The organism is Paramaledivibacter caminithermalis DSM 15212 (assembly GCF_900142245.1).
Taxonomy (GTDB): Bacteria; Bacillota; Clostridia; order Peptostreptococcales; family Caminicellaceae; genus Paramaledivibacter; species Paramaledivibacter caminithermalis.
Genome location: NZ_FRAG01000003.1, coordinates 24,916 through 82,586, shown reverse-complemented (window position 1 = coordinate 82,586; position 57,671 = coordinate 24,916). Strand labels below are relative to the sequence as shown.

Genomic DNA, 57,671 nt, shown 5'->3' with positions numbered 1-57,671 from the left:
AGAGTCAAAAAGAACCGTCACTTTAACTCACTTTAACTCATCATCTTTGACTCATTATTAGCTTCAATATATCGAAACGTCTGCTTTTATGATATCCTAAAAAATTTATACCATCAAAGCCTCTTTTTTTAGTATTTTCTCTATATATAGATGAAGCTTCTATGCAGTCACCGATAATTGTTTTAGCTATTTGTGAAGCATGAAAATCATCCTTTGTTGCTGATTTTAGCATATAATTAGGGATTTTAGTAGATACATTAATATTTAAATTATTTTTGACTGCTAAAGCCAATGTTACAGGAGGAATTGCAAGATTTTCGAAACCGATCTTATCAATAAGCTTTCTCGAAACACCATGGGGTCCATGGCTGGGAATAGCATAACCGATTTTATCATAAATACCTAGTTCTAGATTTAATTGACGTCTAAAGGATAAAAGCACCTTAGTCATTTTATTATTGCTACTTGTTTGATAATAACAATCCGTTAGTGCTAAATCCACATCATTAAAGGCTAAATCAAAAATTATTTCATTTATATTATCAGATATATTTCCAATCATATCTCCATCCACGAAAACAAATCCAGTTGCTCCTAAATTATAAGCAAAAAAAGCTCCTATAGCCCTAGGAATATCTAAACCAAGGGGTTTATTAAAGCAATATATAAGTATTCTATCATCATCTATATTACAAACCTTTTCAAAGGTACTATCCTTTGAACCATTAATTAGGACTAAAATCCTATGGGTATTTGTCTTTAGAAGCATACTTAAAGTTTTATCAATTCTTTTTCCTTCATTTTTAGCAGGAACAATAGTATAAATCATTTCTCCTTTCTCCTATCTTCAGTATTCAAGAGTCGCCATTCTAATTTAGAATCTAGGATTCTCTATTATATTCTACTCACCGCACATTTTATAGGTGACTATGCACCGAAACCTTTGAAAATTCATACTATATAATACAGTAGTCTATAATTTGACCAGATTATATATAGGAGGGTTCAATTCTATAAATCATCTGGATTATAGGAGGATTTCAATGACTAGACTGAAAATAGGAGATATAGTAGCCAGAAAATCATATGATCATGATATTTTATTTAAGATCATGGATATAGTTGAAGACTCAAATAATAAGAGGACCTTCATTCTTAAGGGAACTAATCTTAGAATTATTGCAGATTCCCCTGAGGGTGATCTTACAAAGGTTCCATTAAATAAAGTAGATCAATTCAACAAAACCTTTAATAAGAGAATAAATGAAATAGTTATAAATATTCTAAAAGAAAGAAAAGAAAACCATTATAGAAGCTTAACAAGAAGTATTACAGAATATTCAAGAGAAAGCAGTCATTTTGGAAGACCAGGTAAAGTATTGCACTTAGATGGTGATGGAGAATATATAGATGTATGTCTTAAGGTATATAAACAACTGGATATTGAAGCTGTAGGTAAAGTTATTCCCGAAAACCAACAGCCTAAGGTAGTAGAAAAGCTGCTAAAGGAATATAATCCAGACATATTAATTTTAACGGGACATGACAGCATACTAAAGGGTAAGGATGATTTCACCAATATAGAGAATTATAGAAATTCAAAATATTTTGTTGAAAGCGTTAAAGAAGCTAGGAAATACGAATCAAGTATGGATGAACTTGTAATATTTGCTGGAGCTTGTCAATCATTATTTGAAGTAATAATTGAAGCAGGAGCAAACTTTGCCAGTTCACCCCATAGAACACTAATAGAATGTAGAATATAGAATGGAGAGATTTCTATGAATCAATGGGATAAAAAAGTAGAATTCTATTATGATGAAAAAAAAAGTTTTCAAGATACCTTAATTGAGCTTATAATCATCAAAGGTAAAAGGGACGATTCTGGTGTCCAAGCAACCACGGGAGTTAACCAAGGAGACGGTTTTTATTAAGGAATTCAAATAAAACTTACCAGAAAGCCCCTAGTACTTGTAACTTGAAACATGGAACTTGCAACTAAAATACGCCCTACGGGAGTCTTTGCCCATTAAAGCAGGAGGTGATATTTTGAGGTGTGCTGTATATGTAAGGGTTTCAACAGAAATGTTGACTCAAAAAAGTAGTATAGCACATCAGAAAAATTATTTTAAAAACTACATAGAAGAAAGAGGATGGGAACTTTATAAAATTTATGAAGATATAGAAAGCGGCATGTCAATAAAAAAAAGAGATGGATTTAAAAAACTTATTGGAGATGGTGAAAAAGGTCTATTTGATATACTTTTAACTAAAAGCATATCAAGATTTGCCAGAAATACTTTAGAAGGACTAAAATATATAAGAAAGCTCAAAAATAAAGGTATAAGATTTATTACTATAGAAGATGCCTTCGATTCCTTTGAATATGATGAATTTATGTTTACTTTATTACTTTCAATGGCACAAAAAGAGTCAGAAAGAATTAGTAAACGAATCAAATTTGGTAAGCTTCAAAGGGCAAATAAAGGGCTTTATAACGGAAGCAATGCACCCTATGGATATAAAAAATCAGGAAAAGATAAATTGATACCAGCACAAGATATAACAACAGAAGTAGTAAAAATAATATTTAACATGTATCTTCAAGGTCAAGGATTTTATAAAATAGCCAAATATCTAAATCAACAAGGATATCCCACACCCAGTATGGCAGCTGGAAAAACCAACAGTAACAATCTGTGGCATCAAAGTACTATAAAAAATATACTTACAAATGAAATATATATCGGTAATATGGTTCAAAATAGAAGCAGAACAAAGGACTTATTAAATGGAATTAGGGAACCAAACTTGGAAAAGGAATATATTAGAGTAAATAATACACATGAGGCCATAATAGATAAAAATACCTTCGAGCTTGTCCAGAGGATTTATAAAAGAAGAAGAAAAAAAAGAATAACTAATGATAAGCATCTTTTTTCAAATCTGCTATATTGTGGAGAATGTGGCAGTAGACTACACTATAAAAAAGATAAGGACACATATATATGTGGAAGACTGAATAAAATGGGAAAGAAATATTGCCAAGGATGTTATGTAAAGGAAAAGGAAATGAAAATGATAATCGAAGAGAATTTAATAAAGCTTATTGATGAAAGCATAGATTTAAATAGCATTAATAAAGCATTAGAAAGGAAAGTTCACAAAAAGAGTAAGAATGATAAATTAAGTATTATCAATAAAGAAGTAGAAAATATGATTAAAAGAAAAAACAGACTTCTAGATATATATGTGGAAGGATTAATAAATCAGCAAGAGTATAACAATAAAAAAATATCCTTGAAGAATCAATTGAATCTGTTACAGAAGAAAAAAAAAGAATTGGAAGTATGTGATGATAGACTAAATAGTATAAAGAGTTATAATGAATTACATGAATATATAAAGCTAGATAATATGATTGTAAATAAACTTATTAAGAAGATAGTTGCCTATAATGATGGTAGGATAAAGGTATTTTATAATTTCATGGATAAAAACGTTGAAGATTAAATTTACAATTAGTAATGGAGGGAAATAAAATATATATAATTATTTGAATAATAAACAATGGGTCGTCAGACCCGTTGTTTATTATTCAATATTTATTCCATAGAAAATTTCATTCATTTCTTTATTCAACTTTTCCAAAATATTTTGCTTTTCTTCATGATTTAAATTTTTTTCACTAGTTACGAATAGATAGTCATCAAGATTCATTTCTTTTAATCTCATTTTTGTGTGAAAGATATTGGACTGATAAATATTCATATCAATTAGGTTATATCTATTTATTGTTTCTTTAGCTATAAAATTCTGTATTGAATCGATTTTATGATCAATAAAATGCTTCTTGCCATCAATATCTCTAGTAAAGCCCCTAACTCTATAGTCAATAGTAATGATGTCAGAATCAAAACTATCTATTAGAAAATTTAAGGCATTTAAAGGAGAGATTGTACCACATGTAGAAACATCTATATCTACCCTAAATGTACTTATTTCATTTTGGGGATGACTTTCAGGATAGGTATGAACAGTTACATGACTTTTATCTAAATGCCCTACTATGTTTTCACGAATTGGAGTTATAATTCCCCTATTGCATGATGGGTCAAGTACGTATAATGGAACCTCTTCTTCGGAAATTAGTAAGGTTACACTTGCTCCCTGTGGATCATAATCCTGTTTTGCTACATTTAAAATACTTGCACCTATTATCTGGGTAACCTTAGATAGTATATTTGTTAATCTTTCAGAATTATACTGCTCATCGATGTATTCTATATATTCTTTTCTATCTTTTTCTGATTTTGTATAGCAAATATCATAAATATTAAAGCTTAAGGTCTTGGTTAAGTTATTAAAACCATATAGCTTAAGTTTGTTTTGAGTTATTTCTGCCAATTATCATTCCCCTTTTCTAATTTAATACCTTAAGAAAGATTATATACCCTACAGCTTAATTGTCAAGATACAAAATTATCTAATGTCGAATTTTGTAGATATATAAATCGTGAAAATGATTTTACATGAAACGAATTAAATTTTGGGGATAAACACTACGTTAATAGAAGCGCACAAAATTCAAACTGAAAAATTTTTTGTGCGTTCTATATAGAATCAAATATTGAATAAACAAAAAAGAAAATACATTATTTATACTCTCCAATAAATAGGCATTTATGTATATCTTTCAACTTACAATTTGTAACCTTCAAAAACAAAGTGCTTTGTTCTACATTCACCACTCTACACTAATCCATTGCTTAGACCCTGTTTTTATAAGTCAAAAGATTGCATTTACAAGTGTAGATAGGTTTGTATCTATTGAAGAAATACTGGAAAATACCATAACTGGCATTAAAGGAATAGGAGGATTTCAAACTAGAGGGAAATATAGGAAAGGATTACCGAAATCACCTTATCAATAATTAGACAATATTATGTAGTATTGGATGAAAAAACATGAAGGAGGTTTAAGCTTTGAACAACGGTAAAAATTCTGTTTCAATAAAGGTATATGATAAAAAAAGAAATAGTTTAGTAAATAGACAAATAGATGAGTTGATACCAGAACTGGTTGCAGCTCAGATTAATATAGATTTTCAGCTTGAAGCTATTAAGTGTCAAACTATAATAGTGAGAACAGCCCTTATTAGAAAAGCTAGAGCTTTTGGAGGGAAAGGCTGTAGCAAACATAAAGAAGCTGATTTTTGCTTAGAAGGACATTGTGGAAAATGGATATCTAAGGAAGAACTCAAGAAAAAATGGGAGAAGGATTTTGATAGAAATTGGGAAAAACTTTTAAAAGCTGAAGAAGAAACTAAATATTTAGTAATGACATTTAATAATAAGGTAATAGATCCTAGATTTCATTCTACATGTGGTGGCGCAACAGATAACTCGGAAAATGTAGATGATTATAATACTGCATATTTAAGAAAGGTTTTATGCAATTATTGTATAGATTCGCCATGTTGGAAAAATATTAAAGAACTAAATACAGATGAGATTGAAGAAAAATTCAATGTAAGATTTAAAAAATTATCTTCTTTAAATGGTGCTAATATAGAAGGAATGATTGAAGAGATTGAAAGAGATGAGGAGGGTAGAGTTAAAAAGATAAAGGTGGGAGATAAGATACTAAAGGGAACAGATTTCTGTGAGTGTCTTGGTCTCGATTCAACGAGGTTCGGTTGGGAACCTGTTGTCTTGAGATTCGAAACTAGGGGTAAGGGTCACGGTTTAGGATTATGTCAATATGGAGCTAATAGTATAGCTGAGCAAGGAGGAAAAGCACAAGAAATATTAAAATATTATTACACTGGTATAGATATAAAGAAATATGAAATGCCCGATAGAAATAGACCAATAAATAATAAAGTTATAGTTATAGATCCAGGACATGGTGGGGAAGAAAATGTAGGAGTAATTGGACAGCATAAGCTTATGGAAAAGGATATTAGCCTTTCAATAGCCTTGGATCTAAAGCGAGAGCTTGAGGACCTAGGGGCAAAGGTTATTCTTACAAGGGAGGATGATGTATATATACCCCTAAGCAGTAGAGCAAGAACAGCAAATAAAATCAGACCAAACTTCTTTATAAGCATTCATATGAATTCCTTTACGAATCCTAATATTTCTGGTACAGAGATATATCACTATAGAGGAGATAAAGAAGGAGAAGTTATGGCTAATTTTATAATAAAAAATATGGAAAAAGAATTGAGAATCGTTAATAAAGGAGTTAAAATAGCGGATTTCTATTTATTAAAAACAGTAACAACAAGTGCTTTGCATATAGAGGTTGAGTATTTAACTAATCCAGAGGAAGAAAGAAAGTTTTTAAATAATGATTATACAAAAAGAATTGCTAGGTCAATAGCAAATGGGATAACAGAATATTATAAATATCAAATATGAGAAAAGGCTAGGTGGAAGGGCTTTAGTAGTTCTAAGTTCCAAGTTGCAAGAGTTTGGGGAAGAGCTTTTGAGTCTTTAAAAAATTTAAAAAGACAGTGGGATTTACCAATGGGTTCCGATAATATATAAAATACACCTATAAGTTTGACCAAAATTCTTAATCTCAGCCTTAATCTTAATCTTCTTCTCCCTAAGGCCTAGGACCTTAGACTCAAAAATAATGGGTATCTTTAATAAGATAAAAGATACCCATTATTTTTGAATTTATGCTAACAATATATTGACAAACAAGAATAAAAAATGTATAATGTTATGCTAATAATTTGACATCCTAATTTTAATATGATATTATTATATTGTATACAAGGATAGGAAGGAGATGTTTTTTTGGCCACTAAGGAAACTTTAGCTGAACTAAAGAAAAATGTTGAAAGTTATATAGGTCAAAAAGTCATACTAAAAACAAACAAAGGTCGAAAAAGAGTGTTCGTTAAAGAAGGCGTTTTAGAAGAAGTATATCCTAATATTTTTGTAGTTAGAATAGATAGAGGACTTAATTCAGAAAGAAAAGTATCTTACAGCTATTCCGATATATTAACAGAGACTGTTGAGATAACACTCTGCGGCAACCAATTAAAAATACAAGCTTCGTAAAGACCTGTGGATTTACAGGTATTTCTATTTTTATCAATTTTTTAATACTACCACTTTTACAGGTGGTAGATTATTTTTTGCTTTAGATGAATTAGAGTTTTATGGGGGGATATTGGGCATTTGCCAAAAACAATTTAATACTCTATGCTAGTTAGAGATAAACAACTTCAAGGTTTAATAAATTTCAAAGAAAAAATGTAGAAACGTTCATTATTTTCCTTGAAATATATTTTAAATGTTAATGTTGTTTATCTATATAGGATTTACATAGTAAAACTTAATTTATACATGTACAAATACGCAACGTTTCTGGGCGTTTTGGACATGTATGAATTAAAGTCTTTACTTAAATTTCTATAGTTAATTTACTCATTAAAGACTTAGGAGACTAGAATCTTCTGAGTTTTTATTTTTTTTGAAAAAATTTATTATTCGGTGAAATAAATATTTATGCAGAATATTCGAAAAGTTAGATAATTCTAAATATATCTTTTTCTACATAAGGCAATGGAAAGAGAAAAAATCAATTCCATAAATTAACAAAATATACACCGAATGAATATTCATATTTTTACTAAAATATTGAAATGAGCTTTAAGCCATTTAAAATAGTGAACTTGAAAACTTTATGCATTACATGTATACTTAAAGAAAGAAAAAAACCTATGCATAAAAAGTAAAAAAATACCATAAACAATTGATAAGGTGGTGCCAATATGACTGAAAAAAAAGCTGTTTTAAATGTCAGGTCTGAAATTGGTAAACTTAAAAAAGTATTACTTCATAGACCAGGAAAAGAAATAGAAAACTTAACACCTGATTTAATGGATAGGCTTTTATTTGATGATATACCTTACTTAGAAATAGCAATAAAGGAGCACGACATTTTTGCAGATATACTTAGAAATAATGGGGTAGAGGTAGTATATCTTGAAGACTTAGCTGCTGAAGCTATTGCCGATGATGAAATAAAAAACAAATTTGTTGATGAATTCATTAAAGAAGTTAAAATAATGAGTTCAAAAAAAGAAGCGGTTATAAAAGAATATCTATTAGGCTTTTCATCCAATAAAGATATGATTGCAAAAATGATGGAAGGTATTAGGACGGAAGAGATAAAGTTTAACAATAAATCTTCATTGGTTGATACTATTGAATCGAACTATCCCTTTGTAATAGATCCAATGCCAAATCTCTATTTTACTAGAGATCCATTTGCTACTATCGGCAAGGGAATTTCTTTAAACCATATGAAAACAGTTACTAGAAATAGGGAAACATTGTTTTCAAAATATATATTTAAGTATCATAAGGACTTTAAGGATGCCGATATTCCTTTCTGGTATAATAGAGAAGAAGATACTTCTATGGAGGGTGGAGATCAACTTATACTTAGTGATAAGGTGATAGCTATTGGAATATCTGAAAGAACAAACGCAGCATCAATAGAAAAGCTGGCGAAAAGAATATTTGAAAGTGATGAGACTTTTGATACAATATTAGCCTTTGACATACCAAAGAAAAGGGCCTTTATGCATCTTGATACAGTATTTACCATGGTTGACTATGATAAATTTACAATTCATCCAGAAATAGAGGGCCCCCTTACTGTTTATTCATTAAGTAAAGGAGATGGACCAGAGGATTTAATAATTGAGAAAGAAACCATGGAGTTAAATGAAATCCTTAAGAAATACTTAGGGCTAGATAGTGTAACACTAATTCGTTGTGGTAATGGAAATAGCATTGATGCTGCAAGAGAGCAGTGGAATGACGGATCTAATACTCTTGCTATTGCACCAGGAGAAGTTGTGGTTTACTCAAGAAATTATGTTACCAATAGACTTCTGGAAGAAAATGGTATAAAAATTCATGTTATGCCATCATCAGAGCTTTCACGAGGTCGTGGAGGTCCAAGATGTATGAGTATGCCACTATTTAGAGAGGATATATAAAGAAGTAGATAATTTCAATTATCTACTTCTTTTTTTACCCTAACTAGCATATACATAATATACAATAAATGACAAATGAAAGGTATACATTTGAATTTAGTAGACAGTAACTTAAGGTTCAAATTTTTGTCATATTTTTGTGTCCATAAAATATTAATATAGTAGGAATTTTATAAGAATAAACAATGGTTATCTATAGTAAATTGTAAGGGGGATGGGATTGAATGTCCGTAGGATTAGTTAGGGAAATGGTTAAATTAGATAGAATCATTGGATCTGAAAATACTCAAGCTCATGTGGAAAGTGATATAGTTGTTCCTGATTCTAAACCAGATGTCCATAACATTTTATCAGCTGAAGGCAATGTAAATATAATCGATAAAGAAATAATGCAAGGAAAGATTGTTGTTCAAGGGGTAATAAATTATAAACTACTTTACACATCCAATGATCCAAATGGCTTTTTATATAACATGAAGGCAACAGATGAATTTACTCAAAATATAGAAATAGATAATATAGATGGAATGATGGAAGCAGAAGTTAATTGTAACATAGAGCATATGGATTTTGGGATTATGAATGAAAGGAAGGTTTCAGCACAAACAGTTTTGAATCTTAATGGGAAAGTATACAAAACTGAGGAGATGGATATTGTAAAAGATATTGAAGGATTAGAAGATATTCAAACATTAAAAGACACTGTAGTATATGATAATTCAGTTGGAAGCAATTCTTCTCAGACAGTATTAAGGGAAAATTTTGAACTTGGAGAAAATGATGCAGAAATTACTGAAATATTAGAAACAAATGGAACCGTAGTAGTTAATGAAAAAAAAGTAACAGACAATAAAGTAATAATAGGTGGTAATGTAAACATAGGTATATTATATGCTACAGAAGAACCAAGAACACCAATACATGAATTAAAACACGAAATACCCTTTACCCATTTTATTGAGATTCCAAAGGCAGAAAATGATATGGACAGTAAGGTAGAAGTAGAAATAGACGAAGTTTATACAAATGTAAAAAAAAATATAAATGAAGAAAACAAGGTATATGATGTAGAAGTAGTTTTAAAGGCAAATGCTAAGGTTTATAAAAAGGTGAAGAAAGAGGTACTTTTAGATGCATATTCTCCAACAAGAAAATTAAATATACAGACAAAGGATTTAAAATTCTTAAAAAATATAGGAAGAAATTCCTCCCATGGGGTTATAAAGGAAACTATAGATATTCCAAATGATTATCCAAATATATTTAAAGTGCTTACAGTAAAGGCAAGACCAGTAATAACAGACAATAAAATCATAGATAATAAAAATATTATAGAAGGTTTTATTGATGCAAAGGTTTTATACATGGCAGACAATGAAGAAATGCAAGTATATTCATTTAATCAAGAAATACCCTTTAGGCATTACATAGAAATTGAAGGTATAAATGAAGATATGGATATGGATGTGAAATTAAATATAGAAAATACTGATTATTCTACTATCAATTCTAAACAAATCGAAACTAAGTTTAATTTAAATGCCTATGGAGAAGCAAATAAAGAAGATAAAATGGAAGTATTGGTTGATGTTGAAGATTTAGGAGAAGCATATGACGATGATAATAGAGCTAGCATAACTGTTTATTTTGTTCAAGAAGGCGATAATTTATGGGATATAGCAAAAAGATATAATACTACAAAAAAAGAAATATTAAAAACAAATGAGATTTCAGAAATAGAAGAAATTAAACCAGGAGATAAAATAATAATTCAAAAAAACTATGAGTATAAATTTTAGGTTAGGAAAGTGAATAACGAATAATAAATAAAAACTTTAACTAATTAGCACAAAAAGTTAATTTATTAAAAGAAAATATATCAAAAAACGTAAAAAATAATATAATTTCCGCAAATAACAAAAAATCCGTGGTGCCCTACGGATTTTTTGTTTATAATAATAAGTGTTAATAAAATTGTATTATGTATATTGTATTATCAGACGTAATAGGAATTATGCAATTTGCTAAATTGTCTGAAGAGGGGTGCAAAAAATGTATGAAATCAAGTTGAAGGCGCCAGCAAAGATTAATCTTTCATTGGATGTATTAAATAAAAGAGATGATGGATATCATAATGTTGAAATGGTTATGCAACAAATAACCATCTATGATGAAATATTTTTAAAAAAAATCGAAAGAGGAATTGTACTAACTACTAATTGCAGTTTTTTACCTACGGATGTATCTAATATTGCCTATAAAGCCGCTGACTATATGTTGAATAAATATGGTATAAATGGTGGAGTTTATATAGATATAAAAAAGAATATTCCAGTTGCTGCAGGCTTAGCAGGAGGGAGCAGTGATGCTGCTGGAGTTATTAAAGGAATAAATAGCCTATTTGATTTAAATCTTTCAATAGAAGAAATGATGGAATTAGGAACGCCAATTGGTGCAGATGTACCTTTTTGTATCCTAGGAGATGGAGCCTTTGCAGAAGGAATAGGAGAGAAACTTACTAGGATTAGGGGTTTAAGAAGGGGTTGGATAGTATTATCTAAACCCAATATATGTATATCAACAGCGGAAGCATATGCCAATCTAGATTTAAGAGATATTAAAGACATCCCCAATACTAAGGCTCTATTAAATGCGCTTGAAAGAGATAATTTATATGATATTGCTAACAACCTATGCAATGTTTTTGAAAGGGGCATATTTAGGAGATATCCCATAGTTAAATCAATCAAAGAAAAAATGCTTGAATATGGAGCAATTGGCAGTTTGATGAGTGGTAGTGGACCAAGTGTATATGGGATATTCAAGGATTATTCCAAGGCAAAATCAGCATATGAAAAATTGAAGCTAATTTATAATCAAACCTTTTTAGTTAGGTCGTATAATGGGAGGCAATAAAGAGATGGAGACTAAATTTAATGATTTACAAATAAATAATTATAAACCCTTAAGAGAGATTGTATTTGAATATTTAAGAAACTCTATTTTAAAGGGTGAGTTACAACCAGGAGAAAGACTTATGGAACTACAGCTTGCACAAAAGCTTGGAGTTAGCCGTACACCTATAAGAGAAGCTATAAGGAAGCTTGAACTTGAAGGATTTGTGGAAATGATACCTAGAAAGGGAGCATATGTAGCTGATTTATCTGTTAAAGATATATTGGACATATTGGAAGTTAGGATGTTTCTAGAAGGATTATCGGCATATCTTGCTGCCCAAAGAATGACAGATGAAGAAATAAACAAGCTGAAGGATATATTAAAGAAATTTGAAGACGATTTTGAAACTATGTCAAAGGAAGATATGATTGAACTTGATATTAAATTCCATGATATGATAATGGAAGGTTCTAGAAATAATAAGCTTTTACAGATTATCCAAGGACTACATGAACAATTTCAAAGGTTTAGAGTAATATATTTCAGTGAGTATAAGGAACACGAAGATATAAAGAAATACCATAGAGCGATAGTTGAGTCAATTTCTAATAGAGACCCAAAAAGGGCACAGCAATACGCACAAACCCATATTCAAATGATAGAAGAATCGATTTTAAAATGGAAAAAGAAAAATAAGTCTAAAGAGGATTAAAATTCCTTTTAGACTTTGTATTATGGCATTTGTTTTAAAATAGATATATATTGATTTTATTGAAAAAACGAGAGACACCAGTCTTTCGTTATTTTTTTGCTCAAAGGAATGAACCTGATTTTGAAACTAATAACTTAAATCCCTATAACATGAAATTAAATTAAAACTTATATGTATATACTTTCATTATTTTACAAACTCTATATAGAGGAAATTTTCGTAAAGGAAGTGACTTAATGTCAATGGATATAGAAAGAATAAAAAGCTTTTTTACTATGTATATACTTTTGATAATAATAGGAGTTTCCCTTTTTTCTATTTTTATAGATTTCAAAGCTTTAAAAAAGAAAAACTTAAAAAGGGAAGCTAAAATTTGCAAATTTTTAGGATATATATATTTGGTTGGAGGAATTACATTTTTCATCATCATAAAGTATGTGTTATGAGAGGAGATATTCTATGAACTATTATGAAAAACTCTTTAATACTCAAGAGGATACACAAAATAAAATAAATATGGCTAAAGGCTTAGAAGAAAATTTAAAAAGATTAAAAGAGATGCTTAGTAATTGTGATGACATAATATATAGAGAATTTAATGTAGGAAAAGACCAGAAGCTTAAATTTGCCACCGTATATGCTGAAGGCCTTGCTGATAAAATCATAGTAAATGAATATGTTTTAAAAAACCTCATGATCCTTGCAAGAATAACCGAGCCTGAAGTAAATAGTATAAGGGAAAAGGTTTATGGACTCATAAAGGATGGGGTTTTGTCCGTATCAGATTTAAAGGAAATAGATGATTTGAATGAAGTGGTAAACAATGTACTGTCTGGAGAAACAGTTCTTCTCTTTGACAAATGGGACAAGGCAATAGTTATTGCTTCAAAGGGATGGCCTATGAGGGGTATCAGTGAGCCTGAAACCGATACAGTTATAAGGGGTTCACGGGAAGGTTTTACTGAAACCCTTAGAGTTAATACTGCATTGGTTCGGAGGAGAATCAGAGATTCCAAATTCAAAATAAAACAGATGAGGATTGGAAGAAGGTCTAAAACCGACGTAGCAGTGCTTTTTATAGACGGAATAGTGAATCAAGATATACTAAAAACAGTGGTTTATAGGTTAAAATCAATTGAAATAGATGGTATTTTAGAAAGCGGATATATAGAACAGCTTATAGAAGATAATTGGAGGTCACCATTTCCTCAGGTTCAAAGCACCGAAAGACCTGAAAAAGTAGCAGCAGCCCTTTATGAAGGAAAAGTAGCTATCATAGTAGATAATACTCCCTTTGCACTAATACTACCTACAACCTTCAATGCACTAATTCAGGCTACTGAAGACTATAATGAAAGAGTTTTAATTACAAGTATAATAAGATTTTTAAGATATACAGCCATGCTTATATCTGTTATATTACCTGCTCTATATGTTGCTATGCTTGCCTTCCATCCAGGAATGATTCCTACAGAATTAGCCCTCTATATAGCAGGCAATAGAGATGGTGTACCATTTCCAGCGGTAATAGAAGCCCTTATCATGGAAGGAGCCTTAGAGCTTCTAAGGGAGGCAGGTATTAGATTACCTGGACCTATAGGAGCTACCATAGGAATAATAGGAGGCTTGGTTCTTGGGCAGGCTGCTGTTGATGCAGGTATAGTCAGCTCTCTTATGATTATAGTTGTTGCTATAACTGCCATTTCCAGCTATTCTAACCCAAATTATAGTTTTGCAATTTCATTTCGAATGTTAAGGTTTACCTATATAATGGCAGCTGGTTTCTTAGGTCTTTATGGATTAATGCTTGCAATATTGATTACCCTTATACATCTATGCAATCTAAAGAGCTTTGGTATACCATACTTATCACCCTTTATTTACTATACATCCCTAAAGGACTTTAAGGATACCTTTATTAGGGTACCTTTACATAAAATGAAAGGAAGACCCCAATTTATTGCAAAGGAAGATAAAGATAGACTGATGAATAAATTTAGTAGAGATAATTTAAAGAGGGGTGAAGATAACAATGGATAGAAATAATGATGTTATCATGAGCAGTCAGCTATATTCAATACTGGTAACCACTGTAATAGGTATTGGGATTCTATCGATGCCTAGGGCACTTGCAGAAAATGTAGGACCCGACAGCTTAATAGTGTTAGTATTAGGAAGTGTATTGTTTCTAATTATTGCATTATTGATACAAAGGCTGGTTACAAAATTCCCCAATAAAACCATAATTGAGATGAGTGCTAATGTTCTTTTTAAACCTATGGGAACTATAATTGGATTCGGATATTTCCTTCATTTATTGATAAGCACTGTTTTAGTGGTTAGAGCCTTTGGGGAGATAACAAAAAATTTCCTATTGCTAAACACCCCTATAGAAGTAATAATAATAAGTTTTTTAATAACTGTAGTTTATTCTGTAAGAAGCGGTATTGAATCAATAGCAAGGCTTGCAGTAATAATATTACCAATGTCTATATTTCCAGCTTTATTTGTGATGCTTGTAGCAATACCTGACTTAGATTTTACATATTTTTTACCAATATTAAAAACGCCGTTGCCTAAAATAATTAAGACTGTACCACAAATATTTTTCAGTTTTATAGGCTTTGAAATAATTTTACAATTAGGTTTTTTTGTAAAGGATAGAAAAAATATAAAGAAGGCTGCGATTAAAAGTATATTATTTATTTCCAGTGTATATTTTGTTTTCACAGCTATAACCATTGCTAGATTCGGTATTGCAGAAACCAAAATCCTTACTTGGCCAGTGGTTACCCTCTTTAAGAGTGTAGATGTACCAGGAACTTTACTCGAAAATGTGGAAGCGGTCATAATGGCTACTTGGCTTCTTTCTATTTTTATGAGTGTAGCAGTATCATATTATGTAGCAACATTTCTCCTTAGTAGAATACTTAAGTCAAAGGAACATAATTATTTAGCTTTATTTATTTTACCTTTAGTATATATACTATCACTAATTCCTAAAAACATAGTAGAGGTATATGAATTTTTAGATAAGTTTGCCAATATTGTAAGTATTACCATGATTTTCATTATACCTATTTTTTTACTGTTTATTAGCTTTCTTAAAAGAAAGTCTAAAAAGGGGATGAAAAGAAATGGATAGAATAAAAATATACCTTATAATATTAATCATACCTATTCTTTTATTTAGTGGCTGCTGGGATAAGGTTGAGATAGATGAAAGAGCCTTTATTACAGCTATAGGTTATGATAAATATGAAGGAGGAAATGAAGCGAAGGAGGAGAATGTAGAAAAAGAAACAGAAAAGGAACCCTTAAATAGATATATAAGAACCATTACATATCCAAATGTATCTCTGATAGCAGGCAAAGGACAAGGTAAGCCCTTTTTTGTATATAGTACGGTATGTGCAAGCTGGGCAGATGGTAGACAGCAAATAGCATTGAGGGATAATAAGAATTTTTATGTTTATCATCTAAAGGCAGTAATATTTAACGAAGAAATAGCAAGGGATGAAGAACTTTTTAGAGAAATGTTTGATACCTTTGAAAGGAGTGTTTTTCTAAACAGAAAGCTATACTTTTTTGTAACACCAAATAAAGCTCAAGATATTTTGATGACGGATACTGGAAAGAACATGGATGTTGGATTATATATCGATGAATTAATGTCTAAGGAGAATAAACCTACTAGGATGGCAAAAAGCGATTTAGGGACTATAGCTGTAGACCTTAGGGAGAGCAATGCAGCCCTTGCACCTCGCATAATAAAGTCCAAGGATGAAATAAAGGTAAGTGGTGCTGGCGTATTAAAGGATAATAAGCTTGTGGGGATGTTGGGGGAATTGGAAACTAGGGATGTTTTTATTTTAAAGGGAAAAGTCAAATTGGCTGATTATACCATTAAAGTAGATGATAAATTTATAGTAGTAAGTCAAACAGATTTAAAGACCAACATGAAGACATATGAAGATAAGGATGGAAATATAAACGTATATTTTGATATAAGGGCTGAAGGAGATATTGTACAACATTATTTTAGAACATCAAAGGAACCCTTCGATGAAAAATACATAGATAGGGTCAATAAAAAGGTGAATGAGCTTATTTCTAAGGAATTGGGAGATGTTTTTAAAAAGATACAAAAAGATTTTGGGGCAGATATTTTTAAAGTAGGAGAAAACTTAAGGAAATTTCACCCTGCCACATGGAATAAAATCAAGGATGATTGGGATGAAATCTATCCAAAGGTAAAGGTGAAGGTAGACTATAAAATGAATATCAGGAGAGTTGGAATAAAACAATAATATAAGAAATATTTAGCATACCAAAAAAATAACATATTGGTTTAAAAATTCCCCTTTTTGTTAATACTTTTAATGAAACCAAAACTATAGCAAATGGGGGAATTATTATGAAGAATAAAAAACTTTACATCATAGCAATTATAATTTTAGGACTTATAGCTTCTAGTATATCTATTTATACACTAGATGTATATAAAAATAGGGAAAGCTTCAAAGAAAATCTAATAAGATTTCATGTCATTGCCAACAGTGATGCCTCCTTTGATCAAGCTTTAAAACTAAAGGTAAGGGATAAGATTCTAATGGAAATGGGTAAGAAATTAAAAACAAAGGATATAAACGAAGCAAAAAAAATCATAGCAAACAATATGGACTATATCAAAAAAATAGCCATGGAGGAAATAAATCAAAAGGGCTTTAATTACCCTGTAAAGGTTATGCTTCAAGAACACAATTTTCCAACTAAAAACTATGGTAGTATAACATTGCCTGCTGGAAGCTATCAAGCCTTAAGGGTAGTTATAGGCAGTGGACAAGGTAAAAATTGGTGGTGTGTACTATTTCCACCACTATGCTTCATAGATGTAAAGAATGGTTTAACTGACGAAAAAACCAAGGCTGAATTAAAGACAGTACTATCGGAAGAGGAATACAGTATGATAAATGCTGCAGCATCCCAAGAGGGAGAATTACCTATAAAGCTCAAATTTAAATTAGTTGAGATATTGGAAAACTCGAAGTGGAAGCTTAGCAAGATAATGCCACATAAAAAGAAAGCCGACTAAAGCGGCTTTTTATTTATGTAAAAACTTAAATTATTACCAGTTAAATATTGGAGTTTGTTTTACAGACCTGTAAGAATGACCTTAAAACTTGAAACATGAAACTTGCAACATGCAACCAACTTAATGAATAAACCTATTTACTAATACAAAAAATAAAAAAGAATCAAAATCATGGAAGGAGGACATATCTTGAAAAAGATTACCGCTGTAGCTTGCGGAATTTTAATAGTGATATTTAGCATTTCAATTTTTGCCATGAATGTTTACTTTAGTAGAGCCCTAGCCCAAGAAACGCTTTACTGGGGGTCGAGGGGAAATGAAGTTAGGCTTCTTCAGGAGACCCTAAAGAGATGGGGATATTATGATGGACCCATTGATTCAGTTTATGGAGGGGGAACATTTACAGCAGTTAAAGAATTTCAACGGAAAAATGGGTTAGCAGTAGATGGTGTTGTAGGTCCTCAGACCGCAAAGGCACTAGGACTTAGAATCGATGGCAATAAGCCAGATACAGGAAAGACAAAATACACATCAGGAAATAAAGGAATATCTAGAAATGACGATATAACCTTATTGGCAAAGGCTATTACAGGAGAAGCTAGGGGAGAACCATACATAGGACAAGTGGCGGTAGGAGCAGTAATATTAAATAGGGTAAAAAGCCCTACATTTCCCAATACAATAGCAGGAGTTATATATCAGCCAGGAGCCTTTACAGCTGTTTCCGATGGTCAGATAAACCTAGCTCCCGCCGATAGCTGTCTAAAGGCAGCCAGGGATTCATTAAATGGATGGGACCCTACTTATGGTTCCCTTTACTACTGGAATCCTGCCACAGCAACCAGTAAATGGATATGGAGTCGTAAAGTATCAGTTAAAATAGGGAAACATTGGTTTGGGAATTAATAGAAGGGAGGCAAAGGAATGAAAAGGCGAAATACTATTATTGCAGTATTGGCTATAGCCCTTATAATAACAGGTGTATGGGGATATTGGCAGTATAGAGATAAAGATAGATACTATACCTTCTTAGATAATCAATTTCAAAGAATGTTTTATGATCTTATTGGTAATGTTGAAACAATCTCTACAGACATATCCAAGCTGCTAGTATCTTCACAGGAAAAGGAAAACATAGTGCTTTATTCAAATATATTGATGAATGCATATAATGCCCAAGATAATCTAGCCCAGCTGCCAATTAGACATAGTGAAGTAAATAAAATAGAAAAGTTTTTAAATCAAGTGGGGGACTATACCTTTGCTCTATCTAGAAAAAGTTTAAATGGAGATCAGCTAAATAAAAAGGACATCGCAAATCTAGAGAAGCTTCAAGGCTATGCTGTTGAACTGGGGAAAGATTTACACAATCTTCATGATAAAGCGTTGAAGGGACATATATGGAAGGGAGAGCTTAGACGAAAGGGAACGAAAAAGTTAAATAAAGAAGCTAAAAAGGAAAGTGAAATACAAGTAAAACTAGTGAAATTTCAAGAACGAATGATTGAGTATCCAGAGCTTATTTATGATGGACCTTTTTCTGAACACGCTATTCAAGGTATGAAGCCTAGATTAGAGGGAAAGAAAATAAATGAAGAAGAAGCAAAGAAAAGGGCAATAGAATTTGTGGGTAAAGCCACAGTGGAAAAAACAGCTAAGAGTGAAGAAAATGATAGTAGAATAAGTACATACAGCTTTACACTAAAACCAGAGAATAAAGAAGGAGATAAACAAAATCCAATATATATTGATATTAGTAAAACAGGTGGATATCCAGTTTTATTACTAAATAACAGAAAGATAGATAAAGCCAATATATCAGGACCACAAGCAGTGAAAATTGCTTCCAAATTTTTAGAGGAAAAGGGCTTTAAAAACATGAAACCCACCTTCAGTCTTAGGGCTGACAATGTTTTGCTAATCAATTATGTATATGTTCAGGATAACGTTATAATGTATCCAGACCTAATAAAAATTAAGGTTGCACTAGATAATGGTACGATTGTGGGATTTGATTCAACAAAATATCTTACGGCAAACTATAAAAGAAATATTCCAAAGCCTAAGCTGACTCCAGAAAAAGCTAGGGAAAAGGTTAGCTTAAGGGTTGAAACCGTAGAAAAACCAAGACTCTGTTATATACCAACACCCTACCTAAAAGAAATTTTTTGCTATGAATTTGAAGTAAAATATAAAGGAGATACCTTCTTTGTATATATAAATGCAGAAACTGGAGAAGAGGAAAAGATACTAAAGCTTATAAAACGAGAGAATGGAATATTGATGATATAAATGGACAAAGGGACGGTTCCTTTGTCCATTCTTTGCTCAAAGATATTTATTTCTAATATCATATTATCAAAATATATTACTAAAAACATTTGAATAATAAAATTAATAACTATAGAATAAGAATATATATAAATATGCTATAGAAATTTAAGTAAAGACTTTAATTTATACATGTCAAAAATGCCCAGAAGCATTGCATATTTGTACATGTACAAATTAAGTTTTACTATGTAAATTCTATATAGGTTATAGGTTGAAGGTTATTGGGTGAGAATTCTAGGGTTTTTAATAATTCCTATAACCTGATATCCGATACTCCATAACCTTAAAATTGGAGGTAAATTTAATGGATAAGAAAATAAATGTTGGTATTGTTTTTGGAGGCAAATCTGCTGAGCATGAAGTTTCCCTTATGTCTGCTACTTCCATAATGAAAGCTATAGATAAAGAAAAATATAACGTAATTCCTATTGGTATAACAAAAGAAGGAAGTTGGATGATATATAATGGACCTATAGAAAAAATAGAAAATGGTGAGTGGGAAGGTATATCTAATAAATTATTAAGGGATAAGCCTAAAGAAAATATTTTTTCAATCATTCCTATTGGCAAAAAAGAATGTCAGACTTTAGATGGGATTCCTCCTAAGCTAGAAAGTAAAATAGATGTTATTTTTCCCGTGCTTCATGGTCCCTATGGTGAAGACGGAACTATACAAGGGCTTTTAGAAATGGCTGATATCCCATATGTAGGTGCAGGTGTATTGGCATCAGCCATGTGTATGGATAAGATTTATGCAAAAAAAATATTTGAGCTTCAAGGTCTAAATGTTGTAGAATATTTTGTGGTGTTAAGGCATAAGTTAAAAAATCATATAAATGACTATATAGACATAATAGAAAAAAATTTCCAGTATCCTGTATTTATTAAGCCTGCAAACCTTGGTTCAAGTCTAGGTATTTCAAAGGCACATAATAGAGAAAAACTAATAGAGGGACTGAAGGAAGCAGCAAAACATGATAGAAAAATATTAATTGAAAGAAGTATTTTATGTAGAGAAATAGAATGTGCAGTATTAGGAAATGATGAGCCAAAGGCTTCTGTTGTAGGAGAAATTGTACCATCCCATGAATTTTATGATTACGAAGCAAAATATTTTGATGATGGGAAATCAAAGCTAATAATTCCTGCTGATATTCCAAAAAATAAATCCGATGAAGTAAGACAAATGGCAATAACTGCCTATAAAGCCTTGGATTGTACTGGACTGTCAAGGGTAGATTTTTTCCTTGAGAAAGAAACCAATAAGATATATATTAATGAAATAAATACAATGCCAGGTTTTACCAAATACAGTATGTATCCACTACTGTGGCAGGAAACAGGTTTGCCATATGATAAGCTTATTGATAAATTAATACAGTTAGCATTGGAAAGATATAAAGATAAGAAATTAGATTGAGATTAAGATTTATTAAAACTCTCTATAGAAATTTAAGTAAAGACTTTAATTTATACATGTCCAAAACGCCCAGAAACGTTGCATATTTGTACATGTATAAATTAAGTTTTACTATGTAAATTTTATAAGATATCTAAAAATAAGAAGTTAAATTAACTGGCACAAGGAATTAGCTTCAATCTTAAATTAGGAGGTTTAACCTGTGAAAAATGTTATATTAAAAATAAAAGGAATACAAATGCCTGGAGGCAAGGATGAAGATGTTATTGAACTTATAACTGAAGGGAAATTTTATGATAAAGATAATGCCAAGTATTTAGTATATGAGGAATCACAATTGTCTGGAATGGAAGGCTGTACTACTACTTTAAAGATAACCCATGATAAAATTGAAATGAAGAGATTTGGTAAAGCGACGTCACAATTAGTATTTCAAAAAGGGAAAAGACACGTTACAAATTACAGTACTGTTTACGGTAATTTTAGGATGGAAATACTAACCAAGAAGCTTGATATGGAAATTGATGAAAATTTTAAAGGTAATATATCACTGGAGTACCAAATGAGCCTTCAAGGGCTTTCGGAAGGTACTAATAGGCTTGATATAGAAATAATGTAAAAAAGATTACAAATGAAATGTGGAGGGATAAAAAATAAAAGAGAAACTTAAAGATATTCTTATAGAATCTATAAAAGAGATATCAAATACATCTTTAGACTTAGAAGAAATAGAGATCCAAATACCAAAGAAAAAAGAGTATGGGAATTTTTCTTCAAATATTGCTATGAAGCTGGCTGGAAGGGTGAAGATGAGTCCTGAAAAACTGGCTAATAAAATAAAGGATAGGATTATCAATAAATATGATTTTATTAAAGACATAAACGTTATGGGAGCAGGCTTTATTAATTTTTATTTAAAGGAAGAAGCATTTATAAAGGAGCACTTAAAATCAATAGAAAATGGTGATTTTAAAAAATTAAAGCCTAAAAATAAAAATGTAAAGGTAGCTATAGTGCTGAATAAACTAAGGGATATTTTGAATTTGCAAAGCTTTAGAGGGTTTATAAATATGTACTATCTAGCAAAGATATATGACTTTGCAGGATATAAGACTAGAAAATTAGTATTAGTAAAAGATAATGATATCAATTTAAATATTAAATATTTTTTATCAAACTTTAAAAATATAGAAATAATTCTTGATAAAGAGGAGTTAAGGGATAGCATTATTTTTTGCTCTACCTTAGATCAAGGAAAACTTAAAGGGCTTGATAATAAAAGATTTACTATAGAAGAAGTAAATATATTAAAAAATGGACATAAAATAAATAAAACTACCTTTAGTGAATTATTAGATATTATAGGAATTGACAGGATAAAGTATACTCTTTCCAGTAAAGCGATTAATAAAAAAATAACTATAGAATTAACCAACGATGATTTAAGATATATTCAATATCCATATAGTAGGATAACGTCGGTAATTAATATATTCAAAGATGAAGGAATAGACATAGATAGTATAGAAGACTTTAATGAAAAGCTTTTAACTGATGTCTTAGAAAAAGAAATGATAAACAAAATAATGGAATTTAAAGACATAATCACAGAAACAATAGATAAAGACCAACCCTACAGATTCATAAAATATTCCAAGGAATTATGTGATATTTTCTATAAGATTAATGCAAGTACATTGTTTAGACAACTAAGCAATGAAAAGCTCATAGCTTTGCTAAAATTGTTAAATAGTGTAAAAATAGTATTAGAGGAAATACTAAATACATTAGAACTGCCTGTATATGAGAAAATGTAAAAGTTGAGGTTAAGGCTGAGGTTGAGTGTTAGGGTCAAGCTTTTGTTTTTTTAAAACTTGCTGGAAAACCCTAGTGCTTGCAACTTGGAACATGGAACTTGCAACTTAAAATGCGTCGTAAGACGCTTTTATTTCTAATCACATGATTAAAATTCGGCATTTAAAGCCAAAAAATTGGCATAAGGGAGATGAAGTATGCTATGAAAAATTTGTTAAATGAAAAAAATATGGAGATAATTTTGGACTATGTTAGTGATGGAATTCAAATTATAGATAAAAAGGGAAGAATAGTTTATTGCAATAGGACAGCAGCTATCTTAGATGATATCAATAGAGAGGATGTCATAGGAAAACATGTATTTCATATTTATCCGTCTCTTAAAGAACACACCAGCACTCTTTTTCGTGTCTTAGAGGTAGGAGTACCTATATATAATGTAGAACAAACCTTTACTAATTATAAAGGCAAAAAGATTACAACTATAAATTCAACCCTACCTATAAAGGTGAATGGAAGGATTGCTGGTGCTATAGAAATATCTAGAAATATCACAGACGTAAAAGCATTATCTGAAAAGGTTATAGACCTACAGAGCAAGATATATGGAGATAGAAACAAGGTGAATATAAAGAATGACGAAGTTAGGTTTTCCTTTGATGACATAATTGGCAATAGTAAAGAAATTCTAAAGATAAAATCCATAGCTGCTAAGGCTGCCATGACATCATCCCCTATACTGGTTTGTGGAGATACAGGAACAGGAAAGGAGCTTTTGGTACAAGCAATACACAATGCAGGATTAAGAAGAAATAACTCCTTTGTTGCTCAGAACTGTGCAGCACTGCCATCAAATCTTCTTGAAGGTATATTATTTGGAACCGTTAAGGGAAGCTTTACGGACGCAGGAGATAGGCCAGGCTTATTTGAGCTTGCCAATGGGGGAACACTATTTTTAGATGAGATAAATTCAATGCCAATACAGCTTCAATCAAAGCTTTTAAGAGTGCTTCAAGATGGCAGAGTCAGAAGATTAGGTGATATAAAAACTACTAAGGTAGATGTAAGGGTTATTGCAGCTACTAATATACAACCTCAAGAAGCAGTTGAAAAAGGATATCTTAGGAAGGACTTATACTATAGAATTAATACTCTTACTATAGATTTGCCAGATTTAAAGGATAGAAAGGAAGATATTCCCCTTTTAACAGAACATTTCATAAAAAAATATAATAAAGTATTATATAGAAATGTCAAAGGGATATCTGGGGAAGTGGCTTCTATATTTCAAAGCTATGATTGGCCAGGTAATATAAGGGAGCTTGAACATGTTATAGAAGGGGCTATGAATATTATAGATGGACCTATAATAACAATAGATTATCTTCCTAAAAATCTCATAAAATTTTATGAGAAAGTAAGTACAGATGCTGTAAGTGAAAAATTACCCCTAAAGGTTGCTTTGGAAAAGCTTGAAAAAAAAATGATAAAGGATGCACTTAAAAGGACTGATAACAATATAAGTCAAGCAGCATTATTCCTTGAGATTCCCAGACAAACCCTGCAATATAAGATGAAAAAGTATGAACTATGAGTCGAAGGGGACGGTTCTCGTGACTCATTAGGTTTTGCCGATGAGTCACGAGAACCGTCCCCTTCGACTCACGAGAACCGTCCCCTTTGGACTCATTGGTGGTGACTGAAATTCGGCACTAGCTAGACAATGAGTCAAAAGAACCGCCCCCTTTGACTCTCCCCTTTGATCCTTCAAATATCATAAGTGGAGACAATTTTATTGTTATACAAGGCTTTAAATATTTATGGCATAGTATTTGCGTTTAAAAATTACTGTATAATCAAAAAATATAACAATGGGGGTATGAAAAGATGAAAAAAGGATGCAAGTTTGGAACCCATAGGGTGATTGAACCAAAGGGTACTTTACCTCAACCTGCATGGAAAATCGACAACAATATGGATATATTTGACAATGAAATATTGATTAATGTAGAAACTCTTAATATTGACTCTGCAAGTTTTACTCAAATAAAGGAGCAGGCAGATGGAGATGTAGAAAAAATCAAGGAAATAATGCTAGATATAGTTGAAAAAAGAGGAAAACATCACAATCCAGTAACTGGTTCTGGTGGAATGCTTATAGGTACTATTGAAAAAATTGGACCCGATTTAGAAGGTAATATAGACTTAAAGGTGGGAGATAAGATTGCTACATTAGTTTCTCTATCACTTACTCCACTAAGAATTGACAATATTAAAGAAGTAAGAAAGGATATAGATCAAGTAGATATAGATGGAAAAGCCATTCTATTTGAAAGTGGTATTTATGCAGTAATACCAGATGATATACCTCAAAACCTTGCTTTATCAGTATTGGATGTTGCAGGAGCTCCTGCACAAACGGCAAAGCTAGTAAAGCCTGGTGATACAGTATTGGTAATAGGTGGAACTGGAAAATCAGGTATGCTATGTCTCTATGAAGCAAAGAAAAGAGCAGGAGTAACTGGTAAGGTTATTTGTCTAGGACATAGCGAAAAGAGTCTAGATAGAGTAAGAAAAGTAGGGCTTGCAGATGAATATGTAGTAGCCGATGCAACCAAACCTGTAGAAGTTATGGAAAGGGTAAGTGAAGTTACTGATGGAGAGATGGCGGATATAACCATCAATTGTGTGAATGTTCCAAATACAGAGATGTCAAGTATATTAGCCACTAAAGATGATGGACTGATTTACTTTTTCAGTATGGCAACCAGCTTTACTAAAGCCGCCCTTGGAGCAGAAGGTGTAGGAATGGACACAACAATGATAATAGGAAATGGCTATACAAAGGGTCATGCACAAATAGCCCTTGAAATAATGAGGGAGAGCAAAGAACTTAGAGAGTTGTATGAGGAACTTTATGCGTAAATGAAAACATTGAAGGTTGCTTAGGACATGTTTTTTCAGTAGGCGTAGCCGTTAAATGGTTTTCTTTAGCTTGCTGGATTTGCCAGTGAAGCTAAGGAAAACCGTTTCTGTGGCGACTTGATGAAATTAGCCTCATAGCGTTAAATATTTAATGAATAGGAGTGTGGGAAGCAGTGAGACATTATTCTGAAATAGAATTATGGAAGGATATAACCGATGAGCAGTGGAATGATTGGCATTGGCAAGTTAGAAATCGAATTACTACAGTTGAGGATTTAAAAAAGGTTATTAATATTACAAAAGAGGAAGAAGAAGGAATAAATAATGCCCTTAAAAAATTAAGAATGGGAATTACACCATACTATGCACTATTAATGGACAAAGATGACCCCAATTGTCCCGTCAGAAAGCAAGCGGTTCCAACATTATATGAAACATATATAAGTGATGCAGACCTTGATGACCCATTACATGAGGATACCGATTCACCAGTTCCAGGACTTACCCATAGATATCCCGACAGAGTACTCCTACTTATAACAGATATGTGTTCAATGTATTGTCGTCACTGTACTAGAAGGAGATTTGCAGGACAAAAAGATGATGAGAGCCCATTGGAAAATATAGATAAAGCTATAGAATACATTAGAAATACACCAGTTGTAAGGGACGTACTCTTATCAGGTGGAGATTGCCTATTGGTATCAGATGAAAGATTAGAATATATAATAAAGAAACTTAGAGAAATACCCCATGTGGAAGTTATAAGACTTGGGTCAAGAACTCCAGTAGTACTTCCTCAAAGAATAACACCACAGCTTGTAAATATGCTTAAGAAATATCATCCAATTTGGCTTAACACACATTTTAACCACTCAAAAGAAGTAACTCCAGAAGCTCAAAGGGCTTGTGAAATGATGGCTGATGCTGGAATCCCCCTTGGTAACCAATCGGTACTTTTAAGGGGAATAAACGATTGTGTCCACGTAATGAAAAAGCTTATGCACGACTTAGTCAAGATGAGAGTAAGACCTTATTATATCTATCAGTGTGATTTGTCGGCAGGAATAGAACATTTTAGAACTCCTGTTTCTAAAGGAATAGAAATCATAGAAGGACTAAGAGGCCATACGTCAGGATATGCAGTACCAACCTTCGTTGTGGATGCTCCTGGTGGAGGAGGAAAAATACCAGTAATGCCAAACTATTTAATCTCATCCTCTCCAGATAAAGTTATACTCAGAAATTACGAAGGAGTTATAACAACTTATACTGAACCAAGGGAATATAGAGAAGAATGTACCTGTCCTGTATGCACAGGTGAAAAGGAACAAAAATATACTGGTGTAGCTGGATTAATTCAAGGAAATAAACTTGCCCTAGAACCAGATGACCTTGAAAGACGTAAAAGAGGACATCATGAATAGTAGAGTCCAAGTTGCACGTTCTAAGCTTTAAGATTAGGGTCAAAGCGTGATTTGGGGATTGATCCCATATCACAGGACCCCAAAAATCGACCCAAAAGCCTGACACTAATACTCAATCTTAATCTTAGTCTTAATCTTAGTCTCATCAAGGAGGTTTTACAATGCAGTTGCTTGATTTAATAAAAAATAAGCATAGGACAATATCGGTAGTGGGAATGGCAAAGAATTCGGGGAAGACGGTTACTTTAAATGAGCTGATTGATGAAGCTATGGATAATAATTTAAGACTTGGGATTACATCGATAGGACGGGACGGAGAAAAACAGGATATAGTGACCTTTACAGAAAAGCCCCTTATTTATATAAATCAAGGGACCATAATTGCAACTGCAGAGGAGCTTTTTAAAGCTTGTGAGGCTAATCTAGAGATACTTGAGATAACGGATTATAATACTTCCCTTGGCAGGGTTGTAATAGCCAGAGGGGTTTCACCAGGATATGTTCAGATAGCGGGGCCTTGCACAAATAAGGATATAAAAACAGTCACTGATAAAATGTTGTCTCATGGAGCAGATATAGCTATAGTGGATGGAGCCTTGGACAGACTATCATCTGCATCTCCATCGATTACAGAAGCTACGATTTTAGCTACTGGAGCAGTGATAAGCAGGGATATGAATAAAGTGATAGAAAAAACTGCACATCAGGTAAATCTATTTAATATAGATGAAGTCCATGATGAAGAACTTAAGACCATAGCTAGAGAAGCTTTAAAAGATAAAAAGATAGCCATAATTGATGACGAATATGGGGTGAAGGTAATAAATATAAAAACAGCCCTAGGCTGTGGAAAAGAAATAGCTAGGGAATTAAGGAAAAATTCCAGATATGTCATTATAAGCGGCTCATTAGTGACCAAGACATTAAAGGATATTGTTACATCTAATAAGCTTTTTAGGAATGTTACATTTATAATAAAGGATGCAACAAAGATATTTGTTGACTATAGGGATTGGATGTATTTTGAAAGGATTGGAGTTAAACTTAAGGTTATGGAAAAAATCAATATATTGGCAGTAACCATAAACCCCTATTCTCCCCTCGGCTATTATTTTTCGCCTCAAGAATTTTTAGATAAAATGAAGAAGATTCTAAATCCATTGCCAGTATTAGATATCATGATGAATGAGGTGTATTAAATATTAACTATAGCTATTCCAGTAAAACAGTTAATTTATACACATCAAAAATCCTCAAAAACTCTGGATATTTTCATATGTATAAATTAAGTTTTACTATGGGAAATCTATATACCCAAAAGAATGACCCAAGCACTAAACCTTAACCTTAACCTCAGCTTTAATCTTAACCTCAATCTTAATCTAAATCTAACTTAGAAGCATTACTCTAGAAAACCCGAGGGGGAGGTATGTGCAGATGTTTATATCAGATGATACTGCAAGAAATATTGACTTAGATTTTGTTTTTAATCATCTTACGGTATATACACCCTATGGAGAAATATATAAAAAGGCTATGAGACCATATATGCCAAAAGAAAAGAATGAACTGATAGAAGAACTTAAAAGAATAGAAAAGGTTGTAAATCTCATTCAAAGACAAAGATATGATTTTATAGAAATGAGAAACTACTTCAAACATATAAAGGATCTTAGATTAACCCTTAAAAGAATAGATGAAGGTAATGTACTAAGCACAACTGAACTTTTTGAAATAAAGATGTTTATAGGGCTTTTAAAAAAACTAGATATAAACCTACAAAAGCTAAAGTGGGATATACCTAAGGACATAAGACCTTTACCTATAACATATTTAGAAAAGCTTTTTAATCCTGAGGGAGCTGAAGTCAACACCTTCTATATATATGATGAGTATTCTGAAAAGCTTGCTGCCGTTAGGAAAGAAATCAGAGATATAGAAAATAATATTATCAAAGAAAGAAAAAAATTAAAAGAGAAAGTAGAGAAGGACTTAAAGGTAAAATTAAGACCAAGCGGAGAGATTACGATAAACAAAGATAATATAGAGCTTAATAACAGGCTTAGAGAGCACCAATTATTGATGTATAGCGTAGAAACATATATGAACATAACCTTTAAGATAAAAAACACCTTGGACATAGATAATTATAATCAAAAGCTTCAAGAGCTAAAGTTAATAGAGGAAGATGAAGAATTTAATGTTCGGAAAAAACTCAGTGAAGAAATACAAAAATATCTAGGTGAAATAGAAAAAAATATAGAGTCCATAGGAAGGCTTGATTTACTTGTAGCCAAAGGATACCATGCCATTGGATTTAAAGAAACAAAACCTGAAATAGTAGATGAAAATATTATATATATATTGAATGGACGTAATATCAAGGTTCAACAGAATCTTAAAAGGGTAGACAGGGAATTTACTCCTATTACTTTAAGTCTTAGCAAAGGGGTTACATGTATAACAGGTGCCAATATGGGAGGAAAAACCATATCCCTAAAGACCATAGGACTACTTCTAACTATGGCACAATATGGGCTGTTCGTTCCAGCAGAGAAGATGAAGTTGTCACTTAAAGATTATGTATTTTTTTCTATGGGAGACCTTCAATCTAGCGATAAGGGCTTAAGCACATTTGGTGGAGAAATACTTAAGATAAAGGAAGCCATAAAGGATTCTGATAAAGAAGGACTTATATTGATTGATGAATTAGCCCGTGGAACAAATCCAAAGGAAGGCTATGCAATTTCAAAGGCAATAATTAATTACTTAAAAAATAAAGAAACCATAACGGTAATCACAACCCATTTTGATGGGCTTGCCGATGATAGCCAAGTAAAGCACTACCAAGTTCGTGGATTATCGGTGGAGGACTGGGACAAAATATCTGAAAAAATTCAAGAAGAAAAGCAAGAGGTAAGTTTACTCCACTATTATATGGATTATAGACTCATAGAAATAAAAGATATCAAGGAAGTACCAAAGGATGCCATAAATATATCAAGACTTATGGGCTTAGATGAGGAAATACTAAAGGATGCAGAAAAAATATTGGAGAAAAGCTCTAAGTTCTAAGAAACTAAGGGGTAGTACCCTTGACCAGTAAATCTTAATCTTAGTCTCAAAATATGGGGGTATGAATGATATGCAAAGCAAATTAAATCTAGATCAAGGATTGATTCAAAAAGCTCGAAGCTCAGCTAGAAATATTGCTGAGGATATACAGCTCTTTATTGACAAACATACTACTGTAACCGTTGAAAGAACCGTAGCAAGATTATTAGGTATTGATGGAGTAGATGATATAGATAAACCCCTTCCAAATGTTGTAATAGACCACATTAAAGAAGGTGGCGGGCTTTCAAGGGGGGCAGCATATTGGGTAGGTAATGCTATGGTTAATACGGGAAAGACAGCCCAAGAGATTGCTGAAGCAATAAGCATAGGAGAGCTGGATATAATGAAGCTTCCAGCAGCTGATGAAGAAAAAATTCATAAAGAAATCAATAAATTAGCAGTAGAAATGGTAAATAAAATCAAGAAAAACAGAAAAACAAGGGAAGACATGATAAAGCGTATCGGCGAAGGTAAAAAGCCATATCTTTATGTAATAGTTGCAACGGGTAATATATATGAAGATGTATTACAAGCTCAGGCTGCAGCTAGACAGGGAGCAGATATAATAGCGGTTATAAGAACAACTGCCCAAAGTCTTTTGGACTATGTACCCTATGGAGCAACAACAGAGGGGTTTGGGGGAACCTATGCTACCCAAGAAAACTTTAAAATAATGAGAAGGGCTTTAGATGAGGTCGGAGAGGAAGTAGGGAGATATATTAGACTTTGCAACTATTGCTCTGGGCTTTGTATGCCTGAAATAGCTGCTATGGGGGCAATAGAAAGACTAGACGTGATGCTTAATGATGCACTTTATGGGATATTATTTAGAGATATAAACATGCAGAGAACCCTTATAGATCAATATTTTTCAAGGGTAATCAATGGCTTTGCAGGGATTATCATAAATACGGGAGAAGATAACTATTTGACTACTGCAGATGCCGTTGAGGAAGCCCATACAGTTTTGGCGTCACAATTTATAAATGAACAATTTGCTTTAAAAGCAGGGATTCCAGAAGAACAGATGGGACTTGGTCATGCCTTTGAGATGAATCCAGATATAGAAAACGGTTTTCTTTTAGAGCTTGCCCAAGCACAAATGGCTAGGGAGATATTTCCTAATGCACCTTTAAAATATATGCCTCCTACCAAATTCATGACAGGAAATATATTTAAAGGACATATTCAAGACGCACTGTTCAATATGGTGGCTATCATGACAGGACAAAGTTTACAGCTTCTAGGGATGTTAACAGAAGCAATCCATACTCCTTTTTTACATGATAGAGCTTTATCTATAGAAAATGCTAAATATATATTTAATAATATGAGAAATCTTGGAGATGAAATAGAATTCAAAAAGGATGGTATTATTCAAAAAAGAGCTGGGGAAGTCCTAAAAAAAGCAGCAGCTATGCTGGAGGAAATTGAAGAAGAAGGCTTGTTTAATATAATAGAGCAAGGGAAATTTGCAGGAGTTAAGAGACCCTTTAATGGTGGAAAAGGCTTAGATGGCGTATTAGTTAAGGATGAAAAATACTTTAATCCATTTATTGACCTTATGCTAGGGGGTGCTAAATAATGGCTAATCAAAAGATTGATTTAACTAAAGTAAAACCTTATGGTGATACCTTAAACGATGGGATGATGCAGCTTAGCTTTACATTACCAGTCCCCTCTGGAGTAGAGGCTGAGGAAGCAGCAAGGCGTCTTTGTTTAAAAATGGGGCTTGAAGAACCAAGCGTCGTACATTCAGAGGACCTTGGTGTAGGATATACAATGTTTGTGGTATATGGTAAATGCCAGCATACGGTGGATTATGCAAATATTGAAGTACCAAAGGTTGATGTAGAAGTAATGGATAAATATGCCGTTGAAGCATTTATAAAGGAGAACATAAAGCGTGATGTAGTTATAGTTGGTGCATGTACTGGTACCGATGCCCATACTGTAGGAATCGATGCCATCATGAATATGAAGGGCTATAATGGACATTATGGGTTGGAAAGATATAAGGGTATAGAGGCACATAACCTAGGGAGCCAGGTTCCAAATGAGGATTTGGTAGCAAAGGCAATAGAATTAAATGCCGATGCCATCATTGTATCCCAGATAGTAACACAAAAAGATGTCCACATACCAAATTTGACTGAGCTGGTTGAGCTTTTGGAAGCAGAAGGAATAAGAGACAAGGTAGTTCTAGTATGCGGAGGACCAAGAATAAGTCATGAACTTGCAAAGGAACTTGGCTATGATGCAGGCTTTACAAGAGGTTCCTATGCGGAACACGTGGCATCATTTATAGTAAATGAAATGGTTGCAAGAAAGATGGTGTAAATGAGAGTTCCAAGTTCCAAGATTTGAGGGCTACGTTGTATGAAAAGATAATAAAAAAAGTGCTATAAGCCGCAAGCTTCAAGGAAAAGGATAGAACAGAAATGTTCTATCCTTTTTTTCATAAGAACTCAAACTTTTTTGTAGGGAATTACATGGTTGAATTCATGCCAATTCAAGCAACAGAGAGTAAATTAAAATTATTACCAGTAAAATATTGGTGTAAATTATTTTTTTCTAAAACTTATTAGAAAGACCCTAATACTTGTAACTTGGAACTTGCAACTAAAATGCGGTCTAGGAGCATCTTCAACCTACAACTTTCATTGTAACATATTCTTAACAAAACAAGCTTGCATTTCAACATATAATGGGATAGAGTAGTGTTACCACAAAATTCATATAACTCACAAGTAAAGTACAGCTTTACAAATGCCGATATATCTAAAAGAGATACTATGCAATAAATGGACTGGGGAGGACTAAATTATGCTGAGAAAATATAGCAAAACGTTAATATTCATATTAACTTTTCTAATTATATTTACATCCATTTCCTTTGAAAATATTGTTTATGCCGACACAAAGCCTGAAATTACCATGGTAGAGTTAGAGGCGGTAAATATAGAAGGTAAAGAAACAACAAGATATAAAATAAGGGGTATAAATTTTGAGGAACCAGAATTTCTAATAGATACATATCCTATAACTAAGGATATGTATACAAGAGACAATGATGGTGCATATATAGTTGAAAAAAATGCTGATAATTCCCACTGGAATATTTGGCTTATTCCTTTGGAGGGTAAAACAACGGAGGTAAGGGCTGTAAATGCTGATACCGATGGGGATAATAACAATAATACCCATGCTGTAGATTTCAAAATAGAAAAGCTCCCACATATTAACTCTGTTTCAGCACGAAAGGTATATGTTGGAGAAACCCTTACCATATACGGAACTGGGTTTGATGTAGATGAAATAGACGGTATTTATATTGCTGGAGTTCCTTATACCAAGGGATATAAACAAGGCTCAGGGACAGAGGCTGATGAAACCTTGCAAGAGATTATTGATGATATAAATAACGGTGTAGATCCTGACCCTGCCGATGGTATAGCTGTTAATGAGTATGATTACATAGTTACTAAAGATGGAAATATCTTCATACCATATGTTAAAGAACCCCATGCTTCTGGTAATAATGACGTGCAGGTAATAAAGGACACTGGAGACAAAGTAGTCGGAGATGATAGAAGTGTAGAAGGAAGCGTAGTGGGAAGGTATAGAGACGCTGTTAAGGTAGTGAAGAAGGTAGAAACTATAGATATACAAAAGATAGTACCAAATACAGGCCCTGTTGAAGGAGGAACAGAGGTAAAGATATATGAAAATATCGATCCAAATGGAGAATCAAAGCTTCAGCCCGATATGAAGCTTTATGTTGAGCAAGCCATAGGACAAACTATATACTCAGCTGAACTGACCGATGTAAAGCTTATATCAAATGGCCAAGGAGATGTCATAGGCATATCAGGTGTTACACCTAAGTCACCAACAGGACAACAGGGAGTTTTTGATATAGTGATTACCGACAACACTGGGTCTAATGAACAAAGGGTACACAATGCCTTTACCTACGAAGAAAAGCAAAATCTACTACAATTAACAGGCATTGAACCAATACAGGCAAAGCCCTTTCAAACTGTAGAATTATCGGGGGCCAACATAATCAATTTAAATATTCCCTATTTAGAAGAATGGAATATAGTAAAGGACGCAAATAACCACGACGATGCAAAATACCAAAATGGTAAATACATAATAAACTATAAAGGAAAATATTTAGTTGAAAAGGAAGATGGATCCACTGAACTTAAAGAAGTTGACATAATAAGAGAAATTCAATTGATCATAGGACAGATTAGTGAAATTATCGATGAGGATATACTAGAGCACAGTCCGTCTAAAGATAAGTTAAAGGCTATAATTCCTGAAACCAATGATTATGGAGTAGTTACAGTTACTATAAATACATCTACAACAGTAAAGGATGGAAGCAATATTATAGACATTATCGAGGAAGAAGCCGAGATTCCCAATGGCTTTACAATTATACCATCAAATACTAAACCAGTAATACAAAGCATAGAACCGGCAAAGGGAGATGTGAATAAAAAGATATATGTAACAATAAAGGGAAAAAACTTTCAAGTCCTTGCCGATCAAAATCAGAATCCCATATATCCTCAAATTACTGTTGGCAACAATATAAACGATGAGGATAACAGACCTTTAGTGGTTACAGGAGTCTTTGATGATGAGAAGAATGTAGTAAATGGTATAGGAAGGGAAATAGGAACTATTATAACAGGTTATATACAAGGACCCACTCAAGGTGAAATAGTGCGTCCGGGACCCGTAAATGTTAAAATTAAAAATCCCGACAAAGGAGAAGTCATTTCCTACGGAATATTTGAGTTTTTAAAGCCCGATACAAATCATGTGCCTAAAATAACTAAGATTGACCCCAATATGGGACCCTTAGAGGGTAGAAATATAGTTACCATAGAAGGAGAAGAATTTGATTATGAAAAGCCTATCCCAGAGGTTTTAGTAACTATTGGAGGACAAAAGGCAAGGGTTATTGATGCCAGCAGCACAAGGATTGAGGTGGAAGTACCCCCAGGATTATCCATTGGAGAAAAAGCTGTGCAGGTAATAACCGAGGATGGGGCAATGGACACTATCGAAGTAGATGACCCAAATCGTGAGGGGTATACCTATGTAAGGAAGCTGGGAGATCCTAAGGTAGAAAGAATAGCTCCCGATTATGGTGGTGCAGGAACCATAGTCTATATATTTGGTAAGGACAAGGGTATTGACAATCCTAATTTCTTTAAACCCGTCATAGATCCAAATGCAAGAGTAGAAGAGATGATGGGTACAAGAATATTTCTTAATGGTATAGATATAAATGATATGGATGTTGATACAGACGACGGTTCATTGTATGAAAGAGAGAATAAAAATCCCGATGGAACCTTAGGTAAAATCAAGGATATCGATGGAGATGGAAGTATCTATGATATATCTCCCCAAGATACCAATCCACCTCAAGCCTTTGAGGTTGAGATTTCGGATATAAATAATGTCAAGAAAAAAATATTATCTAGAGTGGAAGTAATAGATGGAAACACCTTAAGGGTTTTGATTCCAAATGGTTACACAGCAGGCTTAAAGGATATCACCATATTGAATCCCGACTCCTCCTCAGTTACCATTGAAAATGGATTCGACTATAAAACCGTTCCTATAGATGCAGATGTTGCCATAGAAAGTATACAGCCTAACATAGGCAGTAATCTTGGAGGAGATCACATAACTATTTCAGGTAGGGGTTTTAAAGATGGGGCAGAGGTTTTCTTCGGTGGATATAAAGCTGAGAATGTAGATGTTAATTCCGAAAACAAGATGATCGTAAAAACTCCCCCTTACCCTCTGCCAAATCCCGATTTGGAGAGTTATAAGGATGTGGAAGTAGTAGTTGTTAATTACGATGGAAGCTCGGCTTCATCTCCTGCAAATTATCCCAATAGTGGATACCGATATATGGCTCCCAAGACTCAGCCAATTATAAGCTCTATTGAGCCAAATACAGGTACAACACTGGGAAATGAAATAGTTACAATCTACGGAAAGGACTTTAGAAAGGTAACCATTAATGAAGATGGAACTCCATTGGAGGAAAAAGATTATAAATATCCTTCTGTTTACTTTGGAAGTAAAATAGCAGAGCTTTTAGAATATAAGCATAATAAATTAATTGTAAGAACTCCATTTTACGGGAAGGATGGATCCGTTGATGTTACGGTGAAAAACCCACAGCTGGAATTCGGTTCTGTTACAAAGGACGATGCCTTTAAATATAGAACCTCCAATCCCAAAATAATCAGTGTTTTTCCCGATAGAGCACAAAAAATAGGTGGAGATGAAATAACTATTAGTGGGGAAGAAATTCTACCCGGTGAATTTGGAGAAGGTAGTGATATAAAGATACAAATGATACCAGAAAATAGCACATATGAACCTAAGATAGAGGTTCTAGCAATCTTTGGCGATGAAAAGGATGAAGACAAACTATCCTTTGGGGAAGCGAGAAACAATTTGGGAAGTATAATTATAGACTATAATGCCAATAGAAAGGCAGATCCTTTCATAATTGATGATAATAATAAAATAACAGACAGCCTTATAGTCTTTGATCAAGAAAAAAATAAGGACAATATATTGGCACATTATGATCTGAGTCCCGAAGAAAGACATATATTTGTGGTGGACTGGAAGGCACTTGAAGAAGAAAAAGGAGGAGAAGACAGTGCTGAGGTTGATATTGCTGAGGAAGCTATCATAGTTGAGCTTATAGACGATACCCTGATATCCCGTAGAAGGGTTGCTCCAAGGGCTGAGGTTAAAAATAAAGAAGATGATAGCCCTATAAAAACAGTGGTGATTCAAACACCACCTTCAGCAATAATCGGGAAAAAAAATCTATACATAGAAAATAAAGATAGGGGATGGGATCAAACAAGCTTTGAATATATACATCCATCAAGCAGACCAGTTATTAAAGAAATCATCCCAAGAAGTGAAATAGAAAGCTCACAGGGTGATCTTCTTAAATATTATGTTGAAAGCACCATTGAAGGTGGTTTGTATATTACTATAGATGGATATGATTTCAGACAGGGGGTAGAGGTTTTTATAGATGGAACACCTGCCTCTATAGTCAGCAGAAACGTGTTAAATGAAGAGGATGAAGAAGGGAGACCGAGAACAAGGCTGGTGGTAACAGCACCAAAGGGAGAAGCCAATAAGATAAATGAAGAACTTAAAATCATGATTATAAATCCCGATGGCGGTTTTGTAGATGCTTCCGATACATCTAAGATAATACCAGAATCCCCTGATGCTGAGGCAAAGCCATATTACTTTGTTTATAGAATACCAGAAAGCAGCCCATACATAGATAGTATACTTCCAACACAGACCTCACAATATGGAGGAAATAGAATAAGAATAATTGGATATGATTTCAGGACAGGAGTAACGGTTGTAATAGGAGGAAGACCTTGTTCCGTAATCTCTGTAGATAATGATGAGATAATTATAGAAACACCCACAGACTTAACACCAGGACTAAAGGATGTTCAGGTTATAAATGCTGACCACGGTACGGTTACCAAAACCTCGGCGATTTCTGTAATCAGTTATCCAGAAATAACCACTATAACCACTGAAGGTGGAGATGATATCCATAGAGTATCCATCGAAGGAGGAGAAAAAATAGTTCTATCGGGTAGAAATTTCCAAAGTGGAGCAGTTGTTTACTTTGGTGGAGAGAGGAAGGAAATTGGACATTCAGAGGATGCCAATGTTAAGGGTTTATTTAAAGATGACAACTTTTATACAATCGAAGGGACATTTCCTTCTAATCAGATTGAATTTATAAGCGAAAATAAGCTTATAGTAACGATTCCAGAGGTCTTTGAGGAAGGAGAGTATAAAGTATCAGTAATAAATCCCGATGGCGGATTATCCGATGAAAACAATAGTTTGAATTATACAGTTCCTATACCTACAGACCCAGTTGGGCTAAGGGCGGAAATAGTAAATGAAAAATACATAAGGATCTATGGATACAGTTCATCAAATGCAAATTACTATGAGGTATATGCTTGTATAGATGAGGACTATCCAGATGATGAAGATTTTAAATATCTAGATACAACAGAAAAGACATCCTATAAAATAACTAAATTCAAGGAATTAGACGATGACGAAAACATATATTTGAGGATAAGGGCTGTAAACAAATATGGTCCTTCAGAATGGTCAAATATCGTCAAGATATCATATAAAGAACTTGATGATATAGACGGAATTGGAGAAAAAGATAAAGACGGAGATTTGGTTTCAGATTATCAGGAGACAGTGGATAAGGATAAAGTAAATGTCATCCTTGGCAATAAAAATCTTAGGGGTAGTGACTATTTTGTATATGTTATTGACCTTAAGGATAAAAAATATGAAAATATAAACAAGAGGATTATCAATATTCCTGGTAAAACAATTAAAAAATACAATAAAGTTGTACTTGTTGACAATGGAGATACTAAGCTTCAGTTTAATACGGGAAACTTCAATGTATATTACTTTAAAAATTTGAGTTCAAAGGAACTGGAGGATACTTATGGCAGGATAGTATTTGACAAGTCTAATGGTAGGGATTATGATTATATGGAAAGAAAGCTACCAAGGAAATACAGGCTCATTTCAAAGATTTATGATATAAGGACAGAATTTCAAACCAAGGAAAAAACAATAAATCTAGATAGTGTATCGGGCTATATGAATTTAGAAATAAGCTATGATGAAAATAAACTGATGGGGTCAGATGAAACTAAGCTTGGACTCTACAAGTTCAATCCTCAAAATGGAGAATGGATACCCTTAACGGGTGGAGTAAACCCAGACACCAATAAGGTCCACGGAACAATAAATGGACCAGGACAGTATGGAGTGTTGGGGGAGAAGTGAAGAAGTTGCAAGTTACAGGTTCCAAGTTCCAAGAGTTTAGGGTGAGATTGAGCGGCGTCAGTGGGACATGGGGACTGATCCATCGATTTGGAGGCGGGAAGTGGGAGGCGAGAGGTTAGAAACCCAAGTATTCTCTTTGCGGTCTATCCCTATTATAGGGATTTGTCCTTGTCTAGGAACTCAAACTTTTTTGCAAGAAATTGCATGTTTGAATTTAAATAAATTGAAGTAACAGAGAGTAAAGGCAAACTATTACCAGTAAAATTTTAGAAGTAGGATTTAAGGTTTTTAGTACTTAAAAGAATGACCTTAAAACTTGGAACATAGAACTTGGAACCTGCAACTAAAATGCGTCGTCAGACGCTTTTATTTAATATCAAAACCAGTTAATTTACAACTCTCTACGTCTGGAGGTATAATAAATGAAAAAAACAATTACACCAGCACTAATTATAATCATCATCACAGGCCTAATATTCCCAGTTCATGCCTTTAATTTAGACCCAGCAATATCTGTGCCAGAATTTAAGGGTGCAGGAGTAAACGCTCAGGATAAGATTGAACTTACGGGGTATAGTAAGGGTGCAGAGCTTTTGAAGAATTCTAGATATACAGACATAGGAGGACACTGGGCTAAAAAGGCAATAATTAGGATGAGTGCCCAATCTATAATAAAGGGCTATGGACAACATAGATTCTCTCCAAACTCCAATATTACTCGCCAAGAAGTCATAGCTTCTCTTGTTAGGATGAAGGGAGGAGAAGCGACTATACAGGAAAAGCTTTCTCAGCAGGGAGAAGGTTTGACAGGTAGTGGTATTATAGACGATATATGGGCTGAGGAATATATATTGGAGGCACAAAATCTAGGGATTTTGACGGGGGATGAAGATTCAAACTATTCATCCTATACGACCCGTGAAGAGATAGCAGTATGGACAGCCCGCTTATTAAACCTTGATCCTGTTTATGACAATATAGAGATACTTTATACCCTAAATGACTGGAGAAAGATATCCTTTGAAAATATAGGGATAATCGAAGCTGTACTTCAAGAAAAAATAATGGAGGGAGATTCCAATAGAAATTTTAATCCCAAAGGTTATATAAGCAGGGGAGAATTTGCTTCAATACTTAACAATATCAGTGAGAGGCTATTGGAGGAAAGAGAATTAAAACAATACTTTGGACAAGTTATCAATGTTCAAAATAAGAACACAAAGGACATAGGCTCCCTTATAAAAGAAACAATAATAACAGTAAAAAACATAGACGGGACGATAACATCCATAACCACTAAGAGTAATGCCAATGGGATAATAAATGATTTTGTAGTATATAAAAATGGAGCTGTTTCAAACAGTGAAATACTAAGCATGGGTGATGAGATAGAATACATAGTCAAGGGCGATGAGGTAATTTATGTACAGACATATAATGATGGCTCCATAGTAGAAAAAATAAAGGAAAACAGTCTAGAGAATTCTAATCTTAGGACATATTTTGGTAAGGTTATAGCAATATCTAAGGAAGCCTATAGTCCAATGCAAAATGATAAAGCCATAGATAGATTTAGAGTAAGAAACATAGATGGACAAGACTTTGATATAGTTATAGAGACAGATATGAATACAGGGATAAAAAATGATATAATAGTTTATAAAAATAATGGCGTTGGGGGGAGTAACCTTCTAGCCATAGATGATGATATAGAATATAGGGTAAAAAATAATGAGACCGTAGTTTACGTTAACGTAATTACAATGGCGAGAGAAGTAATTAATGGTGTAGTAAAAGCAGTTAATCCTGCTGAAAACAAGGTAACCATAGTGGATTATGATAATAATACTAGGGTATTTAGGGTTATGCCCTATGCCAATGTGATTATCAATATGAGGCAGGGTGCCATTTCAGACCTTAAATACGGACAAGAAATCACATTAAATGTTAACAATGGATTAGTAACATCAATAACAGGTGAAACCTTCATGGATGAACCAGGCTACATTCCTGATGATGGAATGACTAGAATCGGTGAAATAAAGTATATTGGAAAAGACAACATAACCATAGAATATTCCGATAAAGCTAAGGAAACCTTTAAAATAGATGAAGATACCATTTTAGCTAAAGAGGGTAGAGCCATTAAATATTATGATCTTAGGGAAGGGGATAAGGTTAAGCTTTATTTCGATGATATATACTCTAGAGAAATTAGTAAAATTCAGGTAGAAGGTAAAGAACAGCTGATTAAAACCCTTTATAAAGGAAAGCTTAACAAAGTAGATATTAGCCATGATGAAATTACATTAACGTCACCTAAGGAACTAAAAAACGGTAGATGGCAAAGCACAGATGATTATAAAATTAAAGTCCAGCTTGATGCCTTAGCCACCATTTATTATAATGGTAATGATATTGGCATAGATGATTTAGGCGATAATCATATTAATGATGATGTTTATGTAGTACTTGAAGATTCCTACGGTAAGGATAAGGGAATAAAGGTTGTTGTTAAAGGAGGAAATGAAAAGCTTTATAATGATGAAATAGATGAAATCAATTTTGCGGCAGACAAACTGGAACTTGATAATGGTAGAAATATCCTTTATGATGAAGGGACTATTATCATCAAGGATAATAGGCTTGTAGGTGCCAGCAGTCTCGAGCAGGATATGAATGCTTTGGTAGTAACCGATTATTCTAGAAATGGATACAGGGCAAGCATAATAAATCTTGGAGTTACTGGTGGAGGAAGGATCTTTGATAATATTTATGTAGGAAAGGTTGAGCTAATAGATACAGATGAATTTGATATAACATGGTACAGTCAATTAATGGATAATGAATGGGATGATGTTTCAAGGGGTTCTATGACCTTTGAATACAATGATGACACTGTTATAGTCGATGTTACAGATGATTACGATGAGATAACCTCCCATGACTTCTTCCATGATGGATATTCAGAAGAAGAGGATGAAGATTACTTTACATTTATAATTGCAGATGAAGACCGAAATGTTATTGCTATGACCCTTAGGAAGGATGAACTTTTTGAAAAAAGTGGTATCGATACTTCAAGACAAATAGAAGACAAATTAGATGATCTTCTCCTTACAAAGGGTTCAGTAGAAGATATAGACCAGCTTAGAGATAGGCTCAAAATCTCCGATCCTTATGACTGGAGTTCCTTTCATGAAGAGTGGAATCAAAACAGAAACGATGAATATGTCGATATAGAACAAACCCTATTCATCAAAGGCGACGAAATCATCGGCATAGATGACATAGATAAGGATGATACAATCTATATCCTAAGGGACGACGAAGACGCAATATTTATATTTGTGGAGTAAAGAGTATAAATTAACTTGTTGTGCTAGTTTCTATCTAAGGGGGTTTTAATATTTCCTTTTCGTTCATGTAATAAACCTGTTTTTTTAATATGATATTGAAGGTAAAAACAGGTTTATAAAAATCACTCAAATGAAATATTAAAACCCCTAAGACATTCCAAAGCTACAAAGGGAAGACGGAGGGACTGTCCCCATGGCAAAGCTGGAACATGGAACTTGGAACTAAAAAGCGTCGTCAGACGCCTTTGCCTAGGGTTGATGGAAGCTAGGGTGTCTGTTCCCATGTCCCAGACCCTAACCCCAAAACCTTAAAAGACTCGACCCAAATACTCAACCTTAATCTTAATCTTAATCTCAATCTTAATCTTAATCTCAACCTGGTGGTGATAACTTGAAGAAAATAATGACGGCGATACTTGCCATAATACTACTGACAACTACAATTTCATACGGACAAATTACTGGCTATGATGGTGGTATAAAGGATGACTATGTATACAAGGAAGTAATATTTATTACAGGAAAACCAATAATAGTTGAAGGAGAAGTTAAAACCCAAGAGAGGCGAAAGGGAGACATAATCACTACTACATATACATACGAACTTAGCAATGAAGAAGAAGATATGCAGGTTAAAAGAAGGTTTTCTTACGAAACAAACCTCTATAAAAAAGAAGAAAAGGGGCAAACCGTAGGGGTAACCTCCATTGACAGATACAGTGAAAGAATAACCGTTGGAAATGATAGATACAATCTAGAGGACTATCAGTTTTCAAGCTCCATTATATACGACAACAGACCTGCTGTAGACTTTTACTCTGGAAATCTAACCAGTAAAAAGACCTATTCCATAAATAGAAATCAAGGAACAATAACAATAGAAGCCAATGGAGATACCATAGTGGGCTATGATCACTATTGGGGAGCCTCTGAAACCTATATAATAAAACAGGATATCCATAGAGAGCAGAAAGATGCCTATACCGATGAAGATGGAGACAGCCACGACATAGAGTGGGATGGACTGGTGACTTTAAAGCTATCATCAACTACTAAAAAGGATTTATCCTACATAAAAAATGAACCTACAAATATAAGCTTTAGAGGAGGACTTCTTCAGACTGAGAAGCAGGAAAACATACTGCAGTATGAATACGACCTGCCGAAATTCCATGACGATGGTGAGCCTTATAGCACAAAAAGAGAGAAGGATGAAGAAAACCTTAGGATGGACACAGTACCTATCCATAAAAGACTAGTAATACCAAACCTAAAGGATATCAGTGGACATTGGGCGGAGGAAAGCATATTTACACTATATAGTCTTGAAATATTTGATGATCCTTCTCCCTATTTTGGGCCAAAGCTGCCCATGACAAGGTCGGAATTTGCCAAATCTATAGTAAGGGCTATATCGATACTTGAGGAAGAAGAAGAAAAGGAAAAAGCAAGAAGACAAAGAATTAAAGATGATGAAGAAGAAAAAATTTTCGACGATGTAGATAAAGAAGATGATAATTACAAATACGTGAAGTTTGTAAAGGAAAAAGGGATAATGAATGGAGTAAGCGAAAGCTTCTTTGCACCCGATGGTGAACTGACGAGGGCTCAGGCAATAACCATACTCATAAGAACCTTGGGACTTGAGGGCTTAGCACCAAATCCCCCATATAGAACCCATTTCAGAGATGATGAAGATATTCCATTTTGGGCAAAGGATGCCATATATGCAGCAAATGAAATCGGTCTTGTAAGGGGAGATTCCTATGGAAGAGTGAGACCAAATGACAACATGAGTAAAGCGGAAGCAGCAGAATTTATATACAGATATATAAAGCATATCAAGGATGAAATAACCATTGACTATAGAGAAAAAATAATAAACAATCGATAAAAAACAAGTAAGCCCAAGGAGGAAAAACAATGTTTAAAACCACAAGATTCAAAAAACTATCCATAGCACTAATACTAATAGTGACTATGCTATCAACGGGATTTTCATATGCTAAAGAACCAAAGATAGAATTTGAAAGTCTTAAGGAAAGACTAAATTACCTAGGCTCTATGATAAAATACATAGAAAAAAAATATAAGGATGAAGTATCAGAAGAAGAACTGATGAAAGCAGCATATAAGGGATTATTTGATGCATTGGATAGACACAGCACATATTTCAGTCCAGAGGAATATGAAGAATTTGATATAGACAGTTCTGGCATATACGGAGGAATAGGTGTTGTGGTTGGAGTAAGGAATGAAAAAGTCACAATAGTATCACCCATCAAGGGCACTCCTGGGGACAAGGCAGGACTAAAGCCTGGAGATATAATCAAGTATGTGGACGGTGTTGATGTAACGGATTCAAACTTTGAAAGAGTAGTAAAGCTAATGAGGGGAGAACCAGATACAAAAATAAGACTTGGAATAATCAGAGGAAAAAATCCTGAGGTAATATACTTTGATATAACGAGGGATATCATAAAGGTAAACCCTGTTGAATACGAAATTATTGAAAATAACATTGGATATATAAAGATAACAACCTTTAACGAGAATACCAATGAAAATTTTAAAAAGGCATTAGATCAGCTTTTAGCCAAGGATGTAAAAGGATTTATTATTGACCTTAGAAATAATCCAGGAGGACTATTGTCGGAGGTTATTAAGTCTGTAGACTATTTCATTGAAGAAGATTTGCCAATAGTCCATATAAAATACAAGGGTGATAAGAAGGATACCTATATCTCAAGAAAAAAAAGAATAGATAAGCCCCTAGTAGTGCTAGTAAACGAAGGAAGTGCCAGTGCATCTGAAATATTTGCAGGAGCTGTGCAAGACACAAAGTCAGGTATTATAATCGGTACCCAGACCTACGGTAAGGGAACTGTACAGGATGTTATATCCATTACAAATGGAGGGGCAATAAAGCTCACCATAGCCGAATATCTAACTTCTAACGAAAGAAGGATAGACGGTATAGGGCTTACTCCCGATATAGTCATAAAGAACGTAAATGAAGAAGATAAAGGGGATATTTCACCCTTTGCACCTATGATAGAAGACGTAATACCTGCCCTTAATGATAAAGGATTAAATATCTATGGAGCACAGCAAAGACTAAAATACTTGGGATATAATGTAGAAGCCTCTGGAATACTGGATGAAAAGACCCTTGAATCAATAAAAAAATTCCAAAAAGCACAAGGGCTAGATCCAAGGGGCTCATTAGACTATGAAACAAGAAACAAACTAAATGAAAGGATAGTAGAAGTATACTATAATGGTATAGAAGACCTACAGCTTGAAAAAGCCATAGAAACAATTTTAAATTAACCTATTGTGCTAGTTTCTATCACGAGAGTTTTAATATGTTGTATCTATCACATGGATTTTAGCACAAAAAAATTGTTCCATAGCATAATCTATGATATTCTAGATATATAATTTTAGGATTGGAGTTGAGTATCTATGGATGAAAAAATGTTTAATTTAATGGAAAAGATGTATTCCGAAATGCAGGAAATGAAAGAAAATATGGCTACTAAGGAAGACTTAGCAAGAATAGAAGAAAATATGGAAAAAATAGAAAAAATATGGTAAGATTAGAAAATAAAATGGATAACAATCATAAAGCCCTATATGACGGATATAAGCAAAGTATAGAAGGAATTACAGACATAAGACAAAAACTGGACATTATACAAAACCTGCATTTTTCCCTTGACTCCTAAGTTTACTCAGTATATACTATTATAGTTATGAAATAAAAAACAATCAATCCTTAAAAAATACTAAAAAAAGAGCACCCTCTATGGGTGCCCTGCCAATACAGATAAAAAAAACCAAGGTAGGTCACCCCCAGGGGTGACTTCTCACTTTTTTTGGAGGATTGTCCCATGTATAAAACCTTTAACCAAATGCCCATATGGAAACAAGCTATGAATATATCCATGAAAGTATTTAAGCTAAGCGATAAGCTACCTAGAAAAGAAGACTATGGACTAACCTCTCAAGTAAGAAGATCAGCCAACTCAATAGGTGCAAACATCGCAGAAGGCTTTGGAAGAAAACATCTAAAGGATAAAAAGAATTTTTACATTTTTGCTAGAGGCTCAGTAAATGAAACGATTCATCACTTAATATACGGAGTCAACATAGGATACTTTAATGAAGACACAGTAGACAAATTAATACAAGAAATAAAATGTCTAATTTATGAGATCAATAAAGTTGTAAAAACTCTTGAAAATTGGAAACCTAAAATATAATCATTTATTTGACCCTAACCCTTAATTTTGTTCTGAGTCTTAAAAGCTTCGACCCAAACGCTTAATCTTAATCTTAATCTTAATCTCAATCTTAATACTAGGAGGTAATTTATGTCAACCAAATACATCTTCATCACTGGCGGTGTAGTTTCATCCCTTGGAAAAGGAATAACAGCTGCATCTTTAGGACAATTGTTAAAGGCAAGAGGATTAAAAGTAACTATTCAAAAATTTGATCCTTATATCAATGTGGACCCAGGTACTATGAGTCCCTATCAGCACGGAGAAGTTTTTGTAACAGATGACGGAGCTGAAACAGACTTAGACCTTGGTCACTATGAGAGATTTATCGATATCAACCTTAATAAATACAGTAATGTTACCACAGGGAAAATATACTGGTCGGTATTAAATAAAGAGAGAAAAGGAGATTATCTGGGAGCGACGGTACAGGTAATACCCCACATAACAAATGAAATAAAGGACAGAGTATTCAGAGTAAGCCGAGACAGTAATCCCGATGTAGTAATAACAGAGATCGGTGGTACAGTAGGAGACATAGAAAGCCTGCCCTTTTTAGAAGCCATTAGACAGATAAAATACGAGGTTGGTAAAGAAAATATAATGTATATCCACGTTACACTTATACCATACCTATCAAAGGCGGGAGAACTTAAAACCAAGCCTACCCAGCACAGCGTAAAACAGCTTAGAGAAATAGGTATACAGCCCGATGTAATAGTATGCAGAACCGAAAAAAACATAACAGAAGAAATAAAGGACAAGATAGGTCTATTCTGTAATCTTGATCCTAATAATGTAGTTCAAAATCCAGATGCAGATACACTATACGAAGTTCCCTTGATACTAGAGGAGGAAGGCTTGCCTCAATTGGTTTGCAATAGACTTGGGCTTGATTGTGAAAAACCAGACCTAAGGGAGTGGAGAAAAATCGTTGAAATAGAAAAAAATCCTCAAAGTACTGTTAAAATAGCCTTAGTAGGAAAATACGTAGAACTAAAGGATGCTTACCTTTCCGTTGCAGAAGCACTAAAGCATGCAGGAATCGCCAACGAGGCAAAGGTAGAAATCCATTGGGTACACTCAGAGGATCTAAATGATGACAACCTTGAGGAAATATTAATGGGGGCTGATGGAATACTTATTCCTGGTGGCTTTGGTGACAGGGGAGTAGAAGGTAAAATATTAGCTGCAAAATTTGCAAGGGAAAACAAAGTGCCTTTCTTAGGCATATGCCTTGGAATGCAGCTTGCGGTAGTGGAATTCGCACGAAATGTGGCTAATCTAAAGGATGCCCACAGCTCCGAGTTGAATCCAGAAACCACCAATCCAGTTATAGATCTTATGCCAGAGCAAAAGGATATAGAAGATTTGGGGGGTACCATGAGACTAGGTATATATCCATGTAAAATATATGAGGGTACAAAGGCCCATGCTGCATATGGAGAAGACTTGATATATGAAAGACATAGACACAGATACGAATTCAACAATCATTTCAGAGAGGTACTATGTGAAAAAGGTCTCATTATAAGCGGTATATCTCCAGATGAAAGACTTGTTGAAATAGTGGAGCTAAAGGACCATCCATGGTATGTGGCGGGTCAATTCCATCCAGAATTCAAATCAAGACCTACAAGACCCCATCCATTGTTTAGAGATTTTGTTAAAGCTGCCCTTGATAATAAATAGGATATAAGTCATTATATTATAAACAATAGGGACTAAATCTTATAATCAAATAGATTTAGTTCTTTTTTCTTTTTTTGCAGGAATTTTTCATATAACCTAGAATATATATAATCTATGTAGCAGGCTTTGTGGACAGCCTTATAAATCATAGATGTAACCCCTGTGTAACTAATTGTAATATTACTGTAATGGTAATTATACATTATTTAGAGTATAATTATCTATGTAGTTGTCATAGCCTTGACGGATATTATCAGATAAAACAGCTTTAGTATTACAGTTTTATTACATTAAGTCCCATTTGATTGACTCTATAGCTGGTCAAGGTTATAATTTTGCTTAGAATGTGAAGAAAGGCTTAGGATAAGTTTTACTTCGCTTCTATAGAAATTATATCATTCGCCTTGTAGGGGATGGGTGGATTGATAGATTTTATTAACCCCTATAAAAAACAAAAAGAAAATATTAAAGGAGGAAAATGACACATGAGAAAGATACTATCTTTAGTATTAGTACTTTCACTAGTACTTGGAAGCTTTAGTTTTGCTTTTGCTGCTGGAGTAACTTCAGACGTTAAAGACGAAGATGTTAAAGAAGCAGTAGAGAGATTAGCAGCATTTGGTATTGTTAATGGTATGGATGATGGCAAATACCATCCAGAATTAAAAGTTACAAGAGAACAATTTGCTAAATTGGTAGTTGAGGCATTAGGATTAGGTTCTGCTGCTAGAGCTGCAGAAGGAGCTACTCAGTTTACAGATGTAGCAGCTGACAGATGGTCATCTGGATACATTAATGTAGCTGCTGGCGAAGGAATCATAAAGGGAATGGGAGACGGTACTTTTGCTCCAACTGAAGAAGTAACATATGCTCAAGCGGTTACAATGTTAGTTAGAACATTAGGATACAAAGATGAATTCCTTAGAGGACCATGGCCAGGAAACTATGTATCTAAGGCTGCAGAATTAGACATCACTAAAGATGTTAAATTTGCACCATCAGGAACAGCTGATAGAGGTTCAGTTGCTGTAATGCTTGACAACACATTAGATGCTAAGATGATTAAGCAAACAGCTTATGGTGACAGCATCTATGGTAATAAATGGGAAGAAACTGATGTAACTTTATTAGAAGAAAAATTAAACATAACTATTATTGAAGAAGGACAAATCACAGGCGTTGCTAAGATTGATGATGATTTAAAGGAAAATGAAATCACAGTTAAAGACGAAGATAATAAAGAAACTGATTATGAAGTAATTTGCGATGCGAATACTACTAATCTATTAGGATTAGAAGCAGATATCTATTTAAATGATGATGATGAAGTAGTTTATATCGATGTAACAACTGATGAAGAAGATGTTAAAGTTGGTGTTATCACTGAGATTACTAAAGAAGATGATGAAATCACAGAAGTAACAGTTCAGTTTGCTGATGCAGATGATGATGATTTAGAATTATCTAGCAAGATGACACTATACATCAACAATGAAGAAGTTGATGATGCAACTGACGCAGACACTAAAGATGGATTTGATGAAGGATTATATGGTAGATTTATATTAGACGAAGATGATGAAGTTATCTTTGCTGATCTTTACAAATTCAACGATGAAGCTGTAATCGTAAAAGAAATTAACGAAGATAAGAAATATGTAAAAGGTTTAAAAGGAACTGCTGACAACCATAAAGTAGATTTCGATGCTGAAGATGGTTACAAATTATTCTTAGATGGTAAAGAAATTACTTTAGAAGATTTACAAGAAGATGATTTAATATACACTGCAGAAGTTAACGAATTAGATGGTGACACTTTCATTTACGGATTCGTTGTAAGAAACGTAATCGAAGGTAAGCTTGAAAGAATTAAAGATGATGCTGCTAAGATAGATGGCACAGAGTATGATGTAGATGAATTATTTGGTGGAGCAACTTATTCATTAGAAAGTGATAAAGAAGATCCAGAGAAATTCAATGATGCAGAGAAACTTGAAGATGCAGCTAAAGAAACTGTAAAAGCTGTTATTGACATTAAAGGTGAATTAAGACATATCGTTACTGATGTAGAAGAATCTTCTGATACACTTTACGGTATAGTAGTTAAGGATGGATTCTTAAGCAGTGGTGACGATGCAGTTAAGATTTGGACTAAGGAAGATGACGATCAAACTTACAAGTTCGATGATGACTATGATTACAAGACAATCAAAGAAGGAGATATCGTATCTTTCGAATTAACTAAAGATGGCGAAATCGATACTGATGAGTATAAAGTAATTGCTACATTAGACAAAGATTCAAACAAGTATGTTGGTAAAGTTCAATATACTATCGAAGGGTTTGATGATGACAAAGATTACATTGTAGCAGATGGTGATAAGTACTATATCGAAGATGATACTGTTATCATGAGCTTATATGAAGATGAAAATAATGACGAAGTTGATCCTTCAGTTATATCTTGGGAAAATATAGAAGATTCAAATGTTGAAAAAGCTGATGGAAAAACAGTTGTAATAGTAACTGATGAAGATAAAATCAATGCTGAGTTCGTAGTATTCGTTGAAAACTATGACTTAAGTGGAGATGCTACTAGTGCTTACGTTAAAGGTGACCCAGAATATGATGGTGACGATTGGGTAGTAGAAGTTGAATTATTTGACGGAACTGAAAAAACTATGAAGTTAGAAAAGAAAGGTCTTGTTGAAGAAGGTGACTTCATAGTATTTACAACTAACCAAGATGGCGAAATCGAAGACACTGTAGTTAGAGCAGTTTACGATGATAAAGTAGTTAAAACTTCAGCAGTAGCTGATTTAAGCGAAGATTATGAAATGGCTTATGGTAAAGTTGATAAGTTCGAAAATGATGTTATTAAGTTAGACAAAGATGCTTACAACAAAGGTTCTTACAAGTTAACTGATGAAACAGGAGTATATGTATTAACTCTTGAAGATAATAAGTATGATAAAGTTTCTAGAGAAGATTTCTCTGAAATCGAAGAAGATTCATATGTAAGATTAATCATCAATGATGGCGACGTTGAAATGGTTGTTGTTATGGATGAGTATACTCCGGATGAAGATGAAGTAGACAAAGATGTTGAAGCTGTTGAAGAAGCTATCGATGCTTTACCAAATCCTGATGATATTACTTTAGATGATGAAGATGATGTAAAAGCTGCAAGAGAAGCTTATGAAGAATTAACAGCTTCTCAACAAAAAGAAGTTGATTCTGACTTAGTTGAAAAATTAGAAGCTTGCGAAGCTAAGATTGAAAAGTTAAAAGATGTAGAAGAAGATGATACTAAGATTGAAAATGCGGTTGCTAAAAATGCAGCTATCCTTACTTCAGTAACTGGAGATTGTGCTTCTGATGTAGATAAGGTAGAAGTTATCTATAATGGTAAAACAAAAGAAGCTAAAATAGAAAATGGAACATTCTCTTACAATATAGTTCCTATGATTGGTGCTGGTGATGAAGTAGTAATCAAAGGTTATGTTGGAGACGAATTAGTTGATACTGATACAATAACTGCTGAATAATCTAAAGCCAAATATATTATGCAATCCATATGTGTTTATGCATATGGATTGCAATATATCTAAAAGTAAAATAGGATGTGAATATGTTGAAAATATTAAGAAAAATTACTCCTATATTTATGGCTATAGTATTAGTTATGAGTCTAAGTTTGACATCATTTGCTTATGAATATGATGGAGAAGATAAACAAGGGGTTCAGATTGATGATAAGTTTTATTCTTTAGATTATATTCTTACCCATATAAGTGAATTTGGGTCAATAATAGCTAATGCTGGTTTAGATATTATACTTGATGTAAATGGAAAATCAGCGAATCTAGCGGCTTATTTTGCATCTGGTACTGAAGATGATTTCGATACATGGTCTTCAAATCCAGAGAATCAAACAGAGCCAAATCCAAGTATATACATAAATCAAAGTGGAGAAGAAATTTTAATTAATGGAAATCAGGAAGATGACACTAAGATAGAAAATGCAGTTGCTAAAAACGCAGTATTCCTTACTATTATATCTGGAGAATGTGCTTCAGATGTAACTAAGGTAGAAGTTGTTTATGATGGAAAAACAAAAGAAGCTGTAATGGATAATGGAACATTTACTTATAATGTGGTTCCAATGATGCAAAACGGTGATGAAATTGTTGTTAAAGCATATGTAGGAGATGAATTAGTAGATACTGATTTAATAGTTGTTGGTGAAGAAGTTCAGGAAAAAGAATTTAAAGTAATAGATATCTATTAAGTAGAATTTCTTATATATGCTAATAACTACCAGTGAACAAGTTGTTGATTTCTTCTATTTAAACTATTAAAATAAACTTAAGAGAAATTTTTTAAGTTACTGTTACAAAATAATAAGGAGGTAATAGAATTGAAAAAATCTAAGAAAATTATGGCTGTAAGTATGGCTACAGCTATGACATTGTCCTCTATGAGTACAGCTTTTGCTCTTAATGTAGATGGAAAAGATATTTCAGGTGCTCAAATTGGTGATAAGTTTTATTCTTTAGAGTATATTACTCAGCAAACTGATAATTTTGCAGAAATCGTAGCTACTGCTGGTTCAGACATTATACTTGACGTAAATGGAGTATCAGCAAATTTAGGTGCTTTCTTAACATCAGGAACTGATTTAGATTTTGACACGTGGGCTGCAGACCCAGCAAATCAAACACTACCAAATCCAGCAGTTATAGTAAATGGTGATGGAAGTGAAACTCAGATTGTAGAAGAGTTGAGTGTTGAGAGTGTTAGTGCGGTTACTTCTACAGAAATAAAAGTAATTTTTAATAAAGATCTTGTTAATGAAACTGTTAAACCTTCTAACTTTACAATAGTTGAAAAAGATAATGAATATAACGAGCCATACATTGATGCTGTAAAAGTAGCAGGTAATGTTGTTACTATGACATTAGGAGATAGTCTTGCTGATGCTACAACATATGTTGTAACTGTTAATGGAATAGCAGAGGGATCTGTTGAAGTAACATATAATAAAGCTATTCCAGCATCTGTTGTAGTTACTACAGATAAGTTACCTTCATCTGGCTCAGCACAACTTGCAGCAAAAGTTTATGATGCTTCTGGTAACGACGTTACTGGAGACTTCACAGTTAGTTACGAAACTAATCAAACAACTTCTGTTGTTGCTACAGATGGTTCTATAGCTGACGTAACTTATATAGATGGAAACCTTATAGGTAAAGCATATGTTACTAAAGAAGATGGTACTAAAGTTTATTCAACTCAATTTGTATTAGTTGCAGAAGATGTTAAAGCTGTTACTTACGAAGGATTCACAATTGACGCTGATGGTGAAGTAGCTGATTATTCTGCTTTGGCAGCTGATGATATAAAAACTTCTATTAAACTTGATGAAACTACAATGTATTTGTTCCCATTTGTAAAAGATCAGTTTGATGGACAGTATGGTACTAATGTAACAAGTGATGGATATTTCACTTTTGAATCTAAGAATCCAACTGTTTTAGTTATAAATGAAACAAATGGTGCATTAACTCCTGTTGCAGAAGGAACAGCTACAATAGTTATTTCAGATACGAATAGCGACTTTAAAAAGAGCATTGCTGTAGAAGTAAAAGCAGCAGCTAAAGCTACAACTATTGAAGTTGCTGAAACAAGTATATCTATCTCGGATTCAGCACCTAATAAGGCTGTGAAGGTTACAGTAAAAGACCAATATGGAGATGCTGTAGTAGGAGCTACTGTTGCAGTAGCAATAGATGAAGAAGATGGAAACGATATCGTTGATGCAACAATGAGTGGAGAGACAGATGCTGATGGAGAAGCTACACTGACAATAGATCCAAAAGCTAAAGGAACTGAAACTATTGTTCTATCAAATGGTACAGGTGATGATAAAATAGAAACTTCTATAAGTGTAGAAGTACTTGAGGCAGGAACTGTTGTTACAGGATATGTAATAGAAAATTCTGCTGATGACAATGTATTGGATGTTGCAGATGCAACTGACAATCAATTGACATTGACACTATATCCAGTAGATGCAGATGGCAACATAGCTGGTGATTCAGTAGATGCAGATTGGACATTTAAAGATGCAGATGATACTACTATAGTAAATGGCGATAATAATGCAGGAGTAGTTGACTGGGCAGAAACTAGTAAGGTAGTTACAGTAGATGCTAATGAAAAAGGAACTGTAACTGCAACTGCAAAAGTTGGTACTCTAGAAGTTGCCACTTTTGATATAACAGTTGTTGACAGTACCCCACAATTAGGTTCTGTATCATTAACTAAAAATACATTAGCATTAAATGAAAGTGATTCTAATGCACTTACAGCTGTGCTTGAAAACATTGTTGGAAAAGACACAGAAGGTAATCCTTATGATAAAGATAATGATGGAACAGCTGATGTTCTAGATGATGCTGAAATAGCAGCTATCTACAGTTCAAATACTGGTGTTATCTCCAGTGATACCAATCTTGATGGTAGTGGCGATGCGTTAACTATTAATGCAGCAGGTACAACTACTTTAACAATTACTTTTGAAGATGTATTGAATATTGATCCGATATCTGTAAAAGTTAATGTAGCTGATGATGTTGCACCAACAACTCAAGATTCAGTATTTGCCTCAGCGCAAGTTGTAAAGGGTGGCGCAACTGTAACATTAAATCAAGCTCCAGCTGATGGAAATACAGCTTGGTTTGCACCGGCGGGAACTACAACATTCACTGAAGGTGCTACAATGACTAAGTTAGTAGGAGATGGAACTGCAACTGATATTACTTCACCAGCTACTGAAGGAACTTACAAATTATTTGTTGTAGATACAGCTGGTAACATTTCAACAGCTTCTACTGCTACATTAACAGTTGACGATACTGCACCAACTGCTGCAATTAATACAGAAAGTGCTACAGCAATAGCTATTGATATTACTGATAGCTCTGATGTTACAACTACATTAGATTCTCAAACTATTCAAAAAGAGGCTGTATCTATAAATGCACAAAATGCTTCTAGTGTAGATTTTGCAATTACTAGTGCTAGTGGAGGATTAGTAAGTGGAGATACATTTACATTTACTATTACAGATGAAGCAGGAAACTCTAACACTTATGATGCAACTTATGATGGAACTAACTGGAGTATTGCTGTTCAATAGTAACCAAAAGCAACGGAGCTAGGCACGAAGAACACAAGGGGAAGAACACAAGGGGACGGTTCCTCTGTGTCGCAAGACACCTCACAGGTAGAAATACTTGTGGGGTGTTTTTTTCATTCCTCCCCTTTGAAGAACACAAGGGGAACACAAGGGGACGGTTCCTCTGTGTCGCAAGACACCTCACAGGGGAACACAAGGGGACGGTTCTTTTGTGTCGGTCTATATATGTATCATTTTCCCTATCCTCTCTTTTTTATTCTTAGGTGGGGGGATTAGAACATATTCAAAATATTTTAGATTAACTAATTTTTGGAAATTATTGTATAGTTTAATGTTCCTTTGGTTATATCTTATTTCTTAATATTTTCTTACAATTTACAAAAATTCATATTTCTACATTTTTTTTAATTATTATATGATAATATATAGTCAGAGGGCATTCTATAAAAACATCACAAAAGAACCGTCTCCTATGGCTCTAACAATTAGGTAGTGTCAAAAGAATTATGAAAAAAATATTCTGAAAATTTATTATTTCTGCCTGTAATAGAGAATTATAATTTGCTTATAAAATCTTTGTAAAGGTTGAAGTGAACAGTCTTTCAGCCTGACCTTGACAAAGATTTCAACACAAATATTTAAGCAATTACCAGGCAGAAAGGCAAAGTATAGGGGGGTAAAGCCTAAACCCTTGTAGATACTAAATTTGCATATGTTTTTGACAAAAACTTTTGACAATACCAACAATTAAAGGAGGGTAAAAAAATGAAAAAGTTTTTAGTGTGTTTTTGTGTGATTTGTATGATATTTTCAATGGGAACAGTTGCATTTGCTTTTTCGGGTGAAATTATAGTTGAAAGTGAATCAAATGATAGCATTAGTGAGGCTAATAATGTTCAAATAATGTCTAGTAAATCATACCATGTAGTTGGAGTAGTTAGCAAAGATGATAAAGAAGATTGGTTTAAAGTTAATCCAATTAAAACTGGAGAAGGATTTTTTAATCTTGATGAAGGTGCTGGTATAGATTGTAGCATTTATCTTTATGATGAGAATGGAAGGTTAATAGCTTCAGGAAGAAGAGACATAGATCACATATATATAAGTTCAAATTCAGTATATTATGTAAAAGTAAAGTATGATAGTGGGGCTTCCAAAAACGAGCCATATAAACTTCAAATTACTGTTATTTAGTGGGACAAAAGGGGACGGTTCCTCTGTGTCGCAGAACACCTCATAGGTAGAAATACTTGTGAGGTGTTTTTTTCATTTTTCCCCTTCTTTTCCCTTTGAGGTATTGTCAAAGATTTAAGAATAATCTTTAACTTAACCCATTGATTTTACTTAAAATTTATATCAAAACCTTGCCACCCCCTTAAAAACGGGTATAATTTTGTTAGTTGCACTTAGCA

41 protein-coding genes are annotated in these 57,671 nt (G+C 33.4%); 39 read left to right on the top strand and 2 right to left on the bottom strand.

Features of this window, described 5'->3' with window-relative positions; translation table 11 throughout:
- Positions 1 to 40: 40 nt before the first annotated feature.
- Complete coding sequence (locus BUB36_RS01975; RefSeq protein WP_073146719.1) at positions 41 to 829, bottom strand: glycosyltransferase family A protein; 789 nt, start codon at positions 827 to 829, stop codon at positions 41 to 43.
- Positions 830 to 1,043: 214 nt separating this feature from the next.
- Here BUB36_RS01975 and yabG point away from each other — a divergent pair, with 214 nt between their 5' ends.
- From yabG to BUB36_RS01965, 3 genes are all read left to right on the top strand, one after another.
- Entirely contained in the window at positions 1,044 to 1,766 is a 723-nt protein-coding gene (gene yabG / locus BUB36_RS01970; RefSeq protein WP_073146718.1) for a sporulation peptidase YabG, read from the top strand.
- A 15-nt stretch (positions 1,767 to 1,781) separates the two neighbouring features.
- Positions 1,782 to 1,934 carry a hypothetical protein gene (locus BUB36_RS19545; RefSeq protein ID WP_165613011.1) on the top strand — a complete coding sequence of 51 codons (153 nt, stop codon included), beginning with the start codon at positions 1,782 to 1,784 and terminating at the stop codon, positions 1,932 to 1,934.
- A 115-nt stretch (positions 1,935 to 2,049) separates the two neighbouring features.
- The gene (locus BUB36_RS01965) at positions 2,050 to 3,513 is read left to right on the top strand and encodes a recombinase family protein (RefSeq protein WP_073146717.1); all 1,464 of its coding nucleotides are present in this window, start codon (positions 2,050 to 2,052) and stop codon (positions 3,511 to 3,513) included.
- 81 nt (positions 3,514 to 3,594) lie between these two features.
- Here the strand turns inward: BUB36_RS01965 and speD are convergent, their stop codons facing one another.
- Positions 3,595 to 4,407 carry an adenosylmethionine decarboxylase gene (speD, locus tag BUB36_RS01960; protein WP_073146716.1) on the bottom strand — a complete coding sequence of 271 codons (813 nt, stop codon included), beginning with the start codon at positions 4,405 to 4,407 and terminating at the stop codon, positions 3,595 to 3,597.
- A gap of 278 nt (positions 4,408 to 4,685) precedes the next feature.
- On the opposite strand from speD, the gene BUB36_RS01955 reads away from it, so the two are divergent.
- The 36 genes from BUB36_RS01955 (at position 4,686) to BUB36_RS01790 (ending at position 57,453) form a co-directional block, all read left to right on the top strand.
- Complete coding sequence (locus BUB36_RS01955) at positions 4,686 to 4,934, top strand: sporulation peptidase YabG (RefSeq protein WP_084111594.1); 249 nt, start codon at positions 4,686 to 4,688, stop codon at positions 4,932 to 4,934.
- Positions 4,935 to 4,986: 52 nt separating this feature from the next.
- A complete protein-coding gene (gene spoIID, locus BUB36_RS01950) occupies positions 4,987 to 6,426 on the top strand; it encodes a stage II sporulation protein D (RefSeq protein ID WP_073146715.1) in 1,440 nt (479 codons plus the stop codon).
- Between the two features lie 387 nt (positions 6,427 to 6,813).
- A complete protein-coding gene (locus BUB36_RS01945) occupies positions 6,814 to 7,080 on the top strand; it encodes a Veg family protein (protein ID WP_073146714.1) in 267 nt (88 codons plus the stop codon).
- A gap of 716 nt (positions 7,081 to 7,796) precedes the next feature.
- Positions 7,797 to 9,035, top strand: coding sequence for an arginine deiminase (gene arcA, locus BUB36_RS01940; protein ID WP_073146713.1), 1,239 nt, complete (start codon positions 7,797 to 7,799; stop codon positions 9,033 to 9,035).
- Positions 9,036 to 9,259: 224 nt separating this feature from the next.
- Positions 9,260 to 10,834: a DUF3794 and LysM peptidoglycan-binding domain-containing protein gene (locus tag BUB36_RS01935; RefSeq protein WP_073146712.1), complete on the top strand. Its 1,575-nt coding sequence runs from the start codon at positions 9,260 to 9,262 to the stop codon at positions 10,832 to 10,834.
- Between the two features lie 253 nt (positions 10,835 to 11,087).
- On the top strand, positions 11,088 to 11,951 hold the full coding sequence (gene ispE / locus BUB36_RS01930; protein ID WP_073146711.1) for a 4-(cytidine 5'-diphospho)-2-C-methyl-D-erythritol kinase: 864 nt from the start codon (positions 11,088 to 11,090) through the stop codon (positions 11,949 to 11,951).
- A 4-nt stretch (positions 11,952 to 11,955) separates the two neighbouring features.
- Positions 11,956 to 12,645 carry a GntR family transcriptional regulator gene (locus tag BUB36_RS01925; RefSeq protein ID WP_073146710.1) on the top strand — a complete coding sequence of 230 codons (690 nt, stop codon included), beginning with the start codon at positions 11,956 to 11,958 and terminating at the stop codon, positions 12,643 to 12,645.
- 236 nt (positions 12,646 to 12,881) lie between these two features.
- Positions 12,882 to 13,091 (top strand): CLC_0170 family protein, encoded by a 210-nt coding sequence (locus BUB36_RS20605; RefSeq protein WP_073146709.1) that lies wholly within the window; start codon positions 12,882 to 12,884, stop codon positions 13,089 to 13,091.
- Positions 13,092 to 13,104: 13 nt separating this feature from the next.
- Positions 13,105 to 14,685, top strand: a complete 1,581-nt coding sequence (locus BUB36_RS01915) for a spore germination protein (protein WP_073146708.1) — start codon at positions 13,105 to 13,107, stop codon at positions 14,683 to 14,685.
- Positions 14,678 to 15,790 carry a GerAB/ArcD/ProY family transporter gene (locus tag BUB36_RS01910; RefSeq protein WP_073146707.1) on the top strand — a complete coding sequence of 371 codons (1,113 nt, stop codon included), beginning with the start codon at positions 14,678 to 14,680 and terminating at the stop codon, positions 15,788 to 15,790. The genes BUB36_RS01915 and BUB36_RS01910 overlap by 8 nt, the downstream gene beginning before the upstream one ends.
- Positions 15,783 to 16,955, top strand: a complete 1,173-nt coding sequence (locus BUB36_RS01905) for a Ger(x)C family spore germination protein (RefSeq protein WP_073146706.1) — start codon at positions 15,783 to 15,785, stop codon at positions 16,953 to 16,955. Before BUB36_RS01910 ends, BUB36_RS01905 begins: the two co-directional genes overlap by 8 nt.
- 107 nt (positions 16,956 to 17,062) lie before the next feature.
- Positions 17,063 to 17,740 (top strand): stage II sporulation protein R, encoded by a 678-nt coding sequence (gene spoIIR / locus BUB36_RS01900; protein WP_073146705.1) that lies wholly within the window; start codon positions 17,063 to 17,065, stop codon positions 17,738 to 17,740.
- A 189-nt stretch (positions 17,741 to 17,929) separates the two neighbouring features.
- Entirely contained in the window at positions 17,930 to 18,646 is a 717-nt protein-coding gene (gene sleB, locus BUB36_RS01895; RefSeq protein WP_330390371.1) for a spore cortex-lytic enzyme, read from the top strand.
- Between the two features lie 18 nt (positions 18,647 to 18,664).
- A complete protein-coding gene (gene ypeB, locus BUB36_RS01890; RefSeq protein ID WP_073146703.1) occupies positions 18,665 to 20,032 on the top strand; it encodes a germination protein YpeB in 1,368 nt (455 codons plus the stop codon).
- Positions 20,033 to 20,378: 346 nt separating this feature from the next.
- Entirely contained in the window at positions 20,379 to 21,494 is a 1,116-nt protein-coding gene (locus tag BUB36_RS01885; RefSeq protein WP_073146702.1) for a D-alanine--D-alanine ligase, read from the top strand.
- A 202-nt stretch (positions 21,495 to 21,696) separates the two neighbouring features.
- Positions 21,697 to 22,113 carry a DUF1934 domain-containing protein gene (locus tag BUB36_RS01880; RefSeq protein WP_073146701.1) on the top strand — a complete coding sequence of 139 codons (417 nt, stop codon included), beginning with the start codon at positions 21,697 to 21,699 and terminating at the stop codon, positions 22,111 to 22,113.
- Positions 22,114 to 22,147: 34 nt separating this feature from the next.
- Positions 22,148 to 23,311 carry a DALR anticodon-binding domain-containing protein gene (locus tag BUB36_RS01875; RefSeq protein ID WP_330390378.1) on the top strand — a complete coding sequence of 388 codons (1,164 nt, stop codon included), beginning with the start codon at positions 22,148 to 22,150 and terminating at the stop codon, positions 23,309 to 23,311.
- 200 nt (positions 23,312 to 23,511) lie between these two features.
- Positions 23,512 to 24,903 (top strand): sigma-54 interaction domain-containing protein, encoded by a 1,392-nt coding sequence (locus BUB36_RS01870; protein ID WP_073146699.1) that lies wholly within the window; start codon positions 23,512 to 23,514, stop codon positions 24,901 to 24,903.
- 293 nt (positions 24,904 to 25,196) lie between these two features.
- Positions 25,197 to 26,234, top strand: a complete 1,038-nt coding sequence (kdd, locus tag BUB36_RS01865; RefSeq protein WP_073146698.1) for an L-erythro-3,5-diaminohexanoate dehydrogenase — start codon at positions 25,197 to 25,199, stop codon at positions 26,232 to 26,234.
- 173 nt (positions 26,235 to 26,407) lie between these two features.
- Positions 26,408 to 27,661 carry a lysine 2,3-aminomutase gene (kamA, locus tag BUB36_RS01860; protein ID WP_073146697.1) on the top strand — a complete coding sequence of 418 codons (1,254 nt, stop codon included), beginning with the start codon at positions 26,408 to 26,410 and terminating at the stop codon, positions 27,659 to 27,661.
- Positions 27,662 to 27,822: 161 nt separating this feature from the next.
- Complete coding sequence (gene kamB / locus BUB36_RS01855) at positions 27,823 to 28,860, top strand: lysine 5,6-aminomutase reactivase subunit KamB (protein ID WP_073146696.1); 1,038 nt, start codon at positions 27,823 to 27,825, stop codon at positions 28,858 to 28,860.
- Positions 28,861 to 29,098: 238 nt separating this feature from the next.
- Positions 29,099 to 30,736, top strand: a complete 1,638-nt coding sequence (kamC, locus tag BUB36_RS01850) for a lysine 5,6-aminomutase reactivase ATPase KamC (protein ID WP_106406462.1) — start codon at positions 29,099 to 29,101, stop codon at positions 30,734 to 30,736.
- A 70-nt stretch (positions 30,737 to 30,806) separates the two neighbouring features.
- A complete protein-coding gene (gene kamD, locus BUB36_RS01845; RefSeq protein ID WP_073146694.1) occupies positions 30,807 to 32,363 on the top strand; it encodes a lysine 5,6-aminomutase subunit alpha in 1,557 nt (518 codons plus the stop codon).
- Positions 32,363 to 33,118: a lysine 5,6-aminomutase subunit beta gene (gene kamE, locus BUB36_RS01840; RefSeq protein ID WP_073146693.1), complete on the top strand. Its 756-nt coding sequence runs from the start codon at positions 32,363 to 32,365 to the stop codon at positions 33,116 to 33,118. The genes kamD and kamE overlap by 1 nt, the downstream gene beginning before the upstream one ends.
- 486 nt (positions 33,119 to 33,604) lie before the next feature.
- Entirely contained in the window at positions 33,605 to 39,715 is a 6,111-nt protein-coding gene (locus tag BUB36_RS01835) for an IPT/TIG domain-containing protein (RefSeq protein WP_073146692.1), read from the top strand.
- A 422-nt stretch (positions 39,716 to 40,137) separates the two neighbouring features.
- Entirely contained in the window at positions 40,138 to 43,074 is a 2,937-nt protein-coding gene (locus BUB36_RS01830; protein WP_073146691.1) for an S-layer homology domain-containing protein, read from the top strand.
- Positions 43,075 to 43,465: 391 nt separating this feature from the next.
- Positions 43,466 to 44,968, top strand: a complete 1,503-nt coding sequence (locus tag BUB36_RS01825) for an S-layer homology domain-containing protein (RefSeq protein ID WP_073146690.1) — start codon at positions 43,466 to 43,468, stop codon at positions 44,966 to 44,968.
- A 29-nt stretch (positions 44,969 to 44,997) separates the two neighbouring features.
- Positions 44,998 to 46,407, top strand: a complete 1,410-nt coding sequence (locus tag BUB36_RS01820) for a S41 family peptidase (RefSeq protein WP_073146689.1) — start codon at positions 44,998 to 45,000, stop codon at positions 46,405 to 46,407.
- Positions 46,408 to 46,542: 135 nt separating this feature from the next.
- Complete coding sequence (locus BUB36_RS20325; protein WP_278247796.1) at positions 46,543 to 46,674, top strand: hypothetical protein; 132 nt, start codon at positions 46,543 to 46,545, stop codon at positions 46,672 to 46,674.
- A complete protein-coding gene (locus BUB36_RS19970; RefSeq protein ID WP_207550739.1) occupies positions 46,668 to 46,805 on the top strand; it encodes a hypothetical protein in 138 nt (45 codons plus the stop codon). Before BUB36_RS20325 ends, BUB36_RS19970 begins: the two co-directional genes overlap by 7 nt.
- A gap of 165 nt (positions 46,806 to 46,970) precedes the next feature.
- Entirely contained in the window at positions 46,971 to 47,342 is a 372-nt protein-coding gene (locus tag BUB36_RS01815) for a four helix bundle protein (protein ID WP_073146688.1), read from the top strand.
- Positions 47,343 to 47,453: 111 nt separating this feature from the next.
- Positions 47,454 to 49,055: a CTP synthase gene (locus tag BUB36_RS01810; protein ID WP_073146687.1), complete on the top strand. Its 1,602-nt coding sequence runs from the start codon at positions 47,454 to 47,456 to the stop codon at positions 49,053 to 49,055.
- A 485-nt stretch (positions 49,056 to 49,540) separates the two neighbouring features.
- The gene (locus BUB36_RS01805; protein WP_073146686.1) at positions 49,541 to 52,603 is read left to right on the top strand and encodes an S-layer homology domain-containing protein; all 3,063 of its coding nucleotides are present in this window, start codon (positions 49,541 to 49,543) and stop codon (positions 52,601 to 52,603) included.
- Between the two features lie 83 nt (positions 52,604 to 52,686).
- Positions 52,687 to 53,346: a hypothetical protein gene (locus tag BUB36_RS01800; RefSeq protein ID WP_073146685.1), complete on the top strand. Its 660-nt coding sequence runs from the start codon at positions 52,687 to 52,689 to the stop codon at positions 53,344 to 53,346.
- A gap of 129 nt (positions 53,347 to 53,475) precedes the next feature.
- On the top strand, positions 53,476 to 56,259 hold the full coding sequence (locus BUB36_RS01795; protein WP_073146684.1) for an Ig-like domain-containing protein: 2,784 nt from the start codon (positions 53,476 to 53,478) through the stop codon (positions 56,257 to 56,259).
- Between the two features lie 765 nt (positions 56,260 to 57,024).
- A complete protein-coding gene (locus BUB36_RS01790; RefSeq protein WP_073146683.1) occupies positions 57,025 to 57,453 on the top strand; it encodes a hypothetical protein in 429 nt (142 codons plus the stop codon).
- Positions 57,454 to 57,671: the final 218 nt, after the last annotated feature.

Coding starts and splice junctions, on each gene's coding strand:
- BUB36_RS01805 (WP_073146686.1), top strand. CDS start 49,541: ATGAGAAAGATACTATCTTTAGTATTAGTACTTTCACTAGTACTTGGA.
- BUB36_RS01885 (WP_073146702.1), top strand. CDS start 20,379: ATGGATAAGAAAATAAATGTTGGTATTGTTTTTGGAGGCAAATCTGCT.
- kdd (WP_073146698.1), top strand. CDS start 25,197: ATGAAAAAAGGATGCAAGTTTGGAACCCATAGGGTGATTGAACCAAAG.
- arcA (WP_073146713.1), top strand. CDS start 7,797: ATGACTGAAAAAAAAGCTGTTTTAAATGTCAGGTCTGAAATTGGTAAA.
- BUB36_RS01815 (WP_073146688.1), top strand. CDS start 46,971: ATGTATAAAACCTTTAACCAAATGCCCATATGGAAACAAGCTATGAAT.
- BUB36_RS01910 (WP_073146707.1), top strand. CDS start 14,678: ATGGATAGAAATAATGATGTTATCATGAGCAGTCAGCTATATTCAATA.
- BUB36_RS20605 (WP_073146709.1), top strand. CDS start 12,882: ATGTCAATGGATATAGAAAGAATAAAAAGCTTTTTTACTATGTATATA.
- BUB36_RS01820 (WP_073146689.1), top strand. CDS start 44,998: ATGTTTAAAACCACAAGATTCAAAAAACTATCCATAGCACTAATACTA.
- kamD (WP_073146694.1), top strand. CDS start 30,807: ATGCAAAGCAAATTAAATCTAGATCAAGGATTGATTCAAAAAGCTCGA.
- spoIIR (WP_073146705.1), top strand. CDS start 17,063: ATGAAGAATAAAAAACTTTACATCATAGCAATTATAATTTTAGGACTT.
- BUB36_RS19970 (WP_207550739.1), top strand. CDS start 46,668: ATGGTAAGATTAGAAAATAAAATGGATAACAATCATAAAGCCCTATAT.
- BUB36_RS01790 (WP_073146683.1), top strand. CDS start 57,025: ATGAAAAAGTTTTTAGTGTGTTTTTGTGTGATTTGTATGATATTTTCA.
- kamE (WP_073146693.1), top strand. CDS start 32,363: ATGGCTAATCAAAAGATTGATTTAACTAAAGTAAAACCTTATGGTGAT.
- BUB36_RS01810 (WP_073146687.1), top strand. CDS start 47,454: ATGTCAACCAAATACATCTTCATCACTGGCGGTGTAGTTTCATCCCTT.
- BUB36_RS01800 (WP_073146685.1), top strand. CDS start 52,687: ATGTTGAAAATATTAAGAAAAATTACTCCTATATTTATGGCTATAGTA.
- ispE (WP_073146711.1), top strand. CDS start 11,088: ATGTATGAAATCAAGTTGAAGGCGCCAGCAAAGATTAATCTTTCATTG.
- BUB36_RS01835 (WP_073146692.1), top strand. CDS start 33,605: ATGCTGAGAAAATATAGCAAAACGTTAATATTCATATTAACTTTTCTA.
- yabG (WP_073146718.1), top strand. CDS start 1,044: ATGACTAGACTGAAAATAGGAGATATAGTAGCCAGAAAATCATATGAT.
- BUB36_RS19545 (WP_165613011.1), top strand. CDS start 1,782: ATGAATCAATGGGATAAAAAAGTAGAATTCTATTATGATGAAAAAAAA.
- kamB (WP_073146696.1), top strand. CDS start 27,823: ATGCAGTTGCTTGATTTAATAAAAAATAAGCATAGGACAATATCGGTA.
- BUB36_RS01925 (WP_073146710.1), top strand. CDS start 11,956: ATGGAGACTAAATTTAATGATTTACAAATAAATAATTATAAACCCTTA.
- BUB36_RS01830 (WP_073146691.1), top strand. CDS start 40,138: ATGAAAAAAACAATTACACCAGCACTAATTATAATCATCATCACAGGC.
- BUB36_RS01915 (WP_073146708.1), top strand. CDS start 13,105: ATGAACTATTATGAAAAACTCTTTAATACTCAAGAGGATACACAAAAT.
- BUB36_RS01935 (WP_073146712.1), top strand. CDS start 9,260: ATGTCCGTAGGATTAGTTAGGGAAATGGTTAAATTAGATAGAATCATT.
- BUB36_RS01975 (WP_073146719.1), bottom strand. CDS start 829: ATGATTTATACTATTGTTCCTGCTAAAAATGAAGGAAAAAGAATTGAT.
- BUB36_RS01955 (WP_084111594.1), top strand. CDS start 4,686: ATGTATATCTTTCAACTTACAATTTGTAACCTTCAAAAACAAAGTGCT.
- BUB36_RS20325 (WP_278247796.1), top strand. CDS start 46,543: ATGGATGAAAAAATGTTTAATTTAATGGAAAAGATGTATTCCGAAATG.
- ypeB (WP_073146703.1), top strand. CDS start 18,665: ATGAAAAGGCGAAATACTATTATTGCAGTATTGGCTATAGCCCTTATA.
- BUB36_RS01870 (WP_073146699.1), top strand. CDS start 23,512: ATGAAAAATTTGTTAAATGAAAAAAATATGGAGATAATTTTGGACTAT.
- BUB36_RS01905 (WP_073146706.1), top strand. CDS start 15,783: ATGGATAGAATAAAAATATACCTTATAATATTAATCATACCTATTCTT.
- kamC (WP_106406462.1), top strand. CDS start 29,099: ATGTTTATATCAGATGATACTGCAAGAAATATTGACTTAGATTTTGTT.